General features: G+C 62.8%; 42 protein-coding genes and 2 pseudogenes. 23 read left to right on the top strand and 21 right to left on the bottom strand.

Annotated elements, in window-relative coordinates; genetic code table 11:
- From HB675_RS25210 to HB675_RS25175, 8 genes and pseudogenes are all read left to right on the top strand, one after another.
- Positions 1–385, top strand: a pseudogene (locus tag HB675_RS25210) (type VI secretion system tip protein VgrG); the annotation flags it as partial.
- Complete coding sequence (locus HB675_RS25205) at positions 382–2,193, top strand: phospholipase (RefSeq protein WP_213881884.1); 1,812 nt, start codon at positions 382–384, stop codon at positions 2,191–2,193. The pseudogene HB675_RS25210 and the gene HB675_RS25205, both read left to right, overlap by 4 nt.
- 5 nt (positions 2,194–2,198) lie before the next feature.
- Positions 2,199–3,476 carry a DUF6396 domain-containing protein gene (locus HB675_RS25200; protein ID WP_345945799.1) on the top strand — a complete coding sequence of 426 codons (1,278 nt, stop codon included), beginning with the start codon at positions 2,199–2,201 and terminating at the stop codon, positions 3,474–3,476.
- Positions 3,473–4,087 (top strand): hypothetical protein, encoded by a 615-nt coding sequence (locus HB675_RS25195; protein ID WP_213881882.1) that lies wholly within the window; start codon positions 3,473–3,475, stop codon positions 4,085–4,087. The genes HB675_RS25200 and HB675_RS25195 overlap by 4 nt, the downstream gene beginning before the upstream one ends.
- A 74-nt stretch (positions 4,088–4,161) precedes the next feature.
- Complete coding sequence (locus HB675_RS25190; protein WP_213881881.1) at positions 4,162–5,445, top strand: DUF6396 domain-containing protein; 1,284 nt, start codon at positions 4,162–4,164, stop codon at positions 5,443–5,445.
- A gap of 95 nt (positions 5,446–5,540) precedes the next feature.
- Entirely contained in the window at positions 5,541–6,827 is a 1,287-nt protein-coding gene (locus HB675_RS25185; RefSeq protein WP_213881880.1) for a DUF6396 domain-containing protein, read from the top strand.
- 121 nt (positions 6,828–6,948) lie between these two features.
- Positions 6,949–7,662, top strand: coding sequence for a glutathione S-transferase N-terminal domain-containing protein (locus HB675_RS25180; protein ID WP_213881879.1), 714 nt, complete (start codon positions 6,949–6,951; stop codon positions 7,660–7,662).
- 52 nt (positions 7,663–7,714) lie between these two features.
- The gene (locus HB675_RS25175; RefSeq protein WP_213881878.1) at positions 7,715–8,278 is read left to right on the top strand and encodes a TetR/AcrR family transcriptional regulator; all 564 of its coding nucleotides are present in this window, start codon (positions 7,715–7,717) and stop codon (positions 8,276–8,278) included.
- Positions 8,279–8,304: 26 nt separating this feature from the next.
- Here HB675_RS25175 and HB675_RS25170 read toward each other — a convergent pair whose 3' ends face one another.
- On the bottom strand, positions 8,305–8,505 hold the full coding sequence (locus tag HB675_RS25170; RefSeq protein WP_213881877.1) for a hypothetical protein: 201 nt from the start codon (positions 8,503–8,505) through the stop codon (positions 8,305–8,307).
- 44 nt (positions 8,506–8,549) lie between these two features.
- Between HB675_RS25170 and HB675_RS26055 the strand changes: the two are divergent.
- Positions 8,550–8,660, top strand: a pseudogene (locus HB675_RS26055) (hypothetical protein); the annotation flags it as partial.
- A gap of 16 nt (positions 8,661–8,676) precedes the next feature.
- Here HB675_RS26055 and HB675_RS25165 read toward each other — a convergent pair.
- Positions 8,677–10,290 carry a methyl-accepting chemotaxis protein gene (locus HB675_RS25165; protein WP_213881876.1) on the bottom strand — a complete coding sequence of 538 codons (1,614 nt, stop codon included), beginning with the start codon at positions 10,288–10,290 and terminating at the stop codon, positions 8,677–8,679.
- A gap of 264 nt (positions 10,291–10,554) precedes the next feature.
- Between HB675_RS25165 and HB675_RS25160 the strand changes: the two genes are divergently transcribed.
- Positions 10,555–10,971 (top strand): lysozyme inhibitor LprI family protein, encoded by a 417-nt coding sequence (locus HB675_RS25160; protein ID WP_213881875.1) that lies wholly within the window; start codon positions 10,555–10,557, stop codon positions 10,969–10,971.
- A 6-nt stretch (positions 10,972–10,977) separates the two neighbouring features.
- Here HB675_RS25160 and HB675_RS25155 read toward each other — a convergent pair whose 3' ends face one another.
- Together HB675_RS25155 and HB675_RS25150 are read right to left on the bottom strand one after the other, a co-directional pair.
- The gene (locus tag HB675_RS25155; RefSeq protein WP_213881874.1) at positions 10,978–11,883 is read right to left on the bottom strand and encodes a LysR family transcriptional regulator; all 906 of its coding nucleotides are present in this window, start codon (positions 11,881–11,883) and stop codon (positions 10,978–10,980) included.
- 134 nt (positions 11,884–12,017) lie between these two features.
- On the bottom strand, positions 12,018–12,170 hold the full coding sequence (locus tag HB675_RS25150) for a hypothetical protein (RefSeq protein WP_213881873.1): 153 nt from the start codon (positions 12,168–12,170) through the stop codon (positions 12,018–12,020).
- 72 nt (positions 12,171–12,242) lie between these two features.
- Here HB675_RS25150 and HB675_RS25145 point away from each other — a divergent pair, with 72 nt between their 5' ends.
- Positions 12,243–12,773, top strand: a complete 531-nt coding sequence (locus HB675_RS25145) for a cytochrome b (RefSeq protein WP_213881872.1) — start codon at positions 12,243–12,245, stop codon at positions 12,771–12,773.
- A gap of 32 nt (positions 12,774–12,805) precedes the next feature.
- Here the strand turns inward: HB675_RS25145 and HB675_RS25140 are convergent, their stop codons facing one another.
- Entirely contained in the window at positions 12,806–13,675 is an 870-nt protein-coding gene (locus tag HB675_RS25140) for a LysR family transcriptional regulator (RefSeq protein ID WP_213881871.1), read from the bottom strand.
- Between the two features lie 136 nt (positions 13,676–13,811).
- Between HB675_RS25140 and HB675_RS25135 the strand changes: the two genes are divergently transcribed.
- Positions 13,812–14,810: an NAD(P)H-quinone oxidoreductase gene (locus tag HB675_RS25135; protein ID WP_213881870.1), complete on the top strand. Its 999-nt coding sequence runs from the start codon at positions 13,812–13,814 to the stop codon at positions 14,808–14,810.
- A 75-nt stretch (positions 14,811–14,885) separates the two neighbouring features.
- Here the strand turns inward: HB675_RS25135 and HB675_RS25130 are convergent, their stop codons facing one another.
- Complete coding sequence (locus tag HB675_RS25130; RefSeq protein WP_213881869.1) at positions 14,886–15,482, bottom strand: LysE family translocator; 597 nt, start codon at positions 15,480–15,482, stop codon at positions 14,886–14,888.
- A 62-nt stretch (positions 15,483–15,544) separates the two neighbouring features.
- Between HB675_RS25130 and HB675_RS25125 the strand changes: the two genes are divergently transcribed.
- Positions 15,545–16,474, top strand: coding sequence for a LysR family transcriptional regulator (locus HB675_RS25125; protein WP_345945798.1), 930 nt, complete (start codon positions 15,545–15,547; stop codon positions 16,472–16,474).
- 63 nt (positions 16,475–16,537) lie between these two features.
- On the opposite strand, the gene HB675_RS25120 is transcribed toward HB675_RS25125, so the two are convergent.
- On the bottom strand, positions 16,538–17,374 hold the full coding sequence (locus HB675_RS25120; protein ID WP_213881867.1) for an aldo/keto reductase: 837 nt from the start codon (positions 17,372–17,374) through the stop codon (positions 16,538–16,540).
- Between the two features lie 220 nt (positions 17,375–17,594).
- Here HB675_RS25120 and HB675_RS25115 point away from each other — a divergent pair, with 220 nt between their 5' ends.
- The 4 genes from HB675_RS25115 to HB675_RS25100 all read left to right on the top strand — a co-directional run bounded on the left by HB675_RS25115 (position 17,595) and on the right by HB675_RS25100 (position 22,101).
- Positions 17,595–18,161, top strand: coding sequence for a TetR/AcrR family transcriptional regulator (locus HB675_RS25115; RefSeq protein ID WP_213881866.1), 567 nt, complete (start codon positions 17,595–17,597; stop codon positions 18,159–18,161).
- 36 nt (positions 18,162–18,197) lie between these two features.
- Positions 18,198–19,274: an MBL fold metallo-hydrolase gene (locus tag HB675_RS25110; RefSeq protein WP_213881865.1), complete on the top strand. Its 1,077-nt coding sequence runs from the start codon at positions 18,198–18,200 to the stop codon at positions 19,272–19,274.
- Between the two features lie 322 nt (positions 19,275–19,596).
- Entirely contained in the window at positions 19,597–21,462 is a 1,866-nt protein-coding gene (locus tag HB675_RS25105; protein WP_213881864.1) for an ABC transporter ATP-binding protein, read from the top strand.
- Positions 21,463–21,528: 66 nt separating this feature from the next.
- The gene (locus HB675_RS25100; protein WP_213881863.1) at positions 21,529–22,101 is read left to right on the top strand and encodes a GNAT family N-acetyltransferase; all 573 of its coding nucleotides are present in this window, start codon (positions 21,529–21,531) and stop codon (positions 22,099–22,101) included.
- A gap of 84 nt (positions 22,102–22,185) precedes the next feature.
- Here the strand turns inward: HB675_RS25100 and HB675_RS25095 are convergent, their stop codons facing one another.
- The 4 genes from HB675_RS25095 to HB675_RS25080 form a co-directional block, all read right to left on the bottom strand.
- On the bottom strand, positions 22,186–22,842 hold the full coding sequence (locus HB675_RS25095; protein ID WP_213881862.1) for a YitT family protein: 657 nt from the start codon (positions 22,840–22,842) through the stop codon (positions 22,186–22,188).
- Between the two features lie 323 nt (positions 22,843–23,165).
- Positions 23,166–24,086, bottom strand: coding sequence for a sugar ABC transporter substrate-binding protein (locus HB675_RS25090; protein WP_213881861.1), 921 nt, complete (start codon positions 24,084–24,086; stop codon positions 23,166–23,168).
- 50 nt (positions 24,087–24,136) lie between these two features.
- Positions 24,137–25,288, bottom strand: coding sequence for a phytanoyl-CoA dioxygenase family protein (locus HB675_RS25085; protein ID WP_213881860.1), 1,152 nt, complete (start codon positions 25,286–25,288; stop codon positions 24,137–24,139).
- Positions 25,285–26,127 carry an SDR family oxidoreductase gene (locus HB675_RS25080; RefSeq protein WP_213881859.1) on the bottom strand — a complete coding sequence of 281 codons (843 nt, stop codon included), beginning with the start codon at positions 26,125–26,127 and terminating at the stop codon, positions 25,285–25,287. The genes HB675_RS25085 and HB675_RS25080 overlap by 4 nt, the downstream gene beginning before the upstream one ends.
- A gap of 134 nt (positions 26,128–26,261) precedes the next feature.
- On the opposite strand from HB675_RS25080, the gene HB675_RS25075 reads away from it, so the two are divergent.
- The 3 genes from HB675_RS25075 to HB675_RS25065 all read left to right on the top strand — a co-directional run bounded on the left by HB675_RS25075 (position 26,262) and on the right by HB675_RS25065 (position 30,101).
- Positions 26,262–27,287, top strand: a complete 1,026-nt coding sequence (locus tag HB675_RS25075) for a LacI family DNA-binding transcriptional regulator (RefSeq protein ID WP_213881885.1) — start codon at positions 26,262–26,264, stop codon at positions 27,285–27,287.
- Positions 27,288–27,335: 48 nt separating this feature from the next.
- A complete protein-coding gene (gene iolG / locus HB675_RS25070; protein WP_213881858.1) occupies positions 27,336–28,337 on the top strand; it encodes an inositol 2-dehydrogenase in 1,002 nt (333 codons plus the stop codon).
- A gap of 138 nt (positions 28,338–28,475) precedes the next feature.
- The gene (locus tag HB675_RS25065; protein WP_213881857.1) at positions 28,476–30,101 is read left to right on the top strand and encodes a methyl-accepting chemotaxis protein; all 1,626 of its coding nucleotides are present in this window, start codon (positions 28,476–28,478) and stop codon (positions 30,099–30,101) included.
- Between the two features lie 5 nt (positions 30,102–30,106).
- On the opposite strand, the gene HB675_RS25060 is transcribed toward HB675_RS25065, so the two are convergent.
- From HB675_RS25060 to HB675_RS25030, 7 genes are all read right to left on the bottom strand, one after another.
- Positions 30,107–31,291, bottom strand: coding sequence for a type III PLP-dependent enzyme (locus HB675_RS25060; protein WP_213881856.1), 1,185 nt, complete (start codon positions 31,289–31,291; stop codon positions 30,107–30,109).
- Positions 31,288–33,057 (bottom strand): IucA/IucC family protein, encoded by a 1,770-nt coding sequence (locus tag HB675_RS25055; protein ID WP_213881855.1) that lies wholly within the window; start codon positions 33,055–33,057, stop codon positions 31,288–31,290. Before HB675_RS25055 ends, HB675_RS25060 begins: the two co-directional genes overlap by 4 nt.
- Positions 33,054–34,193, bottom strand: a complete 1,140-nt coding sequence (locus tag HB675_RS25050) for an MFS transporter (RefSeq protein WP_213881854.1) — start codon at positions 34,191–34,193, stop codon at positions 33,054–33,056. The genes HB675_RS25055 and HB675_RS25050 overlap by 4 nt, the downstream gene beginning before the upstream one ends.
- Positions 34,178–35,956 (bottom strand): IucA/IucC family protein, encoded by a 1,779-nt coding sequence (locus HB675_RS25045; RefSeq protein ID WP_213881853.1) that lies wholly within the window; start codon positions 35,954–35,956, stop codon positions 34,178–34,180. The genes HB675_RS25050 and HB675_RS25045 overlap by 16 nt, the downstream gene beginning before the upstream one ends.
- A complete protein-coding gene (locus HB675_RS25040; protein WP_213881852.1) occupies positions 35,953–37,152 on the bottom strand; it encodes a siderophore biosynthesis protein PvsA in 1,200 nt (399 codons plus the stop codon). Before HB675_RS25040 ends, HB675_RS25045 begins: the two co-directional genes overlap by 4 nt.
- A gap of 80 nt (positions 37,153–37,232) precedes the next feature.
- Entirely contained in the window at positions 37,233–39,308 is a 2,076-nt protein-coding gene (locus HB675_RS25035) for a TonB-dependent siderophore receptor (RefSeq protein WP_213881851.1), read from the bottom strand.
- Positions 39,305–40,096: an aldolase/citrate lyase family protein gene (locus HB675_RS25030; RefSeq protein ID WP_213881850.1), complete on the bottom strand. Its 792-nt coding sequence runs from the start codon at positions 40,094–40,096 to the stop codon at positions 39,305–39,307. The genes HB675_RS25035 and HB675_RS25030 overlap by 4 nt, the downstream gene beginning before the upstream one ends.
- A gap of 235 nt (positions 40,097–40,331) precedes the next feature.
- Here HB675_RS25030 and HB675_RS25025 point away from each other — a divergent pair, with 235 nt between their 5' ends.
- Positions 40,332–41,165 carry a CAP domain-containing protein gene (locus HB675_RS25025; RefSeq protein ID WP_213881849.1) on the top strand — a complete coding sequence of 278 codons (834 nt, stop codon included), beginning with the start codon at positions 40,332–40,334 and terminating at the stop codon, positions 41,163–41,165.
- Between the two features lie 67 nt (positions 41,166–41,232).
- On the opposite strand, the gene HB675_RS25020 is transcribed toward HB675_RS25025, so the two are convergent.
- Complete coding sequence (locus HB675_RS25020) at positions 41,233–41,949, bottom strand: CatB-related O-acetyltransferase (RefSeq protein WP_213881848.1); 717 nt, start codon at positions 41,947–41,949, stop codon at positions 41,233–41,235.
- Positions 41,950–42,158: 209 nt separating this feature from the next.
- On the opposite strand from HB675_RS25020, the gene HB675_RS25015 reads away from it, so the two are divergent.
- Positions 42,159–43,256, top strand: a complete 1,098-nt coding sequence (locus HB675_RS25015) for a glycosyltransferase (protein WP_213881847.1) — start codon at positions 42,159–42,161, stop codon at positions 43,254–43,256.
- Positions 43,249–44,337, top strand: coding sequence for a hypothetical protein (locus HB675_RS25010; protein ID WP_213881846.1), 1,089 nt, complete (start codon positions 43,249–43,251; stop codon positions 44,335–44,337). The genes HB675_RS25015 and HB675_RS25010 overlap by 8 nt, the downstream gene beginning before the upstream one ends.
- On the opposite strand, the gene HB675_RS25005 is transcribed toward HB675_RS25010, so the two are convergent.
- Both HB675_RS25005 and HB675_RS25000 read right to left on the bottom strand, forming a co-directional pair.
- On the bottom strand, positions 44,273–45,115 hold the full coding sequence (locus tag HB675_RS25005; protein ID WP_213881845.1) for a galactosyltransferase-related protein: 843 nt from the start codon (positions 45,113–45,115) through the stop codon (positions 44,273–44,275). The genes HB675_RS25010 and HB675_RS25005 overlap by 65 nt on opposite strands.
- Entirely contained in the window at positions 45,112–45,768 is a 657-nt protein-coding gene (locus HB675_RS25000; protein WP_213881844.1) for a glycosyltransferase, read from the bottom strand. The genes HB675_RS25005 and HB675_RS25000 overlap by 4 nt, the downstream gene beginning before the upstream one ends.
- Between the last annotated feature and the right edge of the window lie 288 nt (positions 45,769–46,056).

Raw genomic sequence — 46,056 nt, 5'->3', positions numbered from 1 at the left:
CGTTTCGAAAGAGGGGTTTGGCTTCAAAGTGCCCCAAGCCGCCAATGCCGCTGACAAAAGCTGGTGTGGCATGCCGTACACACTGTTTGCCGACGCCCGGCCGGTGGCCACAGGCGTGCTGGACGAAAGCGGTGAAGTACGGATCGACCATCAAACCGTGACCCGGCAGTACCGCGTCGAGTTGGCCAACGGAGTGACTTACCAGGTTCCCATTCCAACCCAGTACCGCAACGCCGAGCAGGCGCACTGGGCAAATGTCGGGGTGCACAAGCACCGCGCTGTTCATGACGCAACGCCAACGCAACCCTTCCTGCACGACAACCATCGCCAACGTTACGGCGAAGCGCTGAAGCGGCCCGCCGTCAATAAGGGAGAGGCTCAATGAAAGCAACCGACATCGTGGTTCCCGCCGTCCTCAGCGAAACCCGCCAAGCCACCTGCGCGGGAAAATGGTACGTCGACGAATCCGAATTCCCTCCTGCGTTGGCCAGTTACGACGCCCTGATCAACGGCGAAGAAACCTTCAGGGCCGTGCATCTCGCCATCGCAGCTGCGACCAAGACCGTCGATATCATCTGCTGGGGCTTTCAACCCTCGATGTTCTTCATTCGCGATGGCCAACATCCCAGCATCGGCGAACTGCTGCGCATCAAGGCCAAAGAGGGTGTAAAGGTCCGCGTGTTGGGTTGGGAGATGCTCCTGAACACTGCCGGTTTTGCCGGCGAGGCCAATCTTCCGGGCAAGGGCCCGGTGCGGTTGTGGGACCAGGAACTGCAGAATTCGACCCCGAAACAGTACGCCTACGACAAGCAATGGTTTGCCGACTGCGCGGTGCCCGGCAAGAAAGCCGCTGAAAAAGCCAATGCCAGGATCCCGCTATTTGTCAGCCGTGGCTTCAGCCGGGACGAGCGCTCGGCGATCGCCAAAGACGTGAAAGACAACAGCCTTGATAGAGACATCAGCACCGCTACCCGTCACACCCTGAGACTGAGCGCTACCCACCATCAAAAGAGCGTGCTGGTGGACTTCGAAGTCCCCGACCGAGCCGTGGGCTTCGTCATGGGGCACAACATGCTCGATGAATATTGGGACACCGACAAGCACTCCGCCTTGAATCGCTCAACCCACGACTGGCCCGAGCCCAATCGCGGTCCGCGAGGTTTTACGCCACGGCAAGACATCTCCTGCAAGGTCTCGGGTGAAATCCTCGCCTACCTGCATCACAACTTCGCCACCGCCTGGGAAAAGGAAACCGACGAGGACTTGATGCACTTGCGTGACGCCTACGAAGTAGCCCCCAGACTCGAATGCCAGGGCGACCTGCAGATTGCTCAACTACTGCGCACCCAGGCACAGGAAGGCGTGCGCGATATCGAGAAGGGCTACATGCAGGCGGTCAACAACGCCACGGACTTCATCTACATCGAAAATCAGTATTTCCGCTGGCCGCCGCTGGCCGAAAAGATCAAGCAGGTGGCATTGACGCTCAGTAAGGCGGGCAAGGACCCCGGCATTTATGGCGCGTTGCATTTGTTCGTGGTGACCAATGCCACCGATGAGGGGATCGGCTCGGGGACCGTAAACACTCAACGCATGCTCGCCAGTTTAGGGCGTGCGGACACCATTCCTGAGGTGACCAAGTTGGCACGCATCCAGGCAATCAAAAAACAGGCGCCGCCCATGCCACGCCCGGACCTGCGCGATCAGGTGGGACAACGAGAGCTCAAACAGTGGCAGGCCGAACTGGACAGCCAAATCAAGGAAGTGAATGACAGCGTGATCACCATGGAGAAGGTGCCGGGCTTGAAAGTGCACATCTGCTCGCTGGTGGCGCCCGACTCGCCGGCCGGGAAAGCGTGGATGCCGGTGTATATCCATTCGAAGTTGATGATTGTCAATGACGTTTTCACGACCCATGGGTCGGCGAATATCAACACGCGGAGTATGCAGGTTGATAGTGAGCTGAATATTGCGCATGAGTGGGTGAGTGTGACGGAGGACCTGCGCAGACGGTTGTGGGGGATGCACATGGGGTTGGATGAGACAGAGGTGCCGGATGATTCATTCGTTGCCTTTTATCAGTGGGCGCAGATACTTAAAAATAATCAACAAGCCCTGGCTGATGGCCGGGAGCCTGTGGCGCCGTTAGTCCAGTTATTTTATAAGTACAGAAAAATGGCGAATTTGGATTGAAGAAAGTGCTGAAGGTCTTGTTTTGTGTGGCGCTGGGGGCATGCCAAGTCAAAGAAGGTTTGCCGGGCAGAGAAGTGAAGGAGGTTGCTGCGTTGAACGATATCGAAAAAAAATGGGGATTTTCTTGTTCCTATGAAAAGATTCCAGCGCCGGAAGCTGCGCCAGACACGCTGTTCAAATATGCGCGATGGTTACAAAAAAATAATCAACTTACGCAGGATGACGCTATCGATAGGGAGGTTGAACGCTTGTATAGAGTGGCTTCTGAGCACGCTCACTATAAAGCAACTATCAACCTCCAGCGCGGCGCCTTATACGGCCATTGGGCGCTGAGCGGGGCGGAGCACTTACGGCTGTCTCAGCGTCTAATCGATGCTCATGTCGCCACGGGTTATTATTGGGTAGGCACGTTTTTAGAAAAAGGCCTGGCCGGGCTTAGACAAGATCCAGAAATGGCACTGCGCTATTTCAGGAAAGCTGCTGATGAAGGCAGCCCCCACGCCCAAGCGTTTCTAGGCGAACAACTCGCCCCCGTCAGCGTGGCCCCTGAGGTGGCGCTTCAACTACGTCAATGCGCTGCTCGGCAGGGTCATGGTGACGCAGCGACAATGCTAGGTATAAGCCTCAAATACAGAGCGCGGTATGAGGAAGCCTTGGTGGCTTTTCAAATGGGGGTCGCAGCAGGTGACGAAACGTCAGCGGGTTTTCTACAAGCTGGTTTTCGCGCCCCACCCAAAACGAAGACTTTAAATTATCTCGGTCAGCAAAAAGACACAGAACGTGCCGACCGTTACCAAAAAATCTTGCGAATCCTCGCCAACTACTCCTACGCCGACCCCAAAGTCCCCGAAATCAACGACATCGTCCCCCTGCCACCCGCCCCACTCCCCGAATGGGACGGCAAGCTCCAATGGCTGGAAGAACGCCTGGCCAACATTCCCCCGGAAAAACCCAGCGAAGAACTGATCAAACGCCTGGCCGACGAGAAACTGCTTGAACCCGCCACTGGCAAACCCATGCCGGGTTCCGCCAGCTTTGACGCTTCCGGTTTCCCGCTCAAAGCCTGCTACAGCGGCGATGTCTGCCCGCAAACCGGCTATTGGCAAATCATGTGGCTGCCCTATGAAGCGCGACATCAGGTCGATTTGCGGGTGACCCGGCACTTCAAGGAAGGGGAGGTCATGCCCACCCATGTCGCCGAACGCTACATCGTCCGCCATTGGCCGTTTTCGGATAAAAGGACCTTTACCGAGCAAGTGGTGCACTGGGGGTTGCTCGGATGAGTGAATTGATCCGCCCACCGTTTCCGGTGCCAGCGCAGGAAAAATGCCACGACATTATTGTCCCCGCCGTCCTCAGCGAAACCCGCCAAGCCACCTGCACGGGAAAATGGTACGTCGACGAAGCCGAATTCCCTCCCGCGCTGGCCATTTACGACGCGCTGATCAACGGCGAAGAAACGTTCAGGGCCGTGCATCTTGCCATCGCAGCTGCGACCGAAACCGTCGACATTGTTTGCTGGGGGCTTTCAAGCCTCGATGTTCTTCATTCGCGATGGCCAACATCCCGGCATCGGCGAACGGCTGCGCATCAAGGCCAGCCGGGCTTGAAAGTGCACATCGGCTCACGGGTGGCGCCCGACTCGCCGGCCGGAACGAAGTTGATGATTATCAATGACGTTTTCACGACCCATGGGTCGGCGAATATCAACACGCGGAGTAGGCAGGTTGATAGTGAGCTGAATAGTGCGCATGAGTGGGTGAGTGTGACGGAGGGTTTACGCCGTAGATTATGGGCGCAGCATTTGAACAAAGAGTTTTCAAGTGTCCCTGATGACCCCAGGGTCGCTTTTGACGTATGGGCTGAAATTATCAGCAAGAATAAAATTCTTTGACAGAAGAATCTCTCGCCTAAAGCGCCTTTGATCGAATTTATCTATGGCAGGGCACACATGGCGAACTTAGACTGATGAAAAAACAACTGATCGCTCTCTGCGTATGTATGAGTGCTTGTCACAGTGAAACGCTGCCCACTCTAAAAGAGTCTTTACCCATGTCAGCACTTTCCGATCCGAAACAAGCGTTGAGTTTTTATTGCGTTCACGAGGCATACCCTGATGTGACGCCAGAGTCCAATCTACTATTTACTTATGCTCGCTGGCTGCAGCGTAATAATGAATTGGCGCGAGATGAAGAGATTGATGTTGAGGTGGAGCGACTTTATAGGATTGCTGCCGAATATGACCACCCCAAAGCTAATGTCAATTTACAATATGGCGGTTTGCAAGGCCTTTTCAAGCTCCGGAGTGAAGAGTATTTACGTTTGAGTGAGCGCTTGATAAAAGCTGGGGTAGCGCAAGGCTATTACTTAATAGGAATTTATTTGCAAAGAGGGGGTGTGGGGCTCAAGGGGGATCCTGAAATGGCATTACGTTATTTTCGTAAGGCAGCAGATGAAGGGAATGCATCGGCACAAGCTTACGTTGGAGATAAATTAGCACCGGTTGACAGAGCACCGGATGTCGCCAGGGCTATGCGGCTTTGTGCTGCTGCGCAAGGTCATGGAGAAGCGGCCATGTTGGCGGCTCTCGATTTCCAAATCGAAGAACAGTACCACGATGCACTATTGGCCTTTCAGTTGGGTGTCAAAGCAGGGCATTCGACCTCCGCCAGTTTCATGAGCAACGGGTTTCGCGGTCCGCCAAAGTCCGATTCGCTTCATTTTCTGGGTCTGTCAGAGGACCTGGAGCGCGCCAATCGCTACCAAAAAATCTGGCGGATCCTCGCCAACTACTCCTACGCCGAGCCCAAAGTCCCCGAAATCAATGACATTGTCCCCCTGCCACCCGCCCCACTCCCCGAATGGGACGGCAAGCTCCAATGGCTGGAAGAACGCCTGGCCAACATCCCCCCGGAAAAACCCAGCGAAGAACTGATCAAACGCCTGGCCGACGAGAAACTGCTTGAACCCGCCACGGGTAGACCCATGCCCGGTTCCGCCGGCTTCGACGCCTCTGGTTTCCCGCTCAAAGCCTGCTACAGCGGCGATATCTGCCCGCAAACCGGCTATTGGCAAATCATGTGGCTGCCCTATGAAGCGCGACATCAGGTCGATTTGCGGGTGACCCGGCACTTCAAGGAAGGCGACGTCATGCCCACCCACGTCGCCGAACGTTACATCGTCCGCCATTGGCCGTTTTCGGATAAAAGGACCTTTACCGAGGAGGTGGTGCACTGGGGTTTGCTCGGATGAGTGAATTGATCCGCCCACCGCTTCCCATGCCCGCGCAGGAATGCACCGCTTGTCGAGTTTCTCTACAGCGAAGCCAATCTGAAGGATCTCGACTGATGCGGCAGATTGGCTTTGGATTGTCAGTGCTCTTGGTCGGGTGTGATTCCGACCAACTGACAACAGGCCCTCAAGAGACTCAAAAAATGATTTTACAAAGAAACCTTGAATCGCGTCTGGCATTCACGTGTGTGCATGAAAAATTTCCGGAGGTTGCTCCTGACGCCGACAGGCTTTTCAAATACGGACGTTGGCTTCAAAAGAACAACCAGCTTGCGCAGGATGAAACGATCTACCCGGAAATTGAGCGACTTTATCGGATTGCCGCCGAGCACGGGCACTACAAGGCCAACATTAACTTGCAGAACGGCACTCGCACTGGAATGTTCAAAGTGAGTGGCCATGATCGCCTCAGGTTCAGCCAGGACCTCATTGATGCGGGAGTTGCCTCTGGATACTTCCTGATGGCCACCTATCTACAACGGGGGCTGTCGACGTTGACGCAAGATCCTGAGGCGGCCCTTCAATATTTCCGCAAAGCAGCTGACGAGGGCAGTGGGCAGGCTCAGGAGTATGTCGGAGAAAAGCTCCTGAAAACGGGACTTGCATGGGAGTCGGCCTGGGCCATGCGCCGGTGTGCGGCCGAGCAGGGTATTGGAGAGGCTGCAACCATGGTCGGAATAAACCTGCAGGGAACACAAGAATATGATCAGGCCATGAGATTCTTTCAGCTGGGGGCGGCTTCTGGGAACGAGTTCTCAGCCGGGTTTCTGAGGTCTGGGTTCAAAGGCCCTCCACCCACCCACGAACTCGATTATCTGGGCCAAACTCAGGATCTTGAGCGCGCCGACCGCTACGACAAAATATGGCGCATCCTCGCCAACTACTCCTACGCCAAACCCAAAGTCCCCGAAATCAACGACATCGTCCCCCTGCCACCCGCCCCACTCCCCGAATGGGACGGCAAGCTCCAGTGGCTGGAAGAACGCCTGGCCAACATTCCCCCGGAAAAACCCAGCGAAGAACTGATCAAACGCCTGGCCGACGAGAAACTGCTTGAACCCTCCACTGGCAAACCCATGCCGGGTTCCGCCAGCTTCGACGCTTCCGGTTTCCCGCTCAAAGCCTGCTACAGCGGCGATGTCTGCCCGCAAACCGGCTATTGGCAAATCATGTGGCTGCCCTATGAAGCGCGACATCAGGTCGATTTGCGGGTGACGCGTCACCTCAAGGAAGGGGAGGTCATGCCCATCCATGTCGCCGAACGTTACCTCGTCCGCCATTGGCCGTTCCCGGATAAAAGGACCTTTACCGAGGAGGTGGTGCACTGGGGGTTGCTGAGTTAACGGTTCCTGCCACCAGACTAACGGTTGTTAGTTCGGGGTTGACGCGGGCATGGCGAGAGCCTATGGTTTGCCTACCTAACGATTGTTAGTCAAGTAAACCACCTACTTCAGGGACACGACCATGACCACCAGACTTTCGCTGTTCACCTCACCGTCAGCCTTTCCCAACCCACAACGCCTGCGCCTGTTCATGCACGAAAAGGGCATCGCCCAGCACTTCAATGAAACCGTTTATGACATGGCCCCTGGAGGGCAGCAGCGTGGCTGGCGCCACCTCAACATGAACCCTTGGGGCGAGACCCCGACCTTGCAGCTTGAGGACGGCAGCTACATCAGCGAGACCGCCGCCATCGTCCGCTACCTCGACCAGACTTTCCCTGGCCGCAAGATCATGGGTGAAACACCCTTGGAGCAAGGACTGGACAACATGTGGGACAACCGCGTCTGGGTGCACATTCTCTATCGTATCGTCACCGCCTTTCATGTCCTGCACACGGGCCTGGGGTTCAAGCTGGAGCTGACCAGGAACGAGGCCTGGGGCGAGCATTGCCGCAAGGAAGCGCTGGCCCATGCGGCGCTGGTCAATCAGCACCTGGCCGATGGTCGCCAATGGCTGCTGGGCGGCGCCGCGCCGACGTTCTCGGACATCACCCTGGCCACTGCCATTGCCTTTTCCAAGTTCCCGGTCAATGCCACGCCATTGGATGAGCGCTTCGAGTTCCTCGATGCCTACTGGCAGCGCTGGCAGGCACGCCCCAGCTTCCAGGCGGCCTATGCCGACCGCCGCAGCGGTATTCCCGAACTGGACAACGCAGGTCTACCTCACAGCAGGTAGGTTTTGGGCTAGCATGGGCGCATTCCCCTTCATCCGAATGCAAGGCACGACAATGCAAACCAACGCCCGCGAAGCCCTGCTACTGGCAGCCACGAGAATTGCCCAGTCTCAGGGCTACAACGGTCTGAACTTCCGCGACCTGGCCCAGAGTGTCGGAATCAAGGCCGCGAGCATCTACTACCACTTCCCCAGCAAGGCCGAGCTGGGCGTGGCCGTGGCGCGGCGCTATTGGCAAGACGGCGCGGCAGCCCTCGAAGTCATGACTCGGGAGACCCCGGATTCGCGAGCAGCCTTGGGTCGTTTTCCGGAGATTTTTCGCCGTTCGCTGGAGGCGGACAATCGCCTGTGTCTGGGCAGCTTCGTGGGCGCGGAAACCGACAACCTGCCCAGCGAAATGACCGATGAAATCCTGATGTTTGCCGAGGTCAATGTGGCCTGGCTGGTGTATCACCTGGTGGCGGCCAAGGTCTGTGCGGACGATGTGGCAGAAGCGCGTGCACGGGTGATTTTCGCCGCCGTGGCCGGGGCGCAATTGATCGCCCGCAGCCGTGCGGATATCAGCGTCTTTGATGACTTGATCGCCGGGTATCGGGCCTATGGTCCGTTGCCGTCCTGATTCGCACACGCTGCTCTGGCGTACGGTCAATACTGCCGCAAACGGGTGGGACCGCTCGCCACCCGGATATGCCCTTGCGCCCACAGGTGCTCGGCCCGTTCGCGCTGGCGCTCGGGGCGGTCCAGGGTGTTGGCCACGAAAGTGGTGTAGACCTGGGCGCTGGCGGCTTCGTCGATGCCCTCATACACCGTGGCCAGGACGATGTCCGACAGCCTCGGCACCCGCACCGCAATCTCGCGACTGTGGCGGGTCTTGAGGGTGCGGGCATGGGTACGTCCCCGGTGAAGGCGGCATCAGCCACAACGAAATCGAGAACGCCACCCCCGAGGACCCGGCGGCGTGCTGTGCGGTGCTGTTGCGGGCGATGGTAGGGGTGGCTTGATCCAGCGCCTTATGCCTCAGAGCCGGAAGCGGTCCACCGACTGTGCCAATTGATCGGCCAGCGCCGACATTTCATCAGTGGTGCTGGCGGTCTGGCTGATGACCCGGCTATTGCCCGCCGACATGTCGGCAATGGTGCCCACCTGATGGGCGATTTCGTTGCTGGCCAGGCTTTGCTCGCCGATGGTCCGGGTAATGTCGTTGACCCGTTGAGTGGTGCTCAGCGTCGCGTCGAGGATCTCGCGGATCGCCCGCTCGACCTCGGCGGTGACCGCCATGCCCTGATCCACCTGGGCGACCCCGGCCTCCATGCTGGTGACCGCCTCGCGGGTGCTGGACTGGATACTGGCGACCATGCTGGCGATTTCCTGGGTCGATGCGCTGGTACGCCCGGCCAGGCTGCGGACTTCGTCGGCAACCACGGCAAAACCGCGCCCTTGTTCACCCGCGCGGGCCGCTTCGATGGCTGCGTTCAGGGCCAGCAGGTTGGTCTGGTCGGCAATGCCCTTGATCACCTGAATGATGTTGAAAATGCCCTCGGACTCCTTGTCCAGCGTGCGAATGACCTGAGCCGAGGTCTGCGCCGAGCGGGCGATGCCGTCCATGTCGCTGACCACCTGATGGATCACCCTGCCGCCGTTCTGCGCCAGTGCCTCGGCCTGATGGGCCATCTGCAGCGCCTGCTGGGCGTGGCGGGCGACCTCTTCGATGCTGGCAGTCATCTCGCTGGTGGCCACCGACATGGTGCTCGCGGCCGCGCTTTGCTGCTGGCTGCTGTCGGCCACGGTGTGACACCCGCTGCTCAAGTCCCGGCTCATGCGGCTGACGTCCTGGGCGTTACGGCGCACGGCCTCGATCATCCCGCGCAGGTCCCGCTGCATGACCGCCAGGCTGCGGATCAACTGGCTGGCCTCGTCACCGTTGGACGGCTCGGCAACCGGCTCGCTGAGATTGCCATGGGCAATTCGATCGGCGATGCCACGGGCCACCTGCAAGGGCGTCATGATCCGCCGAGCCACCCACACGCCTTGGACTATCAATAGCACCACACTCACCAACAGCACCCCCAGCAACGTGAAATTGGCGTCGTGGATCGTCTGGCGAGAACTTTCGCCGCTGGCCCTGGAGTTGTTCTCTATCAGCTCGCTGAGGCTGCCCATCTGGCCCTCAAGCCTGGTGAACGCCGCCGTGAAGCTGCCCAGTTGTTGCTGGGCCTGGGCGGGGTTGTCCATCGCCAGGCCGACGATACGTTCGGCCGAGGCAATGTAGGTGTCCAGGCTCGGCTTGATCTGGCTCAACGCCGACTTGAGGGTGTCATTGAGGGGCAGCTTGAGGTTGTCATCGACCACTTGGCGAAAGTGCCCGGCATGTTCCTTGAGCCCGGCCTGAACCTCGTCACGGCTGCTATCGCTCTTGCCCAGCCCTGCCAGCATCGCCGACAGTACATCGGCGCGCAGGGCGTCGTGCATCATGTCGGCTTCCTGATGATTGCTCAGCGCAGTCATGCCGGTCTCGGCGTTGAGCATCGCCATCTCCATCCGCGCGTTGCCCAAGAAGTTGATCAGGCTGATCACCACCACGGTGAGCACACTGGTGGCGATGAGCAGCAAGAGGCGGAGTTTGATGGACATGCCGGAGCCTTCTGCGGTGGTGGAGCGTGGCCAGGGGAACACTGGTGTGCACAGGTTATCGGCGCGGCTGGGAGGGAACTGAAGAGCGTGGGCGTATTTATTTGCAACCGGTGCAGGAAACTCGCGCAGGGGACGCCTTGACCGACCTTACAGGCGATGGGGCTTCAGGCGGGTCGCGGTCGACTTTCTGCTGTTCGGTCGGCGTACTGACGACGGTGGTGTGCTGATACGATCAGCAACCCACTGCACACCAGAAGGTCTTCCATGACGACAGCTCACTACCGTTTCTGCCACGCAACCCTGCTACTGGTCGGAGCAGGGTTTGCCACCCTCACCCAGGCCGCTGCGCCCTCGGGTTACAGCCCTGCGTACGACAGCTGCATAAGCGCCGTCAGCACCACCCGCGGCATGATCGATTGCGCCGCCGCCGAAACCAGACTGCAGGACGCGCGCTTGAACGCCAACTACCAGTCAGGCATAAAGGCGCTTGATGCCGGGCAGCGAACGGCAATGCGCGACGTCCAGCGGTTGTGGATCAGGTTTCGCGACGCCGACTGCGCCCTGGCGGGCAGTTTGACCGGTGGCAGCATCGACCACGTCAACGCGCAGATGTGCCTGCTGCAGGCCACCAAGGCCCGCGCCGATCTGCTGGGGGAGAGGTTCGGGCCACAGGCTCGCTAGCGTCGCTCATGGCCGCGCCAGACACTTTACCAATTCACCGCGCAACCAGCGTTCCGCGGGGTCGGCATCCAGCGCGCCGCGCCATACCAGTGACAGCGCGATGCTGGACACGTCGAACGGCACCGGCTCGGCCTTGATATTGCCTTGGGCCACCAACGAATCGGCAACGTAGTCCGGCACCGTGGCCAACAGGCGGGTGCCGATCAGCAGGCGCGACAGTGAGCTCCACTGGGAAATGACCAGCTCCACATGCCGCCCACGGCCGAGCCGCTCAAGGTCGGTGTCGATCATGCTGTTGATGTCACCGTTGGGCGAGACGTTCACGTGCGGCCTCTGGCAGTAGGCGGCCAGGGTGTCGGCAGGCGCCGAGTCCAGGGCGCTGACCACCATCGGCCGCAGGTCGCGCAGAAAGCGCTTCTTGGCATTGGCGGGCAAATCCTTGGTCTGGCTCACTCCCAGGGAAATCTCGCCGTTGGCCAGCAGGTCCGGCATGCGCAGGCGGTCGGTGTGCCGCACGATGATCACCACGTTGGGGGCGATGCCGCGCAGGTGCTGCAAAAATTCCGGCAGCAGGCCGTACTCGACACCTTCGGACAGGCCGATGCGAAAGGTGGCGTGGCTGGACTGAGGGTTGAACACGGCGTTGTTGCTCAGCGCCAGGGACATCACGTCCAGCGCCGGACGAAGCTCCTCGAACAACCGCTCCGCGCGCGCCGTAGGCTCCATCTTGCGCCCGGTGCGGATGAACAACGGATCGCCGAAATAGACCCGCAGCCGGCGCAGCGCGGCACTGATGGCCGGCTGACCGAGGAACATCTTTTCGGCGGTTCGAGTCAGGTTGCGTTCGAGCATGAGCATCTCGAAGATCACCAGTTGGCTGAGATCGGTGTGGCGCAGGTCGGATCGGTTCATCGGGGTGTTGACCAGGGAAGAGGGCAGGATGACGCCTGTTCGTGTGGCGGCATCCTAGATTTTTGCGGAGGGGGGAAACAGCGGCGAGGCGCCAATACACTGTTGCTTTAATGGCAACAAAGCCGTCGCCCGTATCAGGTGGTTGCGACGACCACGTGCCCGCGAATCCTGCCAGCGAGCAAATCGCCGGCCTTCTCGATCACCTGCTCCAGCGCGATTTCGCGGGTCAGGCCTTCCGCTCGATCAGTCGAGAAAGCGGGCCAGGCGACTTGGGCCTGCTCGGTCATCGCCAAACAGCTTGACGGCCATCACCAACTAGAGAACCCTCGGGTCCATAACAACAAGCGTTCAGGATCCCCATGCTGCGATACACCGGCATCGCCCAGGCCCTTCACTGGCTCACTGCCGCAGCCCTGTGTCTGCTCTTGCCCTTCGTCTGGGTGGCGGAAAACTTCCCGCCCGGTCCGGTCCGAGTGTTTTGGTACATGGCCCATGAGTCCATGGGCATCAGTGTCTGGCTGATGGTGCTGATGCGCCTGACCTGGCGCTGGCGCCATCGTGCGCCGGGCTACCCGGCGGGCACGGGCCGAGTGGCCGAGGGGCTGGCCAGACTGACCCATGGCTTGCTCTATGGACTGCTGCTGGTCATGCCCGTGACCGGTTACCTGATGGCCGGCAATGGTCAGGACGTGCCGTTTTTCCGAGTGTTGAACCTGCCGGGCTTTCCCCACCAGGAAGCCCTGGGCATCGCTGCCGACAGCGTGCACGTGTGGTGTCAGTTCGCGCTGTACGGACTGATCGCCTTGCATGTCGCCGGCACGGTCTGGCACGTGGCAGTGCGCCGTGATGGTTTGCTGGAACGGATGCTGCCGCCTCAGCGGCCCCTTTGACCCGAGCCACGCTGGTCAATGGGTTGCGAGCCCTACAGCGGTTCAAACCCCGCCACCAGATAATCCATCACCCTGCTGACACGCACCGTATGGCGCAGATCCTTGTGGGTGACCAGCCAGACGTCGTAGGTCTGCGGTCGGGTCCGCTGCGGCCACACCTGCACCAGCCCGTCGCGTTTGCCCATCTGGACAGGAATCTCCCCCAGCCCCAATCCCGCCGCCAGCGCCGTACGCACCAGCAGGCTGCTGTTGGCGCTGGCCACCACTCGGGCGCCTTGCAGGGTTTCCTGCGCGAGGTTGTAACGCTCGCCGGCGTCGATATGGGCCTGAAAAGCGACCACGTCATGGCCCTTGAAGCCGCTGCCAGGTGGCGGGATGCCGCGTCGCTCCAGGTACTGGCGCGAGGCGAACAGCCCCAACGGCCAACTGGCCAGGCGGCGCACCAGCAGGTCCGGGTTGTCGGGCTTGATGGTGCGCAAGGCAATGTCGGCCTCGCGCTTGGCCAGGTTGAGCATGTCGGTGCCGGACTGGATCGACACCTGAACGTCGGGGTAACTCTCGTGCAGCCGCGCCATGGCAGGGATCACGAAATCCACGGCCAACGAGTCGGTCGAGGCGATCCGCACCAGCCCGCTGGGACGCTCGTCCAGTCCGGCGATGCGGCGCTGCAGTTCATCACCGGCGTGCTCCATCTTCTCGGCGGCGTCCAATGCGGCCTCGCCGGCAGTCGTCAGCGCATAGCCGTCGGAGGTGCGCAAGAACAGCACGGCGTTCAATGAACGTTCCAGCGCGGCGATCCGTCGGCCGACGGTGGCTTGATCGACACCCAATGCCCGCGCGGCACCGCGCAAGGTCGAGATCCGAGCCAAGGCAAGGAAAAATCGTGCGTCATCCCAATTCATACCCACTCCTGCTGATGCATATATGCATCATTGACATGCTTCATCGCTGCATTATCACACAGGTTCATCAGGGTATTCTGAATGCCTTGCGCAGGCTGATGTCCCATTCTGCAATGACTTTCGACGAGGTATTCCCATGACCCTTCCAAGCCGCATGCGCTATAGCCAGATCACCCAGCCCGGTGGCCCACAGGTGCTGCAACTGGCCGAGACCGATGTGCCGACGCCCGCCGAGCACGAATTGCTGATCAAAGTGCATGCCGCCGGCATCAACCGCCCGGATGTACTCCAGCGCGCCGGCCACTACCCCATGAAGCCGGGCTTCAGTGCGGTGCCGGGGCTGGAAGTGGCCGGTGAGGTGGTGGCTGTCGGCTCGGCGGTCGGCGAGTTCAAGGTGGGCGACCGGGTCTGCGCGCTGACCAACGGCGGCGGCTATGCCGAGTATTGCGCGGTCCCGGCCACCCAGGCGCTGGCGATACCCGAGGGCGTGGACATGATCCAGGCCGCAGCGATACCGGAAACTTTCTTCACCGTCTGGGCCAACCTGTTTGAACTGGGGCAGGCCCGGACGGGCGATACGGTGCTGATCCATGGCGGCACCAGCGGCATCGGCACCACCGCTTTGATGCTCTGCAAGGCACTGGGCATCAAGGCCTTCGCCACCGCCGGCAGCGAGGAAAAGTGCGCCCAGATCCGCGCCCTGGGCGGCGAGGCGATCAACTACCGTGAAGCCGACTTCGCCGAAGTCATCGCCCTGCAGACACACGGCAAAGGTGTGGACGTGATCCTCGATATCATGGGGGGCAGCTATTTCGACGCCAACCTGGCCTCCCTCGCGCGGCGCGGCCGCCTGGTGATCATCGGCTTCATGGGTGGCGCCTCGGTGAAGAACTTCAACCTGCTGGCGTTGATGGACAAGCAAGGCTCGGTGACCGGCTCGATGATGCGTTCACGCAGTACCGAGGAAAAAGCCGAAATCGCCCAGGCAGTGAAAGCCAATGTCTGGCCATTGCTGAGCCAGGGGCAATGCGTGCCGATGATTGACCGGGTGTTTGCACTGGACGATGCCGCGGGGGCTCATCAACGGATGGAGGAGGGGGAGCATATCGGGAAGATTGTGTTGAAGGTGGTGTGAGCAGACCGCGACATTGCCGTCCGGCAGCGGGTGTTGCCGCCAATCTGAAAGGCGGCAGATGCCCTGGATAAGTGGCTAAAGCCACATCGGCACAATCGACGCCACGATCAGCCCCCCCAGCACCGCGTTGATCAAACGCCAATGCCGCGCATGACGGACCCGGCGGCCCAGCTCGCGCCCTGCGACGCACCAGATCGACAGCGAGATCGCCGCGCAGAGCCCGAAGCTGGCGCCCATCAACCCCGCCAACGGCGCTGGCCCGCTCGCCAGATGAGTGTAGGCCGCTGCTGCGCCGCTGGTCATAGCCCAGCCTTTGGGGTTGTGCCACAGCAGGGCGATGGCGGCGAAATAACCCACGGGCCGCGTCGCCGCGTTGGCCGCACCCGGTGCTGGCGCGCGCGCCACTTTCCACGCCAGCCACAGCAAATACAGGGTGCCGACGGTTTTCAGGCCCGCTGCCAACGAGCTGTTGAGCAACAGCACATTGGCCAGCCCGAACGCCGCGGCAGCCGCCATGCTGGCCAGCCCGGTGGCAATGCCGAGAATGAAGGGGATCGAGTGGCGGAACCCGAACTGCGCGCCGCTGGCAGTCGCCAAGGTCGTGGCGCCACCTGGGCTGAAGGTGGCGCTCATGCTGAAAATTGCCAAAGGCCAGAAACTGTCGATACCCATGAGTGGCTCGGATCGAGGAGGGGAAACCCAGCCTAAGACGCAGAAAAGGATTAGCATAACGAATGTTGTTAATCGCTAGTATCAGGGAGTCTAATACCTCAATGCCACGTGACCTTGATCTCGGTCTACTGCGAACATTCGTTGCCATCCACGAGTGCGGCAGTATGTCCGCGGCCGCCCCCCTGCTGCATCTGACCCAAGGTGCCATCAGCCAGCAGGTCAAGCGTCTGGAAAGCCTCTTCGACACCCCTGTGTTCGACCGCCAGCAACGTCGCCTGCACCTGACCGAGGCCGGCGAGCGGCTGCTGCTCAAGGCACGGGCGCTGCTGGCGCTCAATGATCAGCTGTGGGCCGAAATGACCCAGCCGAGCCTCAGCGGCAAGGTGCGCTTCGGTGTGCCCTATGACCTGATGGGCCAGGCGTTGGCGTCGGCGTTGAAAGCCTATGAGCTGGCCTGGCCGCAGGTCGAGGTGACGCTGATGTGCGGGGCTTCGTCGGAACTGGCCGCCGCGATCGAGCGTGGCGAGCTGGACCTGGCACTGGTCGAGGCGCCGGTGGCGCAAGCGTGCGAACCGCGCGAACCGCGCTTCAAGGTCCAGTGCCTGCGCGTCGAACGTCTAGTATGGGTGGGGGCCAGCGGTGGCAGTGCGCTGTGCAAGCAGCCGTTGCCGGTCTCGCTGGTCGACCAGAACTGCGCGTTTCGCCCGCTGATCGTAGCGGCGCTGCAGGCGCAAGGACGCACCTGGCGCACGGTGTACGAGTCCGGCAACCTTGAAGCCACCTGTGCCACCGTCCGCGCCGACGTCGCCGTGACCGCCTGGCTGGGGTTCACTGTGCCCTGCGACTTGCAGATCATCGCCGATGACTGCGGGCTGCCGGCATTGCCGCCCTTTGCGATCAATCTGTATCAGCGGGCCGAGGACGGCGCATTGGCGACGTATGCGTTGGCGTCAGCAGTAGCAGGGGTATTCGGCGCAGCGGGTCGGGCCTGATGCGGTCAATCGCCCGACGCTCGCGATCGACCGCACACCGTTGCCGTCATGATCCGCGCTGGCTCAAAGCCCCATGTCGATGGTCTGAGGATCCGGCCCCAGCCGGCTGGTCTGCTTGATCTGCGCAATCGCTTGCAACTCCTGTTCGCTGAGCTCGAAATCGAACACATCGATGTTGGCTGCAATGCGTTGAGCGTTGGACGAGCGCGGAATCACCACGTGGCCATTTTGCAGGTGCCAGCGCAGGATCACATGGGCCGGGGTCTTGCCGTGACGCTGGGCAATCTCGGTGAACAGTGGCAGGTGCAGCAGTTCGCCGCCCTGGCCCAGCGGGCTCCAGGACTCGGTGACGATGCCTTTGTCCCGGCACCATTGACTCAGTTCGGCTTGATTGAAGTCCGGATGGATTTCGATCTGGTTGACCGAGGGCACCACGCCGGTGTCATCGATGATGTGGGTCAGGTGGTCGGCGTTGAAATTGGAGACGCCGATGGAGCGTACCCGGCCTTCCTGCTGCAGGCGCACGAAGGCTTTCCAGGTGTCGCGGTAGGTGCCTTTTTTCGGGATGGCCCAGTGAATCAGGTACAGGTCGAGGGTTTCCAGGCCGAGCTTCTTCAAGCTGGCGTCAAACGCGCGCAGGGTGCTGTCGAAGCCCTGGTCGGCGTTCCACAGTTTGGTGGTGATGAAGATCTGCTCGCGCGCCAGGTCGCTCTCGGCCACAGCGCGGCCGACCCCGGCTTCGTTGCCGTAGATCATCGCCGTGTCGATATGCCGGTAGCCGGCGGCGAGTGCGGCCTTGGACGAGGCGTAAGCCTGATCGTCATCCAATTGCCAGACGCCCAGGCCCAGTTGCGGGATCTGTACGCCGTCGTTGAGGGTGATCAGTGGGGCGGATGCCATGAGGGTCTCCTGAAGGTGATGAAGGTCTGCATCATTCGAGGGGGGGCAAGCTGGCAAAGTTGCGTCGGATCGACATGAAATCGTCGACAGGCCACTCACGGGCAGGCCGATCTGGCCAGCTCGTTGGCTAAATCAGGAAGAGGGAAGGGTCATCGGGCCTTATTGTTGACTGACTGACCGCTCTTCTATATGTTCGGCTCATCAGTCAACGGATCAGCCCATGGCACGCCCTCGCAGTGACGAAAAACGCAACGCCATCCTCGCCGCCGCCACACGCATCATTTCGGCGCAAGGCTTGAGCGCGCCGACAGCAGCGATCGCGAAAGCGGCAGGCGTCTCCAACGGGGCGCTGTTCACCTATTTCGAGACCAAATCGGATCTGCTCAATGCGCTCTATCTGCACCTGAAGGCCGAGTTGGCGAAATCGACAATGATCACGGTTGCGCCCCATGAGGACGTGCATGAACAACTGCGTTCGGTATGGGATCAGTGGCTGCACTGGGCGATTTCCCATCCGCACGAACGCAAGGCGATTGCCTGTCTGGCGGTCTGCGAAGACTTGACGCCCGCCACCCGTGAAGCCGCGAGCCAGGCGTTCAGTGAAGTCGCTGGGTTGCTCGACCGCGTTCGTGCCAACGGGTCGATGCGCGATACCCCGCTGCTGTTCGTCGGCTCACTGGTCATGGCGCTGATGGATGCCACCACCCAGTACATGGCCGACGACAAGGCCCACGCATCGGTTCACTTGCGCACCGGGTTCGAGGCGCTGTGGCGCATGCTCGGCTGATTTTTTCTCATTCAAAAGAGTGACTGGACAATCATGATGACGATCAAGCGTATTCAAGCAGCACTCTGTGGTGGGCACACACAGGGTCGGTGGGGGCGCTGCTCCTCACGGCCGGCAGGCGTCACCGCGGCATCCCCACAGTTCAAGGCGGGCAAATTTCGTAATCCGGTGCCGATGCACAAGCAGAGCCTCGCTCAAGTGATTCGCCTGATCTGGACCTTTGCTTTCAACAAGCCGGCCGGCACGGTACCCGAGCAGCCGATCACGGTGCGGCCACTGACTCGAAGCCTGTTGCAGGGTGCGCCCGACAACACGCTCTACCGCCTCGGCCATTCGACGCTGCTGATCAAGCTGGCGGGGGCGTTCTACCTCACCGACCCGGTGTTTTCCAAACGCGCTTCACCGGTGCAATGGGCAGGACCTGCGCGCTTTCACGAAACGCCAATCGGGATCGATGATCTGCCGCCCATCAGGGCGGTGATTCTATCCCATGACCATTACGATCACCTTGACCGCGCCACGGTGCTGGCACTGGCGGCCAAGACCCGTCACTTCCTCACGCCCCTGGGCGTTGGCGACCGCCTGATCGGTTGGGGCATTGATAAAGCCAAGGTGAAGATGCTCGATTGGTGGCAAGAGCTGGAGCTGGATGGCGTGCGCCTGGCGGCCACACCAGCCCAGCATTTTTCCGGCCGTGGCGTGCGCGATGGCAACGCCACCTTGTGGGCCTCCTGGGTCATCTTGCACAAGGACCTGCGGTTATTCTTCAGCGGTGACACCGGCTACTTTTCCGGATTCAAACAGATCGGTGCCCAGTACGGCCCGTTCGATGTCGCGTTGCTGGAAACCGGCGCCTACGATGCGCAATGGCCGGATGTGCACATGCAGCCGGAGGAAACGCTGCAAGCCTTCATGGATCTGAACGCCAACTGGCTGGTCCCGGTGCACAACGGCACGTTCGATCTCGGGCTGCACCGTTGGCAGGATCCCTTCGAACGCATCACGGCTTTGGCGCGCGCACAGGGCGTGGCAATCTCGACGCCGGAAATGGGCGAGCCGCTCGATCTGAAACGGCCCCATGCCGGGCGGCCCTGGTGGCGGGCGCTGAAGTAAGTCGCCTCAATCGTTGCCCAGCTTGCCCGTAAAGGTCGTGCCGATCCCTGCCCCGGTCGCGGCCGGCGAACACCGGCTCGACAAGGCGCCACGTGTGTTGATCACAGCCAAAGCCATGGGCAACTAACTGCGTGACGGGGCCACGCCACCGATGTGACGCGCGCCGGCAAGCGATCTGAGTGCACTTTGCGCCTGCCTTGTGGGTCGCAGACAGTGGCCGTCTGACCCTCCACGTCGCGTTTTACCTGCACTCACACCACAAAACCCGCAAACCGTCCGGCAGATGGCAGAATCTCCCCACTTGAACGTTTCGGAGACCCCCATGCTTCGTGTATTTGAACGAAGGCTCGACCCTTTTCCGCCCGACGAGGCACCACCGCCGCCCGACGGGCTTGGCCGCTTTCTCTGGGCCTGCACCCGTGGCGCCCGGGGCTATGTCCTGGCACTGGCGCTGCTCAGCGCCGCTGTGTCGGTCTACGAGGCCTGGCTGTTCTCCTTCCTCGGTCAGGTGGTGGACCTGCTGTCCACCTGGCAGGCCGGCAGCAATGCCGACGGCCGGGAAGACCCTGTGCTGTGGGGCATTGCCTTGGTGATGGTCGCCAGTATCGGCCTGGTGGCATTGCGCACCATGGTCCAGCACCAGATCCTGGCGATCAACCTTCCGTTGCGGCTGCGCTGGGACTTCCATCGCCTGATGCTCAAGCAAAGCCTGTCGTTCTTCTCCGATGAGTTCTCCGGCCGGGTCACCACCAAAGTGATGCAGACGGCTTTGGCCGTGCGCGATGTGCTGTTCACCCTGATCGAGATCCTCCCGGGCATTGGCGTGTACTTCATTGCCATCATCGCCCTGGCCGGCGGCTTCGCGTTGAAACTGATGCTGCCGTTTCTGGCCTGGGTCGCGCTGTTCGGGTTGGCGATGTACTACTTCGTGCCGCGTCTGGGCAAAGTCGGCCAGGAACAGGCCCACGCGCGCTCGTCGATGACCGGGCGCATCTCCGATGCCTACACCAACATCACCACGGTAAAACTGTTCTCCCATTCCAACCGCGAAGCCCATTTCGCCCGTGCGGCGATGGAAGACTTCAAGCACACCGGGTTTCGCCAGATGCGCCTGGTCAGCCTGTTCGAGATCGTCAACCAGGCCCTGGTCGTCGGTTTGCTCATGGCCGCCGGCGGTTACGCGTTGTGGTTGTGGCATCTGGGCGAAATCGGCACCGGTGCCGTGGCGGCCGTTACCGCCATGGCGCTGCGGATCAATGGCATGTCGCACTGGATCATGTGGCAGATGACCTCGCTGTTCGAGAACATCGGCACCGTGCAGGACGGCATGGGCACCCTGACCCGCGGTGCCAAGGTCCAGGACGCGCCCGACGCCCGCCCACTGGTGACCACCGGCGGCGCGGTGACGTTCGACGATGTTGGCTTCAACTACAGCGGTGAGCGCCAGGTGCTCGCCGGCCTGAGCCTGAGCATTCGTGCGGGGGAGAAAATCGGTCTGGTGGGACGCTCCGGCGCAGGCAAGTCGACGCTGATCAACTTGCTGCTGCGTTTTTACGACGTCGACAGCGGGCAGATTCGCATCGATGGGCAAGACATTGCCCAAGTGACGCAGGACAGCCTGCGCAGCGCCATCGGCATGGTGACCCAGGACACCTCGCTGCTGCACCGCTCGATTCGCGACAACATCGCCTACGGGCGCCCTGATGCAACTGACGAACAAGTCCGCCGCGCAGCCGCCGACGCCCAGGCCGATGGTTTCATCCGCCAGTTGAGCGACAAGCAAGGCCATACCGGCTACGACACCCTGGTAGGCGAGCGCGGCATCAAGCTGTCCGGCGGCCAACGCCAGCGCGTGGCCATTGCCCGGGTCATGCTCAAGAACGCGCCGATTCTGTTGCTGGACGAAGCCACCAGCGCGTTGGACTCGGAAGTCGAGGTGGCGATCCAGGAAAGTCTCGACGAAATGATGCAGGGCAAGACCGTGATCGCCATCGCCCACCGACTCTCGACCATTGCCGCCATGGACCGGCTGATCGTCATGGATGACGGGCGCATCATCGAGCAGGGCACCCACAGCGAGCTGCTGGCCAGGAACGGCGTGTATGCGCGGCTCTGGCAGCATCAGAGTGGCGGGTTTCTGGGGGAGGACAAGGGCGTTGCCCAGGCGATGGATCAGGTGCAGGGTTGAGCAGCGTGACGGTCGGGGCTGGCTCGGTCACAATCGCCCCACCTTTGAGTGCGACGAAGTGCCTCCATGCCCCATGACCTGATCCTGCGCGACGCCCATGAAAACGATATGCCTGCGGTGCAGGCGATCTATGCCCATCACGTGATTCACGGCTCGGCCAGCTTCGAACTGGAGCCACCGACCCTCAAGCAGATGCTGCAACGCCGCGCCGACATCCGTGATGCCGGCTTGCCGTATCAGGTGGCCGAGCGCGACGGGGAAGTGTTTGGCTACGGCTACGCGACCCTGTACCGACCTCGTCCGGGCTACCGATTCACGGCCGAGGACTCAGTCTATGTTCGTGAGGGCATGGCCGGTCTGGGCATCGGTCACGCGCTGTTGAACGCAGTGATCGAACAGTGCATCGCAGGTGGATGGCGACAAATGGTGGCGATCATCGGCAACAGCGAAAACCTGGCGTCGCTCCGCTTGCATGAGCGCCTGGGCTTTCGCAAGGTCGGTGTGTTCGAGTCGGTAGGCTTCAAGCACGGGCGCTGGCTCGATACGGTGCTCATGCAGCGTTCATTGGGCGACGGCGCTGCCAGCACGCCCTGCAGGACCGAGCTTGCTCGGGAAGCAGACGCCAGGGACCGGCATTGACAGAGGGGTGCATTTGTCCCGAGCAAGCTCGGTCCTGCAGGGAGAGAGGGGCCGCGTTTATGGCCAGTGCCGGGCCAGGGTCGCCTAGCCCCGGTACCGGCCCGGTTTATGCCAGCGAATCAAGATGAAATTCATCGCCAGGGTCCCGAGCAGCGACCACATCAGCTTCTCGAATGGCAGATACACGCTCGCCACCACAAACAGCAGGCAATCACAGGCCAGCTGCGAGAGCCCGGCATTGATGGAAAACCGCCGCTGAATCCACAGCACTACCGCGCCGGTTCCACCCAGTGAAGCGTTATGCCGCGCCAGGCACAGGATGCCCATGCCCAGAAAGGTGCCACCCAGCACCGAGCCGATGCCCGAATGAATGCCCGAGAGGTTGAGCATCGGACTGACCAGTTGAATGCCCAACGCCAGGCACAGGCTGACGATCACACTCTTGAGCGTGAACGAGCGCCCCATGCATAGCAGCGCGAACAGCAGGAAGGGAATGTTGATGATCGGCACCAGCATCGCTGGCGTATAGGGGCTGATGAACGACACCAGCAGCGCCATCCCGGCGATGCCGCCGGTGATCAGCCCGCTCTTGGCCAGAATGGCCACCCCGGTCGCGGCCAGCGAGATACCGATGAACAGGCCGTAGGCATCATCCAGCAGGTTGTGTCGCGGGTAGGGACTCACTCCGTCGGACAGATCGTCTGGACCCTGCCTTGTGGCGCTCTCAGCTTTTCGATGCATATATCACCTGATGCATGGCTTTTCCTTGTGGGATGGCAGCCCTTGCAGCGAAGCGGCGGTGGATCGCACCGGCCTGGACGCAGCGACCGGGTAGGGTCGCAAGGGCATGGCGGGATTTTAATCGGTCGGGCGGGGAATGGAATTTTTTATTTCGTGGTATTACGAGTGGATTCTGAATAATTCTGGGGGTGGCAGATCGTGTGCGTCACCGAGTATTGGCACGCGGGCGTCGGAATGGCGTTGTGGAATGACGTCAGGGGATATCCTGCGCAAAAGAGGGCAGCCGGAAAAAAAACGGCTGCCAGTCTCAATGCTTCAAGGATTCAAGGATTCAAAAACTTCTGATAATTCTCCAACGTGATCAACTGGTAAGGAATGGTCACCTCGGCGGTATAGGGTTCCTTGCGTACCATCTTCAAGGCCAGGTCGATCGAACCCCGCGCCTGGCCTTTGTTGTCCTGGTACACCGTGACTGCCAGCTCGCCATTCTTGATCGCATCCAGTCCGGCGCTGCCGCCGTCGCTGCCGCCTACCAAAATGTCCTTGCCCGGGGTCATGCCGGCCTGTTTGATGGCCATGGCCGCGCCGATGGCCATTTCATCGGCGTTGGCCGCCACGGCGTCGATCTTCTTGCCCGAGGTCAGCCAGTTGTTCATCAGGTCGATGGCCTTGGTGCGTTGCCATTCGGCGGTCTGTTCTTCGACGATGTGGATATTCGGGTATTTGGCCAGCACTTCCTTCACGCCCTTGGTGCGGTTATAGGTGGCGTTGTTGGAGAGCAGGCCGAGCATGATTGCCAGGTTGCCCTTGCCGCCCATCTTGTCGGCCAGGTATTGCATCTGCAGTTCGCCGGCCTTGACCTCGTCCGAGCCAATGTAGCCCACCCCCGGCGGCAGCTGCGCTTCGCCCGGGCGGCGGTTGACGTAGACCAGCGGAATATGGGCCTTGGTGGCCTGATCGGTGATTTGCGCGGTGGCCGAGGTGTCCACCGGGTTGACGATGATGGCGTCGACCCCTTGGCCGGTGAAGTTCTGCACCTGATTGAGCTGGCGCACCACATCGCCCTGGGCATCTTCGAACTGCAGCTGTACGCCGGGCAGCTCTTTGGCATGGGCGGCCATGTAGTCGCGCATCTGGGCGAGGAACACGTCGTCGACCTGAGCGATGCTCACGCCGATGCGTACATCGGCCATGGCCAGCGGCGAGATGAGAACGAAGAACCATGCAAGCAAGGTTTTTTTCATGGAGGCAGTCCTGTCTTATTGTTGTTGTGTGTTGAACCGTTATGGCAGGGTCAGGCGCGACGCTTGCGGCGCATGTCATCGACCTGGGCGGCAAAGGCGCTGAAGGGGCGTCGTTCGCGCAGCGCTTCACGCAGCAATTGTTGCCCTGTGGTGGGGGCCAGACCCTTGAGGGGCGGGTCGGTGTCCAGGTTGGTGGGGAAAGAGTAGCCCTGGGCCGCCGTGGCAATCACGGCTTCCAGGCTGCGTTCGCCCAGTTCGTTCTGTTCCAGGCCTTTAAGCAGACCAGGGTAGAGCGCCAGCATCATGCGGTCGTAATCGATGGTTTCCATGGTCTTGCCGAACGCCGATGAAATCTGCAGCAGGTTGGCCATGCGGTGCAGGTGCTCGGTGCGGTTGGTACCCGCCGCATGGAACAGCGCCGGGTTGAAGAACAGCAGGTCGCCCTTGGCCAAGGGCAGTTGCACCGCGTGCTCATGGAAGTAATCGATGAAGGCCGGGTCGCGCCAGGCGAGAAAGCCCAGGTCGTATTGCTGGGAGAACGGCAGCAACAGGGTCGGGCCGCTTTCAATGGGCATGTCGGTGTGGGCCACCGCGCCTTGCAGGGTCAGGTACTGGCTCATGACCTGGACATCCAGCGGGTAGTGCTCCAGCACGTCCACGGTCTGAAAGCCCAGGTGATAGTCGCGATGGGGCTGCTGCGCGGCCGCGCCGGGCCGCACCACGTTGACCTGGGCGGTGACTTGATAGCAGGGGCCCAGCCAGGCTTCGGCAATCAGACCCAGCAAGGGGTTGCTGTAATACTCGATGAACGACTCCGGGGCGAGCAGGGCGGCTTTTTGCAGCGAGTTCCAGATACGTCCGTTGGCGCCGGGCTTGGCAAAGTGGTCGGCCCCCGCACCGGTTTTCGCTTCTTCTTCAAGGATGCGCTCGAACACCCGGCTGTGACGGTCGATCAGCGCGCCGTCAGTGAAGGCCTGGCGCACCACCAGCACACCGGGGCCATGGCGGAAGGCGCGGTGCAGTTCGCTCATCAACGGTCGCGGGTCGCTGTCCAGCGCCTCGCTCAAAGTGCTGGCCTCGTAGATCAGGACGTTAGCCTGGACGTCGCTGCTGTGGGGATAGTCGGCGGTCGTGCAGCGCTGCTGGCATAGCGCGGCAAAGTCCGTTACCGACAGGTCGGCCGTGCCGACGTAGGCGCTCATGGCTGCGGCCATTGCAGCGGGGCCTCGGGCCGTGGGCTTGCGCCATCGCCACAGCCGATCACCCCCTGCTCCAGGTCGATCACGGAGCCGGTCATCATGCCGGACTCTTCGGACAGCAAAAAGGCCACGCTGCGGGCCACTTCCTCGGGCTTGAGCAAGCGCCCGAACGGCTGGGCCTTTTCGGCCGCCTGCAGCCAGCCGTCCTGGGCGCCGTGGTACTGGCGCTGAATGTCATCTTCGTGGGGCGTGTCCATCCAGCCGATGTTCAGGGCGTTGACCCGGATGCGGTTGCGCAGGGCGCTGAACGCGACATTCTTGGTGAGGATGGCCAACGCACCTTTGGAGGTGCAGTACGGGGTCAAGAACGACTGCCCGCCCAGGCCGCTGACGCTTTGGATATTGACGATGGCCCCGGCAATGCCTTCACGGATCATCAGCTTGATGCTGTCCTGAATCAGAAAGAACGGCGCCTTGACGTTGACGGCGAAGATCTTGTCGAACAACTCCGGCGAGGTGTCGAGGATGGTGCCGCGGTCGGACATGCCGGCGCAGTTGACCAGCCCGTGCAGACGGCCGAAATGCTCGTCGGCAGCGGCAATGATGCGCCGGCAGTCGTCGACCTTTTCCAGGTCGGCCTCGACGAAAAATGCCTGGCAATCCAGCTCGGCCAGTTGTCGGACCTGTTCCTGGCCCTTGCTGGCGCTGCGCCCGCAGATGATCAGGCCGGCCGCGCCACGCTGGGCGAGGGTGCGCGCCACGGCGGCGCCGAGGCCTTGGGTGCTGCCGGTGACGACGAAGTATTGGTTGACGAACGGACGCATGTTGGCAACGAGTGACATGGGTGGCTCCTGCTGTTTTTGTTGTGAGCTGTACAGCTTGTGGAACTGAGACTAGCATTGCATCTGCCTCACAAAACCCCGAAAAGACCTCATAAAAACCTCAACAGGGTCTGGGCTTCAGCATGACGATTTCACTGCTTGATCGCGCGCGGCGCTATTCCATCAAACAGCTTTCCACCCAGGCCGGCGTCAGCAAGGCCACCGTGGACCGGGTGCTGCACGCCCGTGGCAGTGTGCACTACCAGACCCAACGCCGAATCGAACAGGCCCTCGACGAACTCGAGGCTCAGGAAAAGACAGGTCTGGCCGTGGGCCGCACCTTTCATGTCGATGTGATCATGCACACCCCACGGCGTTTCAGCGCCGCCGTGCAGACGGCAATCACCGCGCAACTGGGCGGGCTGGCACCGTTCCGGATTTTTCCGCGCTTTCATTTCTTCGAAGAGATCGACAGCCTGGGCATGCGCGAGTTGATCGTGCGCAGCGCCGCCCGTGGGGCCCAGGGTATCGTGCTCAAGGCAGCCGACGAGCCGGTGATCAACCAGGCGGTCAATCAGGTCACCGCCGCCGGGGTGCCGGTGGTGACCCTGGTCACCGACCTGCCCGACAGCGAGCGCATCGCCTACGTCGGCATGAACAACCGCACCGCCGGGCAAACCGCTGCCTATCTGCTGTCGCGTTGGCTCGACCCCGCGCCGCAGGCCGTGGCGGTGGTACTCAGCAGCCAGCTGTTTCGCGGGGAAGAAGAACGAGAGATGGGCTTTCGCATGTGGCTGCGCGGCCGTGCACCGCACTTGCAGGTGCTGGACATCAGCGGCGGCAGCGGGGTCTACGAGCCGACTTTCCAGCGGGTCAGCCAGCAACTCAAAGACTCACCGTCGCTCAAGGCGGTGTACAGCGTCGGCGGCGGCAACCGAGCTATCGTCGATGCCTTCGCCGCCCAGGATCGGCCGCTGTCGGTGTTTATCGGCCATGATCTGGACGAAGAAAACCGCCAGTTGCTGATCGAGGAAAAGATCGCCGCTGTCATTGATCATCAACTGGACATCGATGCTCGCCACCTGCTGATGCACATCCTGCAATTTCATCGACTGTGGAAAGCCGGGCCGATTCCGGCCTCGGATGTGCACATCGTCACGCCGTTCAACATGCCGCTCTGACGCTTTTGCTTCACCGATCCCTCAATAACAACAAATGGGAGACACCTCATGCTCAGAATTGCCGTCCTTGGTGCCGGGCGCATCAGCCGTATCCATGCTGCGAACGTTGCCGCCAACCCCCAGGCCAGCCTGGTGCTCATTGCCGACCCCTGGCGCGACGCCGTTGACGAACTCAGTGCCCAGTGGGGCTGCGAAGGGCTTTACGATTATTCGGCCGCGTTGCTGCGCGACGACGTCGACGCGGTGATCATCGGCACCGCCACCGACACCCACGTCGACCTGCTGTTGCAGGCCGTGACGGTGGGCAAGGCAGTGCTGTGCGAGAAGCCCATTGACCTGGACCTGGCCAAGGCCCGCCATGCGGTGGCCGAGGTGGAGCGCCTCAAGGGCCGGGTCATGCTCGGCTTCAACCGGCGCTTTGACCCGGACACCCTGGCGTTGCGCCAGGCCATCGACGCCGGTGCGATCGGTGCAGTGCGCCAGGTGGTGATCACCAGCCGCGACAACGCCTTGGCGCCGCGGGACTACCTGCGCCATTCGGGAGGGATTCTGCGCGACATGGTCATCCATGATTTCGACACCGCGCGCCATCTGTTGGGTGAGGAGCCCACCGAGGTGTTCGTCATGGCCAGCCGCCTGGTGGACCCGTGGCTGGCCGAGATCGGCGATTACGACAGCGTGATGGTGTCGCTCAAGACCGACTCGGGCAAGCAGTGCCACATCAATGCCTGCCGCGAAGCGGTGTATGGCTACGACCAGCGCATCGAGGTGTCCGGCGCCAGCGGCGTGCTGTTCAATGACAACCAGCGGGCCACCGGCGTGCGCACCTGGACCGCCGCCGGCACCGACACCCGCGCCCCTTTGCTGGATTTTTTTCTCGAGCGTTATGCCGGTGCCTACCGCAACGAACTGACGCATTTCATCGAGGCAGTGACGGCCGATCTGCCGATGCCGACCACCGTGCGCGATGGCTTGCATGCCTTGCACCTGGCCGAGTGCGGCTTGCGTTCGCTGGCCAGCGGCACGGTGGTGCGGGTGCCGGCGCTGTAATCGCGTCGCCTGCTTCGCGGCCAAGGCCTGCTCCCACCGGGTCGCGAAAGCGCTTGATCGAAGAGAACGTTCAAGTCAGGCGAAGATCAGCCGATAGGGTCATACGATGTCCTATGGCCATATCAGAGAACAATTCCAATGCCCTTACGTAATCTGTCCATCGCTCGCCGGGCGGGCCTGGGCTTTGCCCTGATCGCCCTGATCGTGGCATTCCTCGGCCTGCTGGCCCTCGTCAACATGGCCAGTATTCGCGAGCGGGCGGTGCAGGTGGAGGATGATCTGGTACCGAAAATGCGGCTGGTCACTGACATCCGCGAAGTCATGCTGCGCATTCGCACCATCTCCCTGCGAATGGCGCTGGACCCCAACCCTGCCAGCCTGTCCAGCTACCGCAGCCAGATGGACACCCGTAACCAGGACCTGAGCAAACAGCTGACCACCTTGGGCGGCGAAGTGGATTCCCCGCAGATTCGCGACTTGTATCAGCAGTTCCAGGGCTCCCTGGTGCAGTACCAGCAGGGTATTGCCCAGTCGTTCACCCTGGCGGAAAAACAACAGACCACCGAGCTGAACAAGCTGCTGCTGGTGGACATGAAAACCGTGGTCGACGGCTCTGGTGTTCAGCTCAATGCCATCGCCGATTACTACAACCAGCAGATCGCCCAGCAGGGGCAGGCTTCACAGGCGCAATACGATCGCTCGCGCATTATCGTGATCGGGCTGGTGGTGCTGGCCGGTCTGGCCACGGTCGCTTTGGCCTGGTTGCTGACCCGCAGCATTGTCGGCCCCCTGAACCTGGCGGTGGAGGCGGCAGAAAACGTTGCTCAGGGCGACCTGACCCGGCCGGTCAACGTTACCGGCCGCGACGAAGTCACGCGCTTGTTGATCGCCCTGCAGACCATGCAAGGCAGCCTGCGCGGCACCCTGCAACTGATTCACGGCACTGCCGGGCAGTTGGCAACGGCAGCCAGTGGCATGAGCGACATCACCGACCAGAGCAACCTGGGCCTGCAACAACAGACGGCTGAAATCGAACAGGCCGCCACCGCCGTCAACGAGATGACCTCGGCCGCCGAAGAGGTGGCGCGCAACGCGGTGTCGACCTCCCAGGCCACGCGCCACTCCAATGAAACCGCCCTGCAAGGGCAGTCCCGGGTCAGCGACACGGTCGGCGCGATTCATGCCCTGAGCCAGAACATGGGTGAGACCTCGGGGCTGGTGCAGAGCCTGGCGGATCAGTCGCGGGACATCGGCAAGGTGCTGGACGTAATCCGCTCTATCGCCGAACAGACCAACCTGCTGGCGCTCAACGCGGCCATCGAGGCGGCCCGTGCGGGGGAGTCCGGTCGTGGCTTTGCGGTGGTGGCCGACGAGGTCCGCGCCCTGGCGCACCGCACGCAGCAGTCGACCCTGGAAATCGACCAGATGATCACCGCCATGCGCAGCGGTTCGGCCCAGGCGCTGAGTTCCATGCAGGCCAGCACCCAGCGTGCCGGCGACACCCTGGCGCTGGCCGAGGGCGCCGGCAGCGCGCTGAGCGAGATCACGGCCTCCATCGACCAGATTCACCAGCGCAACATGGTCATCGCCAGTGCCGCCGAAGAGCAGGCGCAGGTGGCCAAGGAAGTCGACCGCAACATCACCAACATCCGTGACCTGTCCCAGCAGTCATCGTCCGGCGCCGGCCAGATCAGTGACGCCAGCCATGAGCTGGCGCGCCTGGCCGCGACATTGAACGAGGCGGTGGCGCGCTTTCGCGTGTGAGTGGATCAGTGCTCCAGAAACACCATGCGCGGCGGCTCGTGCATGAGGAAGTGGCGGTGGGAGATGTTCCATGCATAAGCCCCGGCGTGGGTGAACACCACAATGTCGCCGATGGCCAGTTCGGCCACCGGTTGCTGGGTGGCCAGTACATCCTTGGGCGTGCACAGCTGCCCTACCAGCGTCACCGACTGACCCCTGAGCTGCGCCGGCTGCGGGCCACGGACGACGACAAAGGGATGGTCATGGCCCTGGGCCGCCGGCGTGCGGAAATGGTGTGTGCCCCCGCGGCCGATGGCAAAGTACTGCCCGTGGTTGCGCTTGATGTCCAGCACCTGCATGGCGTAGTAGCCACATGCCGCGCTGATGAAACGACCGATTTCGAAGCGCAGGCGCGTGCTGCCCAGCTGCTCCTGGGCCATCACATTACCCAGCCCCGCACAAAACCGTGGCCAGTCGAAGGACTGCTCGGGGTTCCGGTAATCGATACCCATGCCGCCGCCGACATTGAGCAGCGGCAGTTGCAGACCCCGCTTGCGGCATAGCTGCTTGAAGGTGCGCAGGTAGCTGCGCATCAGACGCAGGTGCGCGTCCACGTCCAGCTGGTGCGACAGCAGATGGAAGTGCAGCCCTTGGAGTTGCAGGGCCGGTGCCTCGGCGATCATCGCCAGGGCTTCTTCCAGCGCCTCCTCGTCCAGACCAAACGGGGTCGGTTTGCCGCCCATCACCAGACGGCTGTCCGGCGCTTCGGCCAGCTTGAGGTTCAGGCGCAGCAGGATCGACGCGGTCTGCCCGCGTGCTGCGGCGAGACGGGCCAGGTTGTGCAGTTCGGTCAGGCTCTCGACATGAAAAGCGGCGACCTGATAATCCAGACCCTGCTGCAGCTCGCTGTCGAGTTTGCCGGGGCCACCGAAGATCAGCGGCGCGTGGGGACATTGCTCGTACAGCCAACGCAGTTCGCCGCCGGAGGCGGCTTCGAAGCCGTCCACCAGTGGCGCCAGCGTGCGCAGGATCGCCACTTCCGGGTTGGCCTTGGCCGCGTAGAACAATTCGCAGCCGGCCGGCAAATGCTCGCGCATCTGCCGCACATGCCGGGCCAGGGCCGGCAGGTCATAGAGGTAGGCGCACACCGGGCCTTGCTGTTGGCTGCGCAGGGTGTCCACGGCCTGGAGGATACGGGCGGGCAGGCTCATGGTTGCACCGCTCGGTTGGCAGCCAGCATGGGGTTGGGCAGGGCGGTATAACCGGCCTCGCGGTCGGCTTTCATCATGAGGCGGGTCATGAAGTTTTCCTTGCTCGGCAGCGGGCCGCCGGCGCAGAGCTCGCGCAGCAACGGCGGGTTGTCCAGTTGCTCGCACTGCTGCTGCAACAGCGTCTGTACACACCTCCACAAGCGGCTTTCCAGGGCGCCGTCGCCATTGGCCAGATGGAAGATAGCTTCGCCGAGGTTGTTCACCAGCGCGCAGTAGGCAATTCGCTGCCAGGCCTTCAGCGGGCTGTAATACAGCGACGCGCGGGTGCGCGGGTCGAGGCTGGCCAGGCGCTCGGCCGGCCAGTGAGATTCCACCAGCTTGGTGCCTTCCAGGTCGCGGATCCACACCCGGCAGGGCAAGCCTTGGCCGTCGAAACCGACCAGGGTGTTCTGCAGATGGGGTTCCAGCGCCACGCCCTGGGCGAACAAGCAGTGCAGGATGCCATCCAGCAGGATGCCGGCGTACGCCTGCAACCAACGCTCGGCAGCCCGGGGGTAGTCGACGGCCAGCTTTGCGGCGCACTGCTCGAGCTGTGCGGCGCACACGCTGCGGCCCTCGCGGTCCCAGGTAAACAGCGCCATGGCCACTTGCGGCGCATAGCGCTCGCGGCTGGCGCGGTCGAGGTTCTGGCGGTAGAGGATGCCCGAGCATTCTATGGCTTCCCGGGCCTGTTCCAGGCTGCCCAGGCTGCTCAGGTCCAGCGCTGTGGCAGCGGGTTCGGGCATCAGCAGAAAGTCGGGGTGGGTGCTGGCCAGATGATCGGCGAGGGGTGCCAGCAGGCGGGTCAAGGCCACGGCACTGTCGAGCTCGTACCAGGCATTTTTGCGCACGCAGTTGGTCAGGCGCACATGCACGGAGAATTTGAGGAAGTAGTCCAGGTCCGGGTGGTAGAGGGTACGCACCGACGAGGTGGGAAACATCGCCTGGCCCTGGGCACCCAGATAGTCGATGCGTCCGGCGGCGATGGCCTTGCGCACCAGTGGGTCAGCCAGTAGACGCTGTACCTCCCACGGATGGCAGGGGTACAGGTCTTCACGGCCCGACAACTGGCGCAGGCAGGAACGCGGATCCTGACCTTGATGACGGATCAAATCGGCGTCGACCCGCAGCCAGTGCAGTTGGAACTGCGCGCCGACTTCCGGCGAGCAGGCCAGCAGGTCGGCGGTACTGACCCCTTCGCGGCTTTTTGGCGTGGGATGCAGGGCGTGGCCCCAGACCTGATGCTGCTCGGAGCTCAGCAGGCTGTCGGCGCCGCCGCCGTTATCGGTCGGCCCATGGCGCAGAAAAGTCGTGGTGATGTCCAGGCTGTTGTCGACCTGCTCGAGCAGTTCACTCAGGCGTTCGGGCTGGCCCAGCGGCTGGCACAGCAGACGCGCCAGCTCGGCCACCGCCAGCGGTCGCCAGCCCTGGCCTTGGCCCTTGAAGTAGGGCGCGCTGACGAAATGGCAGCGGCCCAGCACGCTGGTGCGGTCGCTGCGAATGACCAGCCGGCCGTTGCTCAGTTGCACGCTGACCAGCTTGCCCGGGACCTGGCGCAGGCTCATGGGCACGTCCCGGGCCAGTTCGTCCAGTTGCGCCTCGCCCCGTGGCAGGGCGTATTCACGCAGGTAGCAGTTGAGCAGGCACTCGATGGCGTGGCGCTGGGCATCGCCGTCGATGGCGCAGTGTTGCAGGTTGAACGATACAGCGTCGATAGCGCGAATCATGCGCAGATCTCCCGAGAAGTGGACACCAGTGGCCGCGCCAGGACCAGAGCGGTCACGCCAGCCACGCAGGCAACAATGAAGGGGGCGGCGTTGCCGCTGGCCTGACTGACCAGCCCGGCGCTGACGCCGGCGGCGGCGCCCGCCCATTTGGCGCTGGCATCGAACCAGCCGAACAGGCGCCCGGCGCTGCCGGCCCGTTTGCGTTGGCTGAGGCAGCGGTGCAGGCCGACGAAGGTCATCAGCATGCCTGCGCCGCTGACCATTCGCAGGGCCAGCAGCACTTCGCCGTTGGCCGCGCAGAATTGCAGGCCACTGCTGGCCGCCAGCAGGGCCAGACCCGGCAGCAGCAGGTTATCGTGGCGCCGTTGCACCCAAGGCATGGCCAGCAGGTAGACCAGATGGGGCAGGCTGTACAGGATGCCGATCAGTGCCTGGTTGGCGATGCCCAGGTGATGGGCGTAAGGCATGAAGTACGGGAAGGTCACCACCATGGCGAAGCTGAAGAGGAACTGCACGGCCAACAGCCTCGGCAGGTCATGGGGCAACGGCTCGTCCACCGTCGGTGCCGCCGTCCTGCGGCACCGAGGCGCGTCGGCGGGCAGCGGCAGGATCATCAGGAAGGCCAGCAGCGGCAGCACTGCCAGCCCGCTGTACAGCTGCAACCCGAGGCCACCGTTGACCAGCACGCCCAGCAGGATCGGCGCACTGATCAAGGCCAGGCGCGCCGAGTACTGGGTCCAGTTCAGCGCCCGCGACAGGTCCGCCGGCTTGAGCTGGGTCGACAGGTAGGCGTTGGACGCCGCCATGGCGCCGCCGAAGGTGCCCTGAATCACCAGCGCCAGGGCAAACACTGCCAGATTGGGGCTGAAGCCGGCCAGCAGGAATCCGGCAAACAACCCGGCATGGGCTCGCAGCAGCGATAACCGACAGCCGCGACGGTCGGCCAGCCGCCCCCACAAAGGCGCCGCCAGTGCGGTACACAGCGTCGGCAGAACAAACAGCACGCCGATGGTCCAGGTGGGCGGGTGCGCCCCGAGACTGTCGAGCATGCGCGGCAGGTACAGGGGAATACCCAGCGCGGTGAAAGCCGACAGGTAATGGCCCAGCAGCACGCTGGCGATCAGTCGGCGTGGCATGGCCGGTCCTCCAGCAGGAAGTTGCGGGCGCTGTAGCCATAGAACTTGTTGATGTCGTGGGCGCCCGATCGAGCCTTGCTGAACAGGCTGCCGGCGCTGAGCAGGTATTTGACTGGCAAGTGCGGGTTGTCCAGCAGTGCCCTTCGCGCATCCAGACAATCGATGCCTTCGCTTTCCAGCTGTGCCAAGGTCTGGTGCAGGCACTGGCGCAGCTGGCCGTAGAGTTGTGCGCGCGGCGCAAGACGGCGGGCGATCATGGCTTCGAGGACGGCAACGATGTTCAACTGCAGGGTGATGGTGCAGAACATCTCGCCCAGCGGCTGACTGTCGTTGACGCGGATCCGTTCGTCACGCAGCTCATGCACCTGGCCGGCGAGGTCCGGGCAGGCGGCGCCAAAGCGTTGCGGCCAAAGGCGGGCGGCGTCGTTGTCTTTCATCAGCAGGCGCAGTGGCCGGCTCGCTTCGAACACCAGCACGGCGTTCTGCTGGTTGGCCTCCAGGGCGATGCCATAGTGCAGCCACAGGCGCAGGTGTACCTGGAGCAGGAGGGTCAGGTACTCATTTAGCCAGGCATCGAGGTCGCCGCCGTGAAAGCGCGCGGCGAGCTGTTCGAGAAACAGCCGACCGTCGCTCGACGGACTGGCCAGCGCGGCAACCGGGACCAGGGTGCTGCTCGCCAGGTGGTCCGGGTAACGCCGCACGATGTAGGCCAGGTGCCTTTGCTCTGCCGCATGGCCGCCGTGCTGTTCGTCGACGTGCAAGTAACGCCCGGCCAGTTGCGGGTCGCGTTGGCTCAGGCTGTGCAGAATGCGCTGGAACCAGTAGCCGTCGTACAAGGTGCTCGGTTTGATCAGGCGCAGGTTGCGCGCGCCCAGTGTGCAGACCAGCAAGGGCAGTTTGAAGTGCCAGTGGGGGTGGTCCACACACAGTACAGTGCGCACTGAGAGGGTCGGCTCGACCTGCAGAAACGCCAGGGGCGCACGTACGCTGTGCTCGGGCAGGCCGTGCTGCGCCAGCTCGGTCCACGTCAGCGGATGCACCGGCAACAGGCTATGACTGGCAGCCAGTTCGGCGTTCAGGCCGACGTCGGCAAAGCTCGGCCAGAAGGTGGGCACAGGGCTGGTCAGGTGCATTTCGGCGCTGGGCACCGCGAGCCAGCGCAGCGTGAAGCTGGGGGCGAACTCCGGCGCATAGTGCTGCAGGGCCTTGGCATCGAAGCCGCTCTTGGCCCGTGCGGTGGGGTAGAACGGGTGGTCCAGGTAGCTGGCCAGTTGGTCGATGCCCAACAGGCGACGGTCCCAGCCCGGCGCGTCGAGTACCCGTTCCAGGCGAGCGATGTGCACGCCATAGGCCTCGGCGCACAGGCGCCGGTGCTCCACCGCGCAGTCTGCCTCGCGCTGGTAGGCGGCGAACAGCTGACGGGTTTCGTCGTCCAGATCCAGGCTCAGGCGCTGCAACCAGCGGCTGTAGCCCTGTTCGACCCGGATGTGGTCGTTGCGGTGGCACAGCCAACGGTCACCGAGCATGCTCCAGGCCTGCATCGGGCTGGCGCGGTGCACTGGCAGCACCAGCTCTTCCTCGCCCAGGTGGCGGATGAACAGCCAATGGCGGGCTTCGGTGATGTCTGCGGGCAGCCTCCAGTGGGCGGGCAACGCATGCACCTGACCTTGACTTGATAGGCCGCGAATGTCTTCGCGCAGGCAGCAGTCGATGATGCGCTGGCCGATGACGGCCTGGTCGAGGTCTTCTGTCGGCCCACTCATGCCATCACCCAGCGCAGGCTGTCGAGAGTATCGGCAAAGCGCGCATCAAGGGCCTTGGCGTCAGGGGCGATCAGGCGCAGTACGCCCAGATAGTCCTTGTTGGAATGGCTCAGGGCAATGTCGTCGCCCACGTGCCGCAAGGCGCGGTAATCACACCAATGCTCGCCGCGTTGCTGGTTGAAACTGCCCGCCGCCCTGGCCAGGCGCCCGGCGCGGTCTGCCACCAGATAGTGCACCAGCGCCTCGGCACTGCTGGCTTGTGCCAAGGGCAGGGGGTGGCCCAGATGCACCGCCAGAATCCTGTCGAACCAGCCTTGAGGAAGCAACCGGTCGAGCAGGAATTCGCGGCCGTCGCCGATGCTGCGGTAGTTGATTTCCACCAACATCGGGCCTTGCTCGGTGAGGATGAACTCGCTATGGCAGGCGCCGAAATGGATGCCGAAGGCCGCCACTTGGGCCAGGGCCGCGGAGCGCTGGGTCACGCTGATCGGGCCATTCCAGCGAGCCGCCAGTTCGACGAAATGGGGCGGGGCGGACAGGGTCACGTCGAAGCCGCCGATGGCTTGCAGGCTGTGACCATCGCCGAGGGTTTCGAGGGTAAACAGCGGGCCTTCCATGTAGGCCTCCAGCAACAGTGCACGGCCGGGTTGCTGTTGCCAGAACTGCGTGCAATAGGCCTGCAATTGCGCGGCGTCGCGGCACAGTTGCACGTCCAGGCTGGCCACCCCTTCACGGGGTTTGGCCACCAGCGGCCAAGGCGCGTCGGCCGGCACCGGCTGGCCCGGCGTCAGTACCGCGAACCACGGTCCTGGCAGGCCCAGCCGTTGCAGGCGCTCGCGCATCGCGGCCTTGTTTTTGGCCGCGTAGCACAGGTGCCAGTCCTTCCCGGGGCAGTCGAAGGTTTCGGCCACCAAGGCGGTGGCGGTTTGCAGGTGATCGCTGTTGGAGAACACCGCCAGGGGGTGAATGCCGTGGCCGTTGAGGGTTTCGATCACGGCCAGGGGGTTGAAGACATCGCACTCCAGTACCTGGAGCGGCTCGTGGTCAGGAAGATTGTGGCTCAGCCAGCGCCTGTGTTCCTGGGCGTGGTCGCTGATGATCACCACCGGCAGCTGTCGGCGCAGGGCCGCAGCCAGAAAACCTTCGGTGACAGCCGGGTGGACAACATGGCTGAGGATGACGAGAGAGCGATCCATATGAGTCTCCTTTGTGGGCAGCAGTCACCCCCCCAAACCGGCGTGGGCGACTGGTTTACAGCAAGCGCAGAGCGCGAAGATCAGAAGCGGTAGTTGACCCCCAGGGTGACAGCGCGCTCGGGAGCCGGTTGGCGGCCCCACGGGCTGGTGTCGATGCCGCGCATGTAGTACTGGCGGTCGAAGAGGTTGCTGACCCCGGCCGAGGCGGTCAGTACGCTTTTATCCCGGAGCTTGAATTCTCGTTCCAGGCCGGTGTTGAACACCCAGTACGCGGGCAGCGGGCCCACTGACGCGGAGGCGTCTTCCTGCCCGGAGTTGGCGGCGTCGGTATAGGCCTTGCTGACGTACAGGCCGTCGGCGGTCCAGGTCCAGTGCTGGGCGAAGTGCAGGCGGCTGTCCATGGTCAGTTGCTGGCGCGAGGCGTAGGGCACTTCGTTGCCGGCGTACTGGCCGCTGCGCTGCTTGGCGTCGAGGTAGGCGAAGCTGGCATGCAGGTCCAGGTTCCTGAGTGCGGACGGGGTCCAGAACACTTCGGTTTCCACGCCTTGGTGACGGGTGCTGCCCAGATTCTGGTAGCGGTCCAGGGTGGCGTTGTATTCGATCTGGTCCTTGAAGTCGATGCGGTACAGGCCCAGGTCTACGCGCAGGCCGTCCCACGGTGTATAGCGCACGCCGGTCTCGTAGTTCCAGGCCAGCTCCGCGCCCACCGAACCTTCCTTGACGATCTGGGTGACCTGGGGCGGGCGCAGCGAGCGCTGGGCGTTGGCGTACACGTACCATTGGTCGGTGGCCTGGAAGCCGACGCTCAGACCGGGCAGCCATTCCATGGATTGGTTGGTGTTGGCTGTACCGGTCACGCCGTCGTGATAGACCATGGAGGCGTTCTCGTAGCGAACACCCGGGGTGATGGTCAGGCGGTTGTCGAACAGCTTGATGGCGTTACTCAGGTACGCGGCCTTGGCTTCGTCGTCGAAATGCCAGTCACGGAACACCGAGCTGACGCCGGTGGCCAAGGCCTCGCGGTCGACACGGTAGTCGATGGTTTCCCTCTCGTAGCGGGCACCCAGCAGCCACGTCTGATTCACCTTGTCGCCGTCGATGCTCATGCTCAGCTTGGGTTCGGTGCCCCAGACGCGGAAGTCCCGTGGCCCGTCCTGCTTGGTCACGGCGGTGCCGTCCGGCGTGAACGGCAGGCCGACCACGAAGTTGCGGTAGCTCTTGCTGGCGAAGTTGGTCCAGCTGAACTCCACGTTGTCGAACGGCCCATGGGCACCGAGGTTGCGGGTGTAGGTGCCCCAGGCGCGGTCGGTGTTGCCGTCGAAGCTGTCCAGCGGGCGGGTCGACTGGCGCGGGTTGTCCTTGTAGTCCTTGACGCTGAGGGCGCCGGACAGGTCCAGGGCCGCGCGGTAGTGCTGCACGCCGAAGCTCAGGTCGCTGTCGTCGTCGATGTTCCATTGGCCGCGCAGGCGGTAGTTCTGGATGTTGGTGTCGGAGTGCTCGCGTCCGTACTCACCGTTGACGGTGTTGATGTCCAGTTGCAGGCCGAGGTTGTCGGTGACGTAGCCGCCGGTGCCCAGGTAGGTGTCGAAGAGCTGGCGGCCGCCGGCGTTGAAGGTGGTTTTTTCCGAGAGGTTGGTGGTCCACTCGCGGGGGATCGGCGGGCTGATGAAGTTGATCACCCCACCGACGTTGTTCGGCCCGTATTGCACCGCCGCGCCGCCGCGCACGATGTCCACCCGGTCCACCGCCGCGATGGTCATCGGAAACAGCGACAGACCGGTCTGGCCGTAGGGCGCCAAGGCCAGCGGGATGCCGTCGGACAGCGCCTGGATACGTCCGCTACGGCTTTCATACAGGCCGCGCACGGAAATCTGCGGCAAGGCGCCGGTACCGGTTTCGTCGAAGATCTTGATTCCGGGGACCCGTTGCAAGGCGTCGTCGAGGCCGCGCACGCTGGGCTTTTTCAGGTCCTGGCTAGTGATCACGCTGCGGCTGCCGGCAAAAGTGCGCACGCTTTCGTCGCTGGACGAGCCGAGGACATCGCCCTTGATCTCCACCGGGGCCAGCACGGTTTCGTCGGCTGCGCGGGCCGCTTGCATGACGGCCAGCGAGAGCAGGCCCAGGGGTAGGGCTGACAGATAGATTATTTTTTTCATTTCAGGTTCTTGGTAGCTACGGAAGGGTGTTGCAGGTTGCTCAAGCGCTCCTTGAGCGCGGCCTGCAACAGGCCGCGATCTTCGCCGGCGAGCCAGGCGAGAACGCCGTGGGCTTGCCAGTGAGCCTGTTGTGCGGCGTTGCGCGGGTTGGCGCAGAACGCGACGCCGGCCGCCTCGCAGACGACGGCCATGCCTTGCAACGCGTCCCACACCAAGGGGTGCGCCGGTTGCGGTCCGAGGCCCAGGTCAAGGGCCAGGTCCAGGGCGCCTTCCATCACCAGGGCAATGCCGGGCAAGGCGACGATCTCGGGTAGCGCGCGCAACCCGGCGGCGCTTTCGATCATGGGGACAATGGGGCAGACGCGGTTGGCCAACTCGATGTACTCGGGGAGGGCCAGCTGGCCGAAGCCGGTGCAGCGCCCGCCAGTGATGCCGCGCTGGCCACGGGGCGGGAAGTACGCGGCCTGCTGGGCGGCGATGATCTGTTCCACACTTTCAACCCGCGACAGCACGATGGCTTCGACGCCCGCGTCCAGCAGGCGGCCGATCAGCTTGCCGTCTACTTCAGCGAGGCGGACCCAGGGCGAGATACCCGCAGCCTCGCAGGCCCGCAAGCAATGCATCAGCTCGTCGCCGTCGCGCAGCAGGTGTTCCAGGTCGAGAATGAGGTAGTCATAGCCGGCGGCGGCGATCATTTCGCATAGCAGAGGCGAGGGCAACGAGTTGAGCACGCCGTGGACAGGTTCGGCGTCATGCAGCCGTTGAAATACGCGGGAGGTCCGTAGCATCGGTGAGTGACTCCTGTCAGAAAGTGGACGCACACTAACGCTAATCATTCTCGTTATCAATAGTATTTTGAATCAATTTAGTGCGTTTTTTCTTGAGCGCTCTGAAAAGCCCTCCGGGCAAAGACGCGTGGAAGCGGTGCGCACCGGTCGCGTCGGTGATATTTTGCGTGTCGTGTGTGCAACACCTGGCGCGCGGGCTTCGAGCCGCGCTCGATTCCTCTCACAGGATCCCTGAATGCTTCGTCACCTCTGCCTTGTGGCGGCCCTGGCCCTCAGCACGAACGCCTTGGCCTCCGAAGAGACCCAACTGCTCGACTCGATCAACGCCTACCGCAGCCAGGTGCAGAAGTGTGGCAACCAGGCCTCGCCTGAACTGCCGCCGCTCGGCAACGACACGCGGCTGATCCTGCCCCCCACCGGCAAGGTCGACCTGCGCCAGGCCATGGCCCAGGCCAGCTATCCCATGGCCAACGTGCGCGCCATTACCCTGTCCGGCCCGCGGGATGCGGGCAGCGCCCTGCAAGTGGTCAAGGACAGCTTCTGTCAGGTGGTGCTCGACCCGCAGTTCATCAACATCGGCGTGAGTCGCGCCGACCGTGACTGGCGCATCGTCGTGGCGCGTCCTCTGCTGGCCGGCAAACTCGATGCCTCCGCTGCCGAGGGCCACAAGGTACTGGACCTGATCAACAAGGCCCGCGCCCAGCCGCGTCAATGCGGCAGCCAAGGGTTCGCCGCTGCTGCACCCCTGACCTGGAACGCGATCCTGGCGGGCGCCGCCGAAGGCCACTCGCGGGCCATGGCCAACCAGAACTTCTTCGACCACCAGGGCCGCGACGGCACCATGCCCGGTGACCGCATGGAGCTGGCCGGGTACGCCGGGCAACAGACCGGCGAGAACATCGCCGCCGGCTATGACAGTGCGCGCAAGGTGGTGGACGGCTGGATCGCCAGCCCCGGGCATTGCGCGAACTTGATGAATGCCGGCTTCAGCGATATGGGGGTGGGGTATGGAACGGATCCCAAGAGTGATGCGGGGATTTACTGGACAGCGGATTTTGGTGGGCGGTGAATGCCATGGCTACACACAGACGCTCGCTGCAAAGCGAAAGAAAAGCAGGGCGGCGGCATTCTTTGAACTACCCATGCTTAACCGAAAACGGCCGGCTGCGCACCGTCACCTTGCCCATCGCGCACGCTGCGGCCGTGAGGCCTTTCATCGCATCGAGCAACTGTTCCGGCTCCTCCATCGGCAGCTGCGCCAACTGGTCCAGGCTCAGGTTCCACCACTGGCTCGCCAGCAAGCCTTCAATGACCTCAGGTTCAAAGCGATAGCGCTGCACGGTGCCTGGCGATCCGGTGACAATGGCGTAGGGTGGTACATCCTTGGTCACCAGCGACTGGGCGCCGATCACCGCGCCGGTGCCGATGGTGATCCCTTCGAGAACCAGCACGTCCATGCCGATCCATACGTCATGGCCGATCACCGTCTGCTTGATCGGCGCAGGCTCGTCAGCATCGGCCCGCTGGCGCATGCCCACCAGCAGGTGATGGGAGCTGAGCCAATGCAGCGGATGAGAGCGGCGGTTCTGGCCGATGGTAACGTTGCGGCCGATTGAGCAGTAGCGGCCGATGCTGGCGACGTCCTGCAGTTCCGTGCCGCTGACGATGTCGGTATAGGCACCGATGCTCAGCTTGTGAGCGTTGATCTTGACGCGGTGCAACTTGACTCCTGTCTCCAGCGTCAGCTCCATGTCTCGCCGCAGGCTGCCAATGCCGCTGTCCAGGCGGCATTGATTGCGGGCCAGGGCGCGTTTGAGCTGGCGGTCCAGCAGGGTGCGGCGCAGGAAGTTCATGGTGGGCAGTCCGTCGTCGTATCAGGATGAGTCCGCCATGGGGTGTAGCGGTCAAAGGTATCAATTCTGACATATTCTTCAGCTTTGACCAAAAGCTTGTTATTAGTGCATGTTGCTTACGGCGCGCCTTGTTCGGCGACCACCGACACCCCGCACGGAACCAAACCCTCCCGCCGCCGCCTGAACTAGACACGAGGAGGAGATCCGGCATGTGGCGCAGTTACGAAGAAATCACCCCATGGGCCCCCCCGGCCGGCAGGAACAAGTCGCTACGAATCGGCGTATTGACCCATATCAAGTTCCCGGTGTGCCAGCCGTTTGCCGGTGGGCTGGAGGCCTTCACCCATGATGTCACGCTCGGGCTGCGGGCGCGTGGGCATGCCGTCACACTGTTCGCAAAAGCCGGGAGCGCGCCGGAGTTGGAAGCGGTGGCGGTGCCGGACGAGGAACAGTGTCGCCATCCCAGCCTGAGCAGCACTTATATAGCCGAGCATCATGCGTACCTCAAATTGATGCAACGCATCGATGACTACCGTTTCGATGTGATCTTCAACAACAGCCTGCACTACGTGCCCGTGACCATGGCCTCGTTGATTCGCACGCCGATGTTGACCGTGCTGCACACGCCGCCGTTTTTCGAAATGGTCAATGCGTTGCGCGGCGAGCGTCAGACCGGACGCTTCAGTACGCTGTCCCAGGCCAACGCGCGGCGCTGGACCGAGGTGGTCGGTCCGTGCGCGGTGATCCCCAATGGCATCGACCTGGACAGCTGGCGGCCCGCTGCGCAGGTGGGTGAGCATGCGCTATGGTTCGGGCGACTGGTACCTGACAAGGGCGCGCATCTGGCCATCGACGCGGCGCGCCTGGCGGGCATGCCCCTGCGCCTGGCGGGCCAGGCAGCGGACGAAGGCTATTTCAGGGAGCAGATCGAACCTCGGCTGGGGCCGGGCGTGGACTACCTCGGCCACTTGCAACGTTCAGAGCTGGCTGCGCAGTTGGCCAGTGCGGCGCTGGCGCTGGTGACCCCGTGCTGGGATGAGCCGTTCGGCCTGGTGGTGGCTGAAGCGCTGGCCTGCGGCACTCCGGTGGCGGCCTTTGATCGCGGGGCGATGGGCGATCTGCTCTGTGATGAGGTGGGCTGTCTGGTCCCGGCCAATGATGTGGCTGCTCTGGCTGCGGCGATCCCGCTCGCCCAAGGGAAGTCGCGACTGGCTTGCCGCAGGCGAGCCGAACACCTGTGGAGTCAGGCCCTGATGCTGGAGCGCTACGAGGCCTTGCTCATCGAGGTGGCATCCCAGCATGCCTGAGCCCCAGGTCGGTTATTACGTGCATCATCATGGCGCTGGCCATGCTGCCCGCGCGCTGTGTATCGCCCAGGCGCTGCAGGTGCCGGTGACGTTGATCGGTTCGCAATTGCCGCACTCCTTGCCTGATGGCGTGCACGGATTGCTGCTGCCGGGTGATACGGCCGATCCCATGCCTCATGTAGAACGCATCGATGGGCTGCATTATGCGCCGCTGGCCGTGCAGGGGCTGCGTGAGCGCATGGCCATGCTCGTCCAGTGGTTTTACCAGCACTGGCCCTGCGTGCTGGTCGTGGATGTCTCTGTGGAAGTGGCGCTGCTGGCGCGACTGTGCGGGGTGCCAGTGATCTATGTGCGCCAGCATGGCAGGCGTGATGATGCTGCCCATCGCCTCGCCTATGAAAGCGCCAGTGCGCTGCTGGCCCCTTGGCCGAAGCCGATGGAAGCCCCGACTACCGCGGCCTGGATACGTGACAAGACCGCCTATTGTGGCTGGCTCTCGCGCTTTGCCGGTGCGCCGCTGGCAACGCCGCGAGCCGGTCAGGCGTTGGTGATAAGTGGGCACGGTGGCACTGGGCTGTCCACGTCACTGCTGGCAGCCGTGGCGGCCCAGTGTCCGGAATGGCACTTTCGCGTGGCCGGTCCGTTGGCCCCGGGGACAGGGTTGCCCAATCTTGAATGGCTCGGGCGCTTGAACGATCCGCAGCAAGCCATGCGCGAGGCCGAAGTGGTGATCGGCAGTGCCAGTGACAGTCTGGTAGCCGAGGCCGCATCCCTGGGCTGTCGCTACATTGCCGTGGCCGAGGAGCGGCCGTTCGACGAGCAGCGCCTGCAAGCTCGGCGCCTGAATGCGTTGGAGGTGGCGCTGGGCCTGGAGCAGGGTTGGCCGCCAGCACCTGCGTGGCCGGCGTTGCTGGCGCGGGCGCAGCGCCTGGACCCTGGGCGCTGGTATGGCTGGGCGGATCCGGCGTCGGCCCGGCAGGCGGCGCAGTGGGTCGAGGCTACCCTGGATCGCTTGATCAGAACCCCAGGCGGTCAGCCTTCAGCGCCTGGGCCACTTGCGCCGCCGTCGGCGTCTGAATGATTTCCAGTCGTTCATCGTCCCAGTAGACCAGGCCGCGCTCGCGCAAGGCGTTCAACCAGCCCTCCATGGGCCAGACGTCCCAGCGGCGATGGAAGCGTCGAGCATTGGCGACGATGTCGGCGAAGTGGTTCAGCGGTGGATCGAAGGTAGGATGGTATTGATGAAATGCCAGGGCCGGGCTGTCGATCACGGGCACGCCCTGCTGACGCGCGCGAAAGGCAAAATCGGTGTCTTCTGCGCCGTACCCCCGGAACCCTTGGTCAAATCCGCCGATGGTTGTAAAGGTGCTGCCTTGGCAGGCGAAGTTCAGCGACCAGAACAGGTGGTGGGGCAAGGCGCTACCCGGTGCGGTGCGAAATGCGGCCAGCGGGTGTGCGATGCCTTGCTCCAGCAGCGTTGCCTCGGTCCAGTCCGAACGAGTGGCGCCTTCGGGCAGGTACCGCACCTGGCCCATGTGCAGAGCGTCGGGCTGCGCTGTCAGGCTGTTGCGGTAATCGGTCAACAGATTGCCGGCGGGGATGCAGTCAACGTCCAGGAACACCCAAGAAGCCAGCGGATCGAGGGTCGCCACGCTGTTGCGAGCCTTGGCCAGGGGCAAGCCGCCTATGCCATCCACCCGGCAGGAATGGATTGCAAAACGATGACTGACCCAGGCGCTGGGGGCTTCGTTCATGTGCACGATCCACAGTTCTTCCGGCGGCAGATTCGATGCCTCCAGGCCCTTGATCAGATTGGCCAGCTGCTGCTGGCGATCGTGGACCAGGGTGATGACCTTCATACCGTGCTCGCCAGGCCCAGCAGGTAACTGCCGAAACCACCCTGGGCGCGAAAGTCCACGCGAGCGCTGGTGCGCACACGCACCGAGCGGCTCCAGGCGATGCGCGCGCCCGACGCTTCAAGGGCGCGTACCAAGTGAACGTCTTCATGGCAGGCCAGCGCCGGAAAGCCACCGGCCAGCAGGTAGGCCGCGCTCGTCACGCCCAGGTTGGCGCCATGAATGTGGCTGTGGCCATCGCAGTCGGTGTAGCAGGCCTCGTAGCGGGCACGCACTTGCTGGTGGTGCAGGCCCCAGTCGTCCACCTCCACCACCCCGCAGACAGCATCGGCGTCATGGGCCAGTTGCGCCGCCAGCCAGTCGGTCGGGACCGTGGTGTCGGCGTCGGTGCAGGCCAGCCAACGCGCGCCGGCCTCGATCAATGCATGGGCGCCGGTGGCACGCGCCACGCCGACGCTACGGGCTTGCACTTCGATCACGGTGACGGCAAAGCCCTCGGCGATAGCCCGGGAGGCGTCCGAGCAGCTGTCCAGCACCACCACTATATGTACGTGTTCGTGGAGCAGCAGTGGATGGGCTGCGGCAGCGATCACGCTCTGCAAGCAGGCTTGCAGCGAAAGCTCTTCATTATGAGCAGGGATGACGACACCTATCATGGGTGCTCCTTGGGATCGGCAGTGGCGACGGGCGCAGGTGGACCGTACAGAGGGGGTCACGCCTTCGGCTCGGTGTGAAAGGTTGACTGGGCGGCTGTGGCAGCGTTTCGTTGATCCGACAGACTGTCATTTGAACAGAATGAAAAAAAAGCAGGGGGAAGGGTTGACCGGGTATTTCAATCCTGTATTATTCGCCTCCCGCAGACGAGCAGTTCAACACTGATCCAAGCGTAAGCTACTGAATTTAAACGAAAATTTAAGTAGCTTTTTAGGAAAAGGCGCTGTAAG

Origin of the sequence: Pseudomonas sp. dw_358 (assembly GCF_018449655.1) — a bacterium.
Classification (GTDB): Bacteria; Pseudomonadota; Gammaproteobacteria; order Pseudomonadales; family Pseudomonadaceae; genus Aquipseudomonas.
Note: the sequence above shows the minus strand (reverse complement) of the source record. Positions and strands in the feature narration are given on the sequence as shown.

What these genes read in the sequence shown, in the direction of transcription:
- HB675_RS25205 (WP_213881884.1), top strand. Translation starts at nt 382, where the DNA reads ATGAAAGCAACCGACATCGTGGTTCCCGCCGTCCTCAGCGAAACCCGC.
- HB675_RS25195 (WP_213881882.1), top strand. Translation starts at nt 3,473, where the DNA reads ATGAGTGAATTGATCCGCCCACCGTTTCCGGTGCCAGCGCAGGAAAAA.
- HB675_RS25190 (WP_213881881.1), top strand. Translation starts at nt 4,162, where the DNA reads ATGAAAAAACAACTGATCGCTCTCTGCGTATGTATGAGTGCTTGTCAC.
- HB675_RS25185 (WP_213881880.1), top strand. Translation starts at nt 5,541, where the DNA reads ATGCGGCAGATTGGCTTTGGATTGTCAGTGCTCTTGGTCGGGTGTGAT.
- HB675_RS25180 (WP_213881879.1), top strand. Translation starts at nt 6,949, where the DNA reads ATGACCACCAGACTTTCGCTGTTCACCTCACCGTCAGCCTTTCCCAAC.
- HB675_RS25175 (WP_213881878.1), top strand. Translation starts at nt 7,715, where the DNA reads ATGCAAACCAACGCCCGCGAAGCCCTGCTACTGGCAGCCACGAGAATT.
- HB675_RS25165 (WP_213881876.1), bottom strand. Translation starts at nt 10,290, where the DNA reads ATGTCCATCAAACTCCGCCTCTTGCTGCTCATCGCCACCAGTGTGCTC.
- HB675_RS25160 (WP_213881875.1), top strand. Translation starts at nt 10,555, where the DNA reads ATGACGACAGCTCACTACCGTTTCTGCCACGCAACCCTGCTACTGGTC.
- HB675_RS25155 (WP_213881874.1), bottom strand. Translation starts at nt 11,883, where the DNA reads ATGAACCGATCCGACCTGCGCCACACCGATCTCAGCCAACTGGTGATC.
- HB675_RS25150 (WP_213881873.1), bottom strand. Translation starts at nt 12,170, where the DNA reads ATGACCGAGCAGGCCCAAGTCGCCTGGCCCGCTTTCTCGACTGATCGA.
- HB675_RS25145 (WP_213881872.1), top strand. Translation starts at nt 12,243, where the DNA reads ATGCTGCGATACACCGGCATCGCCCAGGCCCTTCACTGGCTCACTGCC.
- HB675_RS25140 (WP_213881871.1), bottom strand. Translation starts at nt 13,675, where the DNA reads ATGAATTGGGATGACGCACGATTTTTCCTTGCCTTGGCTCGGATCTCG.
- HB675_RS25135 (WP_213881870.1), top strand. Translation starts at nt 13,812, where the DNA reads ATGACCCTTCCAAGCCGCATGCGCTATAGCCAGATCACCCAGCCCGGT.
- HB675_RS25130 (WP_213881869.1), bottom strand. Translation starts at nt 15,482, where the DNA reads ATGGGTATCGACAGTTTCTGGCCTTTGGCAATTTTCAGCATGAGCGCC.
- HB675_RS25125 (WP_345945798.1), top strand. Translation starts at nt 15,545, where the DNA reads ATGTTGTTAATCGCTAGTATCAGGGAGTCTAATACCTCAATGCCACGT.
- HB675_RS25120 (WP_213881867.1), bottom strand. Translation starts at nt 17,374, where the DNA reads ATGGCATCCGCCCCACTGATCACCCTCAACGACGGCGTACAGATCCCG.
- HB675_RS25115 (WP_213881866.1), top strand. Translation starts at nt 17,595, where the DNA reads ATGGCACGCCCTCGCAGTGACGAAAAACGCAACGCCATCCTCGCCGCC.
- HB675_RS25110 (WP_213881865.1), top strand. Translation starts at nt 18,198, where the DNA reads ATGACGATCAAGCGTATTCAAGCAGCACTCTGTGGTGGGCACACACAG.
- HB675_RS25105 (WP_213881864.1), top strand. Translation starts at nt 19,597, where the DNA reads ATGCTTCGTGTATTTGAACGAAGGCTCGACCCTTTTCCGCCCGACGAG.
- HB675_RS25100 (WP_213881863.1), top strand. Translation starts at nt 21,529, where the DNA reads ATGCCCCATGACCTGATCCTGCGCGACGCCCATGAAAACGATATGCCT.
- HB675_RS25095 (WP_213881862.1), bottom strand. Translation starts at nt 22,842, where the DNA reads ATGCATCGAAAAGCTGAGAGCGCCACAAGGCAGGGTCCAGACGATCTG.
- HB675_RS25090 (WP_213881861.1), bottom strand. Translation starts at nt 24,086, where the DNA reads ATGAAAAAAACCTTGCTTGCATGGTTCTTCGTTCTCATCTCGCCGCTG.
- HB675_RS25085 (WP_213881860.1), bottom strand. Translation starts at nt 25,288, where the DNA reads ATGAGCGCCTACGTCGGCACGGCCGACCTGTCGGTAACGGACTTTGCC.
- HB675_RS25080 (WP_213881859.1), bottom strand. Translation starts at nt 26,127, where the DNA reads ATGTCACTCGTTGCCAACATGCGTCCGTTCGTCAACCAATACTTCGTC.
- iolG (WP_213881858.1), top strand. Translation starts at nt 27,336, where the DNA reads ATGCTCAGAATTGCCGTCCTTGGTGCCGGGCGCATCAGCCGTATCCAT.
- HB675_RS25065 (WP_213881857.1), top strand. Translation starts at nt 28,476, where the DNA reads ATGCCCTTACGTAATCTGTCCATCGCTCGCCGGGCGGGCCTGGGCTTT.
- HB675_RS25060 (WP_213881856.1), bottom strand. Translation starts at nt 31,291, where the DNA reads ATGAGCCTGCCCGCCCGTATCCTCCAGGCCGTGGACACCCTGCGCAGC.
- HB675_RS25055 (WP_213881855.1), bottom strand. Translation starts at nt 33,057, where the DNA reads ATGATTCGCGCTATCGACGCTGTATCGTTCAACCTGCAACACTGCGCC.
- HB675_RS25050 (WP_213881854.1), bottom strand. Translation starts at nt 34,193, where the DNA reads ATGCCACGCCGACTGATCGCCAGCGTGCTGCTGGGCCATTACCTGTCG.
- HB675_RS25045 (WP_213881853.1), bottom strand. Translation starts at nt 35,956, where the DNA reads ATGAGTGGGCCGACAGAAGACCTCGACCAGGCCGTCATCGGCCAGCGC.
- HB675_RS25040 (WP_213881852.1), bottom strand. Translation starts at nt 37,152, where the DNA reads ATGGATCGCTCTCTCGTCATCCTCAGCCATGTTGTCCACCCGGCTGTC.
- HB675_RS25035 (WP_213881851.1), bottom strand. Translation starts at nt 39,308, where the DNA reads ATGAAAAAAATAATCTATCTGTCAGCCCTACCCCTGGGCCTGCTCTCG.
- HB675_RS25030 (WP_213881850.1), bottom strand. Translation starts at nt 40,096, where the DNA reads ATGCTACGGACCTCCCGCGTATTTCAACGGCTGCATGACGCCGAACCT.
- HB675_RS25025 (WP_213881849.1), top strand. Translation starts at nt 40,332, where the DNA reads ATGCTTCGTCACCTCTGCCTTGTGGCGGCCCTGGCCCTCAGCACGAAC.
- HB675_RS25020 (WP_213881848.1), bottom strand. Translation starts at nt 41,949, where the DNA reads ATGAACTTCCTGCGCCGCACCCTGCTGGACCGCCAGCTCAAACGCGCC.
- HB675_RS25015 (WP_213881847.1), top strand. Translation starts at nt 42,159, where the DNA reads ATGTGGCGCAGTTACGAAGAAATCACCCCATGGGCCCCCCCGGCCGGC.
- HB675_RS25010 (WP_213881846.1), top strand. Translation starts at nt 43,249, where the DNA reads ATGCCTGAGCCCCAGGTCGGTTATTACGTGCATCATCATGGCGCTGGC.
- HB675_RS25005 (WP_213881845.1), bottom strand. Translation starts at nt 45,115, where the DNA reads ATGAAGGTCATCACCCTGGTCCACGATCGCCAGCAGCAGCTGGCCAAT.
- HB675_RS25000 (WP_213881844.1), bottom strand. Translation starts at nt 45,768, where the DNA reads ATGATAGGTGTCGTCATCCCTGCTCATAATGAAGAGCTTTCGCTGCAA.